This is a genomic window from Desulfovibrio sp. OH1186_COT-070 (genome assembly GCF_003860215.1).
GTDB lineage: Bacteria > Desulfobacterota > Desulfovibrionia > Desulfovibrionales > Desulfovibrionaceae > Desulfovibrio.
Genome location: NZ_RQYH01000008.1, coordinates 1 through 57,296 on the forward strand (window position 1 = coordinate 1; position 57,296 = coordinate 57,296).

48 protein-coding genes, 5 tRNA genes and 1 pseudogene (1 of these 54 running past the window's edge) are annotated in these 57,296 nt (G+C 58.8%); 11 read left to right on the forward strand and 43 right to left on the reverse strand.

What is annotated here, in order from left to right:
• Positions 1-760: 760 nt before the first annotated feature.
• The 4 genes from EII23_RS04335 to rsfS form a co-directional block, all read right to left on the reverse strand.
• Positions 761-2,335, reverse strand: a complete 1,575-nt coding sequence (locus tag EII23_RS04335; protein ID WP_124792171.1) for an outer membrane homotrimeric porin — start codon at positions 2,333-2,335, stop codon at positions 761-763.
• 137 nt (positions 2,336-2,472) lie between these two features.
• Entirely contained in the window at positions 2,473-2,715 is a 243-nt protein-coding gene (locus EII23_RS04340) for a hypothetical protein (RefSeq protein ID WP_185702291.1), read from the reverse strand.
• Positions 2,708-4,258 carry a 2,3-bisphosphoglycerate-independent phosphoglycerate mutase gene (gpmI, locus tag EII23_RS04345; protein WP_124792172.1) on the reverse strand — a complete coding sequence of 517 codons (1,551 nt, stop codon included), beginning with the start codon at positions 4,256-4,258 and terminating at the stop codon, positions 2,708-2,710. Before gpmI ends, EII23_RS04340 begins: the two co-directional genes overlap by 8 nt.
• Positions 4,255-4,698 carry a ribosome silencing factor gene (gene rsfS / locus EII23_RS04350; protein ID WP_124792173.1) on the reverse strand — a complete coding sequence of 148 codons (444 nt, stop codon included), beginning with the start codon at positions 4,696-4,698 and terminating at the stop codon, positions 4,255-4,257. Before rsfS ends, gpmI begins: the two co-directional genes overlap by 4 nt.
• A gap of 167 nt (positions 4,699-4,865) precedes the next feature.
• Here rsfS and EII23_RS04355 point away from each other — a divergent pair, with 167 nt between their 5' ends.
• The 7 genes from EII23_RS04355 to EII23_RS04385 all read left to right on the forward strand — a co-directional run bounded on the left by EII23_RS04355 (position 4,866) and on the right by EII23_RS04385 (position 7,389).
• Positions 4,866-6,170: a phenylacetate--CoA ligase family protein gene (locus EII23_RS04355; protein ID WP_124792174.1), complete on the forward strand. Its 1,305-nt coding sequence runs from the start codon at positions 4,866-4,868 to the stop codon at positions 6,168-6,170.
• A 75-nt stretch (positions 6,171-6,245) separates the two neighbouring features.
• A tRNA-Gly gene (locus EII23_RS04360) sits at positions 6,246-6,320 on the forward strand.
• Positions 6,321-6,339: 19 nt separating this feature from the next.
• Positions 6,340-6,414 (forward strand) — tRNA-Cys (locus tag EII23_RS04365).
• Between the two features lie 23 nt (positions 6,415-6,437).
• Positions 6,438-6,512 (forward strand) — tRNA-Gly (locus EII23_RS04370).
• 5 nt (positions 6,513-6,517) lie between these two features.
• Positions 6,518-6,592, forward strand: a tRNA-Gly gene (locus tag EII23_RS04375).
• Between the two features lie 117 nt (positions 6,593-6,709).
• Positions 6,710-7,012, forward strand: a complete 303-nt coding sequence (locus EII23_RS04380; RefSeq protein WP_124792175.1) for a type II toxin-antitoxin system HigB family toxin — start codon at positions 6,710-6,712, stop codon at positions 7,010-7,012.
• An 11-nt stretch (positions 7,013-7,023) separates the two neighbouring features.
• The gene (locus EII23_RS04385) at positions 7,024-7,389 is read left to right on the forward strand and encodes a type II toxin-antitoxin system HigA family antitoxin (RefSeq protein ID WP_124792176.1); all 366 of its coding nucleotides are present in this window, start codon (positions 7,024-7,026) and stop codon (positions 7,387-7,389) included.
• 165 nt (positions 7,390-7,554) lie between these two features.
• Here EII23_RS04385 and EII23_RS04390 read toward each other — a convergent pair.
• The 12 genes from EII23_RS04390 to EII23_RS04445 form a co-directional block, all read right to left on the reverse strand.
• Positions 7,555-7,631 (reverse strand) — tRNA-Pro (locus EII23_RS04390).
• Positions 7,632-7,646: 15 nt separating this feature from the next.
• Entirely contained in the window at positions 7,647-9,716 is a 2,070-nt protein-coding gene (locus tag EII23_RS04395; RefSeq protein ID WP_124792177.1) for an alpha-amylase family glycosyl hydrolase, read from the reverse strand.
• Positions 9,717-9,890: 174 nt separating this feature from the next.
• Positions 9,891-11,045, reverse strand: a complete 1,155-nt coding sequence (gene nifS / locus EII23_RS04400; RefSeq protein ID WP_124792178.1) for a cysteine desulfurase NifS — start codon at positions 11,043-11,045, stop codon at positions 9,891-9,893.
• Complete coding sequence (gene nifU / locus EII23_RS04405) at positions 11,042-11,884, reverse strand: Fe-S cluster assembly protein NifU (RefSeq protein ID WP_124792179.1); 843 nt, start codon at positions 11,882-11,884, stop codon at positions 11,042-11,044. The genes nifS and nifU overlap by 4 nt, the downstream gene beginning before the upstream one ends.
• Entirely contained in the window at positions 11,868-12,308 is a 441-nt protein-coding gene (locus EII23_RS04410; RefSeq protein WP_124792180.1) for an Rrf2 family transcriptional regulator, read from the reverse strand. Before EII23_RS04410 ends, nifU begins: the two co-directional genes overlap by 17 nt.
• 8 nt (positions 12,309-12,316) lie before the next feature.
• Positions 12,317-13,273 (reverse strand): homoserine O-succinyltransferase, encoded by a 957-nt coding sequence (gene metA, locus EII23_RS04415; RefSeq protein WP_124792181.1) that lies wholly within the window; start codon positions 13,271-13,273, stop codon positions 12,317-12,319.
• Between the two features lie 168 nt (positions 13,274-13,441).
• Positions 13,442-14,128 carry an HAD family hydrolase gene (locus EII23_RS04420; protein ID WP_124792182.1) on the reverse strand — a complete coding sequence of 229 codons (687 nt, stop codon included), beginning with the start codon at positions 14,126-14,128 and terminating at the stop codon, positions 13,442-13,444.
• A gap of 131 nt (positions 14,129-14,259) precedes the next feature.
• On the reverse strand, positions 14,260-16,038 hold the full coding sequence (locus EII23_RS04425) for a GTP-binding protein (RefSeq protein ID WP_185702292.1): 1,779 nt from the start codon (positions 16,036-16,038) through the stop codon (positions 14,260-14,262).
• Positions 16,028-17,224, reverse strand: a complete 1,197-nt coding sequence (locus EII23_RS04430; protein WP_124792184.1) for an MBL fold metallo-hydrolase — start codon at positions 17,222-17,224, stop codon at positions 16,028-16,030. Before EII23_RS04430 ends, EII23_RS04425 begins: the two co-directional genes overlap by 11 nt.
• Positions 17,225-17,234: 10 nt before the next feature.
• The gene (locus EII23_RS04435; RefSeq protein WP_124792185.1) at positions 17,235-18,638 is read right to left on the reverse strand and encodes a hypothetical protein; all 1,404 of its coding nucleotides are present in this window, start codon (positions 18,636-18,638) and stop codon (positions 17,235-17,237) included.
• Positions 18,639-18,662: 24 nt separating this feature from the next.
• On the reverse strand, positions 18,663-18,920 hold the full coding sequence (locus tag EII23_RS04440) for a hypothetical protein (protein WP_124792186.1): 258 nt from the start codon (positions 18,918-18,920) through the stop codon (positions 18,663-18,665).
• The gene (locus EII23_RS04445; protein WP_260424591.1) at positions 18,917-19,573 is read right to left on the reverse strand and encodes a GntR family transcriptional regulator; all 657 of its coding nucleotides are present in this window, start codon (positions 19,571-19,573) and stop codon (positions 18,917-18,919) included. The genes EII23_RS04440 and EII23_RS04445 overlap by 4 nt, the downstream gene beginning before the upstream one ends.
• Positions 19,574-19,887: 314 nt before the next feature.
• Between EII23_RS04445 and EII23_RS04450 the strand changes: the two genes are divergently transcribed.
• A complete protein-coding gene (locus EII23_RS04450; protein ID WP_124792188.1) occupies positions 19,888-21,063 on the forward strand; it encodes a hypothetical protein in 1,176 nt (391 codons plus the stop codon).
• Between the two features lie 134 nt (positions 21,064-21,197).
• Here EII23_RS04450 and EII23_RS04455 read toward each other — a convergent pair whose 3' ends face one another.
• A complete protein-coding gene (locus tag EII23_RS04455; RefSeq protein ID WP_260424602.1) occupies positions 21,198-21,761 on the reverse strand; it encodes a flavodoxin in 564 nt (187 codons plus the stop codon).
• Positions 21,762-22,009: 248 nt separating this feature from the next.
• On the opposite strand from EII23_RS04455, the gene EII23_RS04460 reads away from it, so the two are divergent.
• From EII23_RS04460 to EII23_RS04470, 3 genes are all read left to right on the forward strand, one after another.
• Entirely contained in the window at positions 22,010-22,891 is an 882-nt protein-coding gene (locus EII23_RS04460) for an ornithine carbamoyltransferase (protein ID WP_124792189.1), read from the forward strand.
• Between the two features lie 181 nt (positions 22,892-23,072).
• Positions 23,073-23,495, forward strand: coding sequence for a hypothetical protein (locus EII23_RS04465; protein ID WP_124792190.1), 423 nt, complete (start codon positions 23,073-23,075; stop codon positions 23,493-23,495).
• A gap of 118 nt (positions 23,496-23,613) precedes the next feature.
• Positions 23,614-25,023: a response regulator gene (locus tag EII23_RS04470; protein WP_124792191.1), complete on the forward strand. Its 1,410-nt coding sequence runs from the start codon at positions 23,614-23,616 to the stop codon at positions 25,021-25,023.
• 24 nt (positions 25,024-25,047) lie between these two features.
• On the opposite strand, the gene EII23_RS04475 is transcribed toward EII23_RS04470, so the two are convergent.
• From EII23_RS04475 to EII23_RS04600, 26 genes and pseudogenes are all read right to left on the reverse strand, one after another.
• Positions 25,048-25,590 carry a serine/threonine protein kinase gene (locus EII23_RS04475; RefSeq protein ID WP_260424592.1) on the reverse strand — a complete coding sequence of 181 codons (543 nt, stop codon included), beginning with the start codon at positions 25,588-25,590 and terminating at the stop codon, positions 25,048-25,050.
• Positions 25,587-26,288, reverse strand: coding sequence for a thermonuclease family protein (locus tag EII23_RS04480; RefSeq protein ID WP_124792253.1), 702 nt, complete (start codon positions 26,286-26,288; stop codon positions 25,587-25,589). Before EII23_RS04480 ends, EII23_RS04475 begins: the two co-directional genes overlap by 4 nt.
• A 28-nt stretch (positions 26,289-26,316) precedes the next feature.
• The gene (rpoD, locus tag EII23_RS04485; protein WP_124792192.1) at positions 26,317-28,086 is read right to left on the reverse strand and encodes an RNA polymerase sigma factor RpoD; all 1,770 of its coding nucleotides are present in this window, start codon (positions 28,084-28,086) and stop codon (positions 26,317-26,319) included.
• Complete coding sequence (dnaG, locus tag EII23_RS04490; RefSeq protein ID WP_124792193.1) at positions 28,083-29,795, reverse strand: DNA primase; 1,713 nt, start codon at positions 29,793-29,795, stop codon at positions 28,083-28,085. Before dnaG ends, rpoD begins: the two co-directional genes overlap by 4 nt.
• Before the next feature lie 14 nt (positions 29,796-29,809).
• The gene (locus EII23_RS04495) at positions 29,810-32,173 is read right to left on the reverse strand and encodes an endonuclease MutS2 (RefSeq protein ID WP_124792194.1); all 2,364 of its coding nucleotides are present in this window, start codon (positions 32,171-32,173) and stop codon (positions 29,810-29,812) included.
• 163 nt (positions 32,174-32,336) lie between these two features.
• Entirely contained in the window at positions 32,337-32,804 is a 468-nt protein-coding gene (locus EII23_RS04500; protein WP_124792195.1) for a GatB/YqeY domain-containing protein, read from the reverse strand.
• Between the two features lie 91 nt (positions 32,805-32,895).
• A complete protein-coding gene (gene rpsU / locus EII23_RS04505; protein ID WP_124792196.1) occupies positions 32,896-33,099 on the reverse strand; it encodes a 30S ribosomal protein S21 in 204 nt (67 codons plus the stop codon).
• A 118-nt stretch (positions 33,100-33,217) separates the two neighbouring features.
• Complete coding sequence (locus tag EII23_RS04510) at positions 33,218-33,490, reverse strand: HU family DNA-binding protein (RefSeq protein WP_124792254.1); 273 nt, start codon at positions 33,488-33,490, stop codon at positions 33,218-33,220.
• Positions 33,491-33,570: 80 nt separating this feature from the next.
• On the reverse strand, positions 33,571-34,398 hold the full coding sequence (gene rsmA / locus EII23_RS04515; protein ID WP_124792197.1) for a 16S rRNA (adenine(1518)-N(6)/adenine(1519)-N(6))-dimethyltransferase RsmA: 828 nt from the start codon (positions 34,396-34,398) through the stop codon (positions 33,571-33,573).
• Between the two features lie 19 nt (positions 34,399-34,417).
• The gene (gene fusA, locus EII23_RS04520; protein ID WP_124792198.1) at positions 34,418-36,460 is read right to left on the reverse strand and encodes an elongation factor G; all 2,043 of its coding nucleotides are present in this window, start codon (positions 36,458-36,460) and stop codon (positions 34,418-34,420) included.
• A 61-nt stretch (positions 36,461-36,521) separates the two neighbouring features.
• Complete coding sequence (locus EII23_RS04525; protein ID WP_124792199.1) at positions 36,522-37,361, reverse strand: hypothetical protein; 840 nt, start codon at positions 37,359-37,361, stop codon at positions 36,522-36,524.
• Positions 37,362-37,462: 101 nt separating this feature from the next.
• On the reverse strand, positions 37,463-38,866 hold the full coding sequence (gene argH / locus EII23_RS04530) for an argininosuccinate lyase (RefSeq protein WP_124792200.1): 1,404 nt from the start codon (positions 38,864-38,866) through the stop codon (positions 37,463-37,465).
• A gap of 80 nt (positions 38,867-38,946) precedes the next feature.
• On the reverse strand, positions 38,947-40,152 hold the full coding sequence (locus EII23_RS04535) for an argininosuccinate synthase (protein ID WP_124792201.1): 1,206 nt from the start codon (positions 40,150-40,152) through the stop codon (positions 38,947-38,949).
• Positions 40,153-40,223: 71 nt separating this feature from the next.
• Entirely contained in the window at positions 40,224-41,102 is an 879-nt protein-coding gene (gene dapA, locus EII23_RS04540) for a 4-hydroxy-tetrahydrodipicolinate synthase (protein WP_124792202.1), read from the reverse strand.
• 102 nt (positions 41,103-41,204) lie between these two features.
• Positions 41,205-41,480, reverse strand: a complete 276-nt coding sequence (locus EII23_RS04545) for an HU family DNA-binding protein (protein ID WP_124792203.1) — start codon at positions 41,478-41,480, stop codon at positions 41,205-41,207.
• Between the two features lie 124 nt (positions 41,481-41,604).
• On the reverse strand, positions 41,605-42,438 hold the full coding sequence (locus tag EII23_RS04550) for a MinD/ParA family protein (RefSeq protein ID WP_124792204.1): 834 nt from the start codon (positions 42,436-42,438) through the stop codon (positions 41,605-41,607).
• Positions 42,438-43,262 carry a GGDEF domain-containing protein gene (locus EII23_RS04555; RefSeq protein WP_124792205.1) on the reverse strand — a complete coding sequence of 275 codons (825 nt, stop codon included), beginning with the start codon at positions 43,260-43,262 and terminating at the stop codon, positions 42,438-42,440. The genes EII23_RS04550 and EII23_RS04555 overlap by 1 nt, the downstream gene beginning before the upstream one ends.
• Positions 43,246-44,359 (reverse strand): peptide chain release factor 2 gene (gene prfB / locus EII23_RS04560; protein WP_185702293.1). Its coding sequence is split into 2 segments (ribosomal slippage): positions 43,246-44,283 and positions 44,285-44,359, totalling 1,113 coding nucleotides; the frame shifts between segments, so codons are not numbered across the junction. The genes EII23_RS04555 and prfB overlap by 17 nt, the downstream gene beginning before the upstream one ends.
• 4 nt (positions 44,360-44,363) lie before the next feature.
• Positions 44,364-46,088: an apolipoprotein N-acyltransferase gene (gene lnt, locus EII23_RS04565; RefSeq protein ID WP_260424593.1), complete on the reverse strand. Its 1,725-nt coding sequence runs from the start codon at positions 46,086-46,088 to the stop codon at positions 44,364-44,366.
• Positions 46,089-46,103: 15 nt separating this feature from the next.
• The gene (locus tag EII23_RS04570) at positions 46,104-46,973 is read right to left on the reverse strand and encodes a hemolysin family protein (RefSeq protein ID WP_124792207.1); all 870 of its coding nucleotides are present in this window, start codon (positions 46,971-46,973) and stop codon (positions 46,104-46,106) included.
• Positions 46,974-47,006: 33 nt separating this feature from the next.
• Complete coding sequence (locus EII23_RS04575) at positions 47,007-47,939, reverse strand: hypothetical protein (RefSeq protein ID WP_124792208.1); 933 nt, start codon at positions 47,937-47,939, stop codon at positions 47,007-47,009.
• Between the two features lie 208 nt (positions 47,940-48,147).
• Positions 48,148-50,037, reverse strand: a pseudogene (gene mnmG, locus EII23_RS04580) (tRNA uridine-5-carboxymethylaminomethyl(34) synthesis enzyme MnmG); the annotation flags it as partial.
• Positions 50,030-51,271 (reverse strand): M20 family metallo-hydrolase, encoded by a 1,242-nt coding sequence (locus EII23_RS04585; RefSeq protein ID WP_124792210.1) that lies wholly within the window; start codon positions 51,269-51,271, stop codon positions 50,030-50,032. The gene EII23_RS04585 and the pseudogene mnmG, both read right to left, overlap by 8 nt.
• Before the next feature lie 106 nt (positions 51,272-51,377).
• Positions 51,378-51,644 (reverse strand): PxxKW family cysteine-rich protein, encoded by a 267-nt coding sequence (locus tag EII23_RS04590; protein ID WP_124792211.1) that lies wholly within the window; start codon positions 51,642-51,644, stop codon positions 51,378-51,380.
• Between the two features lie 261 nt (positions 51,645-51,905).
• Positions 51,906-56,162 (reverse strand): alpha-glucan family phosphorylase, encoded by a 4,257-nt coding sequence (gene glgP / locus EII23_RS04595; protein WP_124792212.1) that lies wholly within the window; start codon positions 56,160-56,162, stop codon positions 51,906-51,908.
• Between the two features lie 27 nt (positions 56,163-56,189).
• Positions 56,190-57,296: the 3' portion of a glycoside hydrolase family 57 protein gene (locus EII23_RS04600; RefSeq protein ID WP_124792213.1), read on the reverse strand. Its footprint extends 198 nt past the window's final position; 1,107 of the gene's 1,305 nt are visible here — the last part of the coding sequence; its start codon lies beyond the right edge, outside the window — the gene reads right to left on this strand; the stop codon is at positions 56,190-56,192.

The following is a 57,296-nucleotide window of genomic DNA, read 5'->3' on the forward strand; positions in this document are numbered from 1 at the left end:
GCTCTTGCTCGTCCACGGCGATAACCGGAACTTTCTTTTTTCCCTGCTCCTTGGTAAATTCCATCTGTAGCCTTCCTTGTTGGTCTGGGGGTTGATCGTCCTAACCAAAACCTAACCAACTTGGAGGGCTACGTCATTTTTCAAATCTGCGAAACTTTCTGAAAGTTTCACGATTTCAACGAGATCTGTACTTCAACCATATGAAATGGACAACAAATTTTTTGAAAAATCATCATAAAGGTGAATGTTTACTTGCCTGAACTGGCGGACGGATTTTGTGGCTTTGCTGTGGGGCGGCAGGAACAACAAAGCCCCCTGTTGTCGGGGGCCGTGTGGTCAGAAGTTTGTGGTGTCGGGGTGTCAGGAGTGCTTGCGGGTCAGGCCCGCCCACAGGCCAACGCCTATCACCAGGACGCCGATAATTGCGTATGCAGTCCAGGCACTCATTTTTTCGCCTCCCATATGGTGAAAATATAACTATAACCATTCTTTTGCGGGTTGTCGAACTCTTTTGCAGGCTGTCGCGGGGTGGAAGGCGTTGCAATGCATCGGGGCAAAGCCGCATCACCTGTACAAGTGGATGTTCATGTGGAATTGTCATCCCCCCCGCCGTTGATCGTTTGCGCAGTGCTTTGCCCCGGCTGTTCCATGGCTCCCGCGAGGGGCTTTTTTGCATGCAAAAATCCGGACGGCCCATTGCGGGATGCCCGGATTTTTGGGTGCGGGGGCCGTGCGGCCCCCGCAGGATTTGGCAAAAAGCCTAGAAGCTGTAGGCGAAGACCACCTGGGCCTTCCACATGTCCTGCTTGGAGAACGTGCCGTTACCCGCGCCGCCGTTGTAGCCGCGCCGGGTCCAGGTGCCGTTGTCCATGCAGTTGATGACGTAGTCCAGTTCCAGATTCATTTCCAGGTTTTCGTAGATCTTGTAGGAGTTCACCAGGTTGAATTCCACAAGACCGTCGTGGGTGGTCAGGTACGGGCCTTCGTTGCCCCAGCCGCCGCGCCACGAATCGGCGTTGTTCATGTACTTGACCATGGAGGTGGAGTTGGTGCCGCCCCAGTAGGCCACGCGGAAGGTGTGGCTCAGATCTTCCACAAAGCTCATGTCGCGCAGTTGCGCGCCGATGCCCCACGTGCCGGCATAGCTCACAGCGTAGTCTTGGCGTCCCCAGCCCAAGTTGCCGTCGCCCAGGAAGGAGGTGAAGGAACCGCAGGGCACAATAGAAGGCATACGCTCGGAGCCGTTTTTCACATTGCCGTCGTCACCGCTGGCATACCAGCCGAAGATGCCGGGCACGCCCCAGTCCAGCTTGTATTCCACAAGGGCCTTGGCCAGCCAGCCCTGACGCTGGGTGCTGGCGCGATCCCAAGCGGTCGGATCAAGGCGCTTGGTCACGTTATAGCGGCCCATGGCTTCGACATAGCCGTAATTGATGTCGAACTCGATGTTCAGGGGATCAAAGGCCGTGATGGCCACGGGCAAGCCGGCCCAGAACAGGGAGCCATAGTGTTTGCTGGTATTCCACGCGGCATTGGGAGTGAAGCCGGTGTTGAAGCCCGAGTAATAGCTCAGCAGGGAGGCATCCAGGAAGCCGTCAGCGGTGCCCCAGCCACCAGCAGCCGCCGGAGCGCCATAATTCCGCAGGGCGTTCTTGCCCATCATGCCGTACATGACCCAAGGCGTCACTTTCACGCCGTCAAAGGTCAGGGGCAGGGTCAGGGCAAAGAGGTCAATGTTGTCCAGATAGTTGGGCCTGTCCGTCCCTGTGCCGCCTGCACCGTTGAAGTTGTCGTTGACCGGGCGCGCCCAGAAGGCGGTGAGGCCCACGTTTTCGTTGAAGGCATAGCTGGCGGTCACGGCAGCCACATCACCATCAAACACGGCGGAGCCGCCGGCCACGTTGGGCAGCACCAGCCCCTGAATGCCCATGCGGAACTTCAGGTCGGTCTGGGGCACGATCCAGTCGATATAGGCGCGCTTGACCTCCACGGCAACGCCGTCAGCACCCAGAGCACCACCGGCACCACGATTTGCAACGCCATTAGCACGCCCCCAAATTTGGTCACCGATTTCAAAATACACGGTGCCGGACAGGGCCTCGGAGGCCACGGCGTCCAACTGCAGGCGCACGCGCTGACGGGCGTCGAACACGTCGTCGTCATTGCTTTTCAGGCTCTGCTGACCGGGAGCCCTGGTGTGCCTGGTGGGGCTGGTGTCACTCACGCCAAAGCCCATGAGCCACTGGCCCTTGGCCTTGAAGTCAATGGCGCTGGCGCCGGTGGCCGCGCCGAAAACCAGGCCCGCAGCCAAAAGAAGCGTACAGATGCGTTTCATGTTTTCCTTCCTCCATAAAGATTCTGATGGGGGTCAAAAATTTTTGACCCGCTGACATGAAACGCACCCTACACGGCTTTGCACCGCATGGCAAGAATTTTGGTAAAAAATTTTTTACTTTTCCTGCGGGCGCACAATCACAGAAAATCGGGGTCTGCGGCTGCCCTGCCTTCGGCCAGCATGATGCGCACATAGTGCAGGCCGTGTTCGTCCACAGGGAGGATGGGAAAGTTCTGCCCGCAGGCCGGGCAGCGGATCATGCGCGGCTCGGTGGGGCTGGCCTGGGGAATGTGCTTGCCGCAGCCGGGGCAGGGATAGAAAAACAGGATTTCCATGCCGTCAGGAGCCACGGGCTGCACGGGGCGCTTGCGTTCAGTCACGGTGCTCTCCTTCGCTCCCGCTGGCTGCCAGATTGCGGCCGGTCATGGCTTCTGGCAGGGGCACGCCCCACAGGCCGAGGATGGTGGGGGCCACGTCGCACAGCCTGCCGTTGCGCAGGGCGGGTGCGGGCGCGGCTGTGGCGTCCAGCAGGATGCAGGGCACGGGATTGGTGGTGTGGGCTGTGTGTGGGCGGCCGTTGGGGGTGAGCATGGTTTCGCAGTTGCCGTGGTCGGCAAGAATCAGCATGCGGCCCTGCCGCGCCTCCACGGCGGCGGCCATGCGCCCCACGCATTCGTCCACCACGCGGCAGGCCTCCACGGCGGCCTCCAGATTGCCGGTATGGCCCACCATGTCGCCGTTGGCCAGATTGCAGACCACAAGGTCATGCTCCCCCCGGTTCCAGGCGTCGACAAATTTGTCCGTCACCTCGCGGGCGCTCATGGCCGGTTTCTGGTCATAGGTGCTCACGTCGCGCGGCGAGGCAACAAGGATGCGCTCCTCGCCCGGAAAAGGCTCTTCCACGCCGCCGTTGAAAAAATAGGTGACGTGGGCGTATTTTTCTGTTTCTGCCAGGCGCAGCTGGCGCAGTCCCAAGCGGGAGATCACCTCGCCCAGGCCCATGCCCGCCGCCTCCTTGGGAAAGGCCACGGGAATGCCGAAATCTGCCTCATAGGGCGTCATGGAGGCCATGCCCGTCAGCGCGGGCAGCCTGCCCCGGTCAAAATCGGCAAAATCCCGCGCCAGAAAAGCCCGCCCCAACTGGCGCATGCGGTCTGCCCGAAAGTTGAACAAAAAGAGCCCGTCACCGTCGGCCATGCCCGGAGCGTCTCCACCGGCAAAGGCCACGGGCGCAATGAATTCGTCCGTAACGCCCTGCTGGTAGGAGGCGGCCACCACTGCCGCCGGGTCCTGGTCTGTCAGAGGCTGGCCGTGCACCAGCGCCTCCCACGCCCGCTGCACGCGCTCCCAGCGCCGGTCACGGTCCATGGCATAAAAGCGCCCGGCCAGACTGGCAATGCGCGCCAGAGGTTGCGCCTCAAGAAAGGCTTGCAGGCGGCGTACAAAGTCCGCGCCGCTGTGGGGGTCGCAGTCCCGCCCGTCCATGAAGCAGTGGATGCGCACGGGAATCCGGGCCTCATGGCACAGGGAGCACAGGGCTTCGAGGTGGCGGATGTGGCTGTGCACGCCGCCGTCCGAGAGCAGGCCCGCCAGATGCAGCCTGCCGCCGCTGCGGCGCACAGCGTCCAGCAACGCGCCAAATGCGGCGTTGGCGGCAAGGGAGCCGTCTTCCAGGGCGAGGTCGATGCGGGTCATGTCCTGATAGATCACGCGGCCCGCCCCGATGTTCAGGTGCCCCACTTCGGAATTGCCCATATAGCCATCGGGCAGGCCCACGTCCCGGCCGGATGCCGAAAGGCGCGCGTGGGCGCAACGCGCCGTGAGGGCATCAAGGTGGGGAGTTGCGGCCAGCCAGGGGGCGTTGCCCGGCCCGGGAGGGGCCATGCCCCAACCGTCAAGAATGAGCAGAAGGGTAGGGGTCATGCCTGTTCGCCTTCGGGTTCGGAGGTTGCGGACGGAGACGGCGCGGCCCTGCGCGCGGAAACCTGCGCCCAGAGGGCCTCCAGATTGTACATTTCGCGCGTGGATTCCAGAAAGATATTGACGACCATGTCGTTCATGTCCACCAATATCCACTGGCCTGCGGCATGGCCCTCGGTGCGCAGATATTCGTAATTGCGCTCCCGGCACAGTTGCCCCACGCCGTCGGCCAGGCTCTGGGCCTGCCGCACGGAACCTGCGCTGGCAATGACCAGAGCCTCGGTAAAGCCGGACCGGCCAGCCAGATCCAGGCTGACCACCTGCGCGGCCTTGTGATCTTCAAGCCAGCGGACCACATCCGCCACCTTGTCGCACAGGGGAGTGGATGAAAAGCGCCGCGCGCTGCCGGCAGCCGCCGGAGAAGTCTGCATGATTTTTTTCATGCACCCTGCTTACCGCAAACTTGCCCCAAGGGCAATGCGCGCGGCGGGGGGGCCTTGTGCCGCTGGCCCGGAAATCCGGGTGCGCGGCAGGGGCAGGGCGTGTATTGACCCCGGCCCCGCATTGCGGCAAAAGATGCCGTAGCGCCAGCAACGCAAGGAGAAAGCCCGTGCTTTTTGATATCAGACAGGAAACCCTGCCCCGCGAAGATCTGGAAGCCCTGCAACTGCGCCGCCTGCGCGATTTGTGCGGCCGCATCCACGCCAATGTGCCCTTTTACCGCAAACGCTTTGAGGAGGCGGGCATCAGCCCCGCGTCCATCAATTCGCTGGCGGACCTGCGGCTGCTGCCCTTCACGGAAAAGCAGGACCTGCGCGACTATTATCCTTTTGGCCTGTTTGCCGTGCCCAGGGACCATATCGTGCGGCTGCACGCCTCCAGCGGAACCACGGGCAAGGCTGTGGTGGTGGGCTATACGGCCCGCGACCTCGACCACTGGGCCGAAGTCATGGCCCGCAGCATGGCCGCAGCCGGAGTGAACCATGCCGATGTGGTGCATGTGGCCTACGGCTACGGCCTGTTTACCGGAGGGCTTGGCGCGCACTACGGCGCGGAGCGCGTCGGCGCCACGGTGGTGCCCGCCTCGGGCGGGGCCACGCGGCGACAGGCGCATCTGCTGCGCGATTTCGGCGCTACGGTGCTCTGCGCCACGCCGTCGTATGCCCTGCACCTCTGGGAAGCCGCGCGGGAAACCGGCGTGGACTTTGCGACCCTGCCCCTGCGGGTGGGGATTTTCGGCGCGGAGCCGTGGTCCGAAGGCATGCGCCGGGATATTGAGGAAAAAATGGGCATCACTGCCATCAATATTTACGGCCTGTCGGAAATCATGGGGCCGGGCGTGGCCAGCGAATGCGCGGAGGCCAGACAGGGCATGCACCTCTGGGAAGACCATTTTCTGCCCGAAATCATTGATCCCGTCACAGGAGAGCAACTCCCCCCCGGCGAAGTGGGCGAACTGGTGCTGACCACGCTCACCAAGGAGGGCATTCCCCTGCTGCGCTACCGCACCCGCGACCTGACCAGCCTGGACTACACCCCCTGCCGTTGCGGGCGCACCCATGTGCGCATAGGGCGCATACAGGGCCGCAGCGACGACATGCTCATCATCCGCGGGGTCAACGTCTTCCCGCAGCAGATTGAGGGCATTCTCATGGAAAGCGAGGGGCTTTCCCCCAACTACCAGATCATCGTGGACAGGGTGGACAATCTGGATACGCTGGAAGTGCACGTTGAGATGGACGAAAACCTCTTTGCCGATGAAATCCGCAAACTGCAGATGCTCGAAAAACGCCTGCAAAAAAATATCAAGGAATTTCTGGGCGTCACAGCCAGAGTGCGCCTTGCGGAACCGCGCTCCATAGAGCGCTCCGAAGGCAAGGCCCGGCGCATTGTGGACAAACGCCCCAGGGATTGAGCGCGGGCGGCGTTGGCGAAAAGACGCGCGAAGAGCTTGACAGGTTCCGGCAGAAGGAGTAAATATTTGTTTTGTGCGGGAGTAACTCAGTGGTAGAGTGCAACCTTGCCAAGGTTGAAGTCGCGGGTTCAAATCCCGTCTCCCGCTCCACTTTTTTTCCGGTTTTTTCGGCGGCATAGCCAAGTGGTAAGGCAGAGGTCTGCAAAACCTCGATTCTCCAGTTCAAATCTGGATGCCGCCTCCAAAAGGATTTTTCAGCTACAGATTGCGGGAGTAACTCAGTGGTAGAGTGCAACCTTGCCAAGGTTGAAGTCGCGGGTTCAAATCCCGTCTCCCGCTCCACCCTTGCGGGAATAACTCAACGGTAGAGTGTCAGCTTCCCAAGCTGAAGGTTGCGGGTTCAAATCCCGTTTCCCGCTCCAGGAAGATCCACAGGCTGCGTCAAAAAACGTGGCCTGTTTTTTGTTTGTCCCCCTTTTTGAGGGAGACCCCCCAAAAAATTGCTTGCCATAGTCCCATTTTGGGACTATGGTTTGTCCATGAGAATAGTCGCTGTTTCGACTCTGAAAAGATTTTGGGAGAACCATGCTGCCTGTACGGACGCCAAGGCTCCACTTGAGGCGTGGTATGCCTTTGCGGGCAAGGCTGACTGGGCTTCCCCGGCAGACGTCAAAAAGGATTTCGGAAGCGCAAGCATTCTCAAGGACGGGCGCGTGGTCTTCAACATTGCCGGGAACAAATACCGGCTTGTGGTCAGGATAAACTATCCTTACCGCGTCGTGTATATCCGTTTCATCGGTACCCATGTTCAGTATGATGCCATTGATGCACAAACAATATGAGGAAAAACACCATGCATATCAAGCCTGTCCGTACCGAAGATGATTACCGCGAGGCTTTGCGCCGTATGGAAATGCTTATGGACGCTGAAGCCGGAACGCCTGAAGGCGACCAACTTGAAGTTCTGGCAACACTGGTGGAAGCCTATGAACGCAAGGCGTACCCCATGGATATTCCCGATCCGGTAGAGACCATCAAATTTCATATGGAACGTAGCGGGATGACGCCCAAAGACCTGAAGCCCATGATAGGTAATCTGAACCGCGTTTATGAGGTGCTGAATCACACGCGCCCGCTTACCCTGTCCATGATTCGGAAGCTGCACAGTGGGCTTGGAATTCCTGCCGAGAGTCTGATCAAGGCATCTGTTCACGCATAGGCCATGCCTCTACCCTGTATGTTTTCAATGTTCTGTCTTTCTCCTCGTGTAATCCCCCAAAAAATGGTAGCATTTGAAAGTAGAATTTCCCATACTCATGAAGCGCACAACGAAAAAAGCCATCCGGAAATTTTCCCAGATGGCTTTTTTCGTTGTTTTTTGTGCTGGTCGGGATGAAAGGATTTGAACCTTCGACCCCTTGAACCCCATTCAAGTGCGCTCCCAGACTGCGCTACATCCCGACGCAACACAAATTTTTATGTTGCAGGGCAGAGATTGTCAAGGAGTTTTTGGGGATTTTTCTCCCGTGCCAGAACAAGGGCTACCATGGGGGGAAGATACAGGCTGATGTCGCCTTCAGGGCGGTGGGGCAGGGGCGCGGTAAAGTGTTCCGTGGGGGGGAGGGTGATTGCCAGATTGCCGTGACCGGCAAAGCGTTTTTCATCCGAAGACAGGATTTCCGTGTATTTTCCGGGGGTGACCGCAAAAAGCATGTTCTGGGGTTCCAGTTCATGAAAGTTGAAAACAAAAAGCAGGCATCCGCGCTCAAAGGCCAGGATGCGCTTTTCTTCATGGATAAAGCGGAAAAGGGGCGGCTTTAGAAAATCGGGCAGAAAGGCGCGAACAAGCTCCAGCATCTGCGCTTTGTCCCAGGAGGCGAGGGCGGCATATTTGAGGTCGGCCCGCTCTGTGAGATGCCACTGGCGGTGGGCGCGCTCTTCCGCATCCAGCCATTCGGGGTGGCCGAATTCGTTGCCCATGAAGTTCAGATATCCGGCATCGGCCGCAGCCAGCGTCACAAGCCGCATCAGGCGGTAAAAGGCCAGCCCGCGCGAGACGTTCCAGTTGTCCGCGCCAAAGGCCATATAGTGGTACATGTCATCGCCCAGCAAACGCCAGATCATGGCATCATCGCCGTTGATGCACTGGTCGTGGCATTCCACATAGCTGATGGTGCGGTCATAGGCGCGGTGGTTGGTCATTTCGTGCCACAGGCTCCCCATATCGCGCGGGGAAACGATGCATTTTTCCCAGTAGTCGGGAATGCCCATGGCGAAACGGTAGTCAAACCCCAGTCCGCCCTCTTCCGGTGCGCAGGTCAAACCCGGCATGCCGGAGAACTCTTCTGCTATACTTATGGCGGAAGGCGTCAGGGTATGGACAAGAGTATTGGCCAGCCCCAGATACATTTCGCCGTCAATATTGGCGCGGGGTTCGTTGTGCTTGCCGTAAAAGCAGCGGTGTACGTGCGAAAAATCGTCATCCATGCCAAGGTCATGGTACAGCATGTTGCCCACGGCATCGAAGCGAAATCCGTCTATCCGGAATTCTTCAAGCCAGTAGCGGCAGTTGGAAAGCAGAAAGCGCCTTGCCATCTCCTGGCTGAAGTCAAAGGACGGGGTGCCCCACTGGTTGAGCTTGTCGGTAAAGAAGTAACTGCTTCCGTCATAACGGGCCAGCCCCTGCTCCGTATTGGGGCTGGCGTGCCCGTGGGGGATGTCCAGAATAACGGTCAAGCCCAGACCGTGCGCTGTATCCACCAGTTCCCTGAACTGGTCGGGGGTTCCGTAGCGCGAGGAGGGGGCAAAGTAGTTGCTTACCTGATACCCGAAGGAGCGGTAGAGGGGGTGCTCAAGAATGCCCATAAGCTGCACGGTGGTGTAGCCGCTTTCCCGGATGCGGGGCAGGATATGGAGGGAAAAATGCCGGTAGGTGCCGACACTGTCTTGCCCATGCTCATGCGCGGCCTGCGCCATGCCGACATGCGCTTCGTAGATGCGGGGAAAGGGGGAGCGCTTGGGGCGCCTGTGTCGGAAAACATACGGATTTTCCGGCAGCCACATGCGGGCGCACCACTGCGCGGGCACGGTCGCGTCCTGCTCCACCCATGCGGCAAAAGCCGGTATGCGCTTTGCCGATAGCGGCGCCTCGGTATTTTTTTGCGCGGCGGAACCTGGCTCTATGCGCAATTCCGTGTATGTTCCGTGCCGGAGTTCGTCGCAGGGCAGTTCCAGTTCAAAAATACCGTCAGCACGGTGCCGGAAGCGATAACGGGCATGCCGCTGAAAGCCGAGCCTGTCCGTTGTGAGCCAGACGGCAGCGGCCTGGGGCATATACTCACGCCAGCGCCAGACGCTTTCTCCCGCAGCGTTGACAGTGCGGTGCGGACCCAGAATTTTGTGCAGGTTGGCATAGGAGCGCAGCGAACCGAAGCGGGTGCGGATGCGCTCCATTTCCGCATTGTGGTTATGGCGGCGTCGCAGCAAAAAAGGCCGGTATGCTTCCAGAGAGGGGTCTTCCAGGGGATTTGCCGGAGAAGGGGCCATGGCGACATCTCCTTGAATGCTCGTGGTTGACCACAAGGGCGTGTCGTTGGTCGACGGTTTGGCGCGGCAGCAAACTTCTGGAGAAACAGTGGGGCGTTCCGGCAGTCATGCGACCGGAAACTCCGGAACGCCCTGTTTTTGTGTGCCGGGCACAGTCATGCGCCCGGCATCCGTTCAGTCTTTGAAAGGAGAAATTTTGCGCAGCGTGGCAATGATCTGCGGAAAATGCTGGATGACAAAATCGACTTCTTCCTCCGTGGTATACCGGGAAAGGGAGAGGCGGATGGAGCCGTGGGCGTAATTGAAGGGCACGCCCATGGCCCGCAGCACATGCGATGGCTCCAGGCTGCCCGAGGTACAGGCAGAGCCGGAACTGGCGCAAATGCCCATGCGGTCCAGCATGATCAGGATGGCCTCGCCTTCCACATTCTTGAACGAAATGTTGGTGGTGTTGGGCAGCCGGTTTTCCGGGTCACCGTTGACAATGGTGTCCGGAATGCTGTTGGTGATGCCGTGCTCCAGGCGATCCCGCAGACGCGCCATTGCGGCCGACTCCTGCTGCATATGGGTGGCGGCCATTTGGGCTGCCACGCCCAGCCCCACGATATACGGCACGTTTTCCGTGCCCGCGCGGCGGCTGCGCTCCTGATGCCCGCCCCGCAGCAGGGGGCGAAAACGTACGCCCTTGCGCACATAGAGTGCGCCAATGCCCTTGGGGGTGTGCAGCTTGTGCCCGGACAGGGACAGCATGTCGACAGGCATGCTGCCCATGTTTATGGGCAGTTTGCCCACAGCCTGCACGGCATCGGTATGGAACAGAATGCCGCGCTCTTTTGCCATTTCCGCCATGCGCTGGATGGGATAGTAGTTGCCCACTTCGTTGTTGGCAAACATGATGGATACCAGTGCCGTGTCTTCGTCCAGGGCGGCTGCGTATTCGTCCAGATCAAGCCTGCCCTTGTTGTCCACGCCAAGGTAGGTCACGCGGTATCCCTGGTTTTCCAGATGCTGCATGCCGTTGAGAATGGCGGGGTGCTCCACCCGCGTGGTGATCATGTGGCGTTTTTCGGGCTGGGTTCTGACGGCGGTCCAGATGGCGGAATTGTCGCTCTCCGAACCGCAGGAGGTAAAGATGATTTCTTCGGGCGAAGCGCCCAGAAGCTCCGCAAGCTGCCCGCGAGCCGTGTCCACGGCTTCTGCAACCTGGCCTCCGAAAGAATACATGCTGGACGGATTGCCATACAACTCACCCAGATAGGGCAGCATGGCCTCGCGCACTTCAGGGGCAATGGCCGTTGTGGCGTTGTTGTCAAGATAGATGGTTTTCATGCCTGCGCCTCCACCACAAGAATGTCCGGTTCCACATGTTCGCGCAAAAGCCCCTGCACCAGATCGCGGATGGTCACTTCGCTGGAGCGGCAGTTGGCGCAACGCCCGCGCAAGGAAACCACAACGCGCGGCCCGTCCACGTCCACCAGTTCGATGTCGCCGCCGTCCAGCGCCAGGCGGGGACGGATTTCTTCGTCAATGATCCTGAGAACCTTCTGCATGCGCTGGACGTTGGTCAGGCGTGCCTTGGGCTTCAACTCCACCAGAACCTTCTGCTGCAACTGGGCAGCCAGAATTTCCGCGATTTCGTCCAGGCACTCTCCGCACGCGCCTCCGGCCTTGGTGTAGTTGGTGATTTCCTCCACGGTCTTGAGACCGTTTTCCGTGATGGCGCGGATGATCTGGGCATCGGTAATGCCAAAGCATTTACAGACCAGTTTGCCGTCCTCATGGGCGTGGGGTACGGGCGGTTCGCCCCGCCAGTGGCGGATGGCGGCTTCCAGAGCTTCCTGTCCCATGACGGAACAGTGCATCTTCTGCTTGGGCAGGCCTCCCAGAGCGGCAACAATGTCCTTGTTGGTCACGCGTGATGCCTGATCCACGCTCATGCCCTTGATCATGTCCGTAAGGATGGAACTGGAAGCAATGGCGCTGGCGCAGCCAAACGTTTCAAAGCTGGCGTCTTCAATGATTTCGGCATCGGAGATTTTCAGGTACAGCTTGAGAGCGTCGCCGCAGGTCAGGCTGCCGACTTCTCCTATGGCATTGGCTCCCTCCAGGGGGCCCACATTGTGCGGGTGCAGAAAATGGTCATGAACAGTGTCAGTGTAGTTCCACATGGGAGCCTCCCGAGGGATGGTTTTTCATGTCAATAATGTCTTGCAGCGTGTAGCGCTGCAAGAACGTGTGAATGTTTTCGTCCAGTGCGTTCCAGAAGTTGCGGGCAGGGCAGACGTTCTCCCGGGAGCAGTGGAAGTCCTTTGTCAGACAGGTTACCGGGGTGATTTCTCCCTCCAGGTGCTGGAAAATTTCTTTCACGCTGATTTCCGCAGGTGATCGGGCCAGCGCATAGCCGCCGCCGGATCCGCGCGCCGTGCGCAGTATGCCCGCAGGGCGCAGCATACGCGCAATCTGCTCCAGATAGCCGTGCGAAATGTTTTCCGCCTGAGCCACCTGCGGCAGACGGAGAAATTCTCCCACAGGGTGGGCCGCCAGCCGCAGCAGAAAGCGCAGGCCGTAGCGGGTTCTTGTTGAAAAGCGCATAGCATTCCTTATTCTTTTATGGCAACTCCCGAGGATTGCTGCCGGTTTCCGGTGATGGCAGCAAGACTGAACGGAGTTTCCTGGTACACATAGTAGTTGAGCCAGTTGGAATAGAAAAGGTGCGCATGCGCCCGCCAGTTCATGCGGGGCGCAAGATCGGGATTTTCCGCCGGATAATAGTGCCGGGGAGGGATGGGGTTCAGTCCCTTGCCCTGATCGCGACGGAATTCCGCGTCCAGTGTGCCGCGGTCATATTCCAGATGCCCTGTCATGAAAACCTGGGAGTGATCACGGCTTTCCGCCAGGGTCAGCCCGGCTTCGCGCGACTCTGCCAGCACCCGCAGCCGCGGCTCGTTGAGCACATCCTCGGTACGCACGCCGGTATGGCGGGAATGCGGCGCTGTGAACGTGTCGTCAAAACCGCGAAACAGGTGGCAGCCGGGGTGCAGCACATCGTGGTCAAAGACCCCCGAAATTTTTGCAGGCAGGGGATATTTGGGGATGCCGTAAAAATGGTACAGGGCTGCCTGGGCTGCCCAGCAGATATAGAGTGTGGAGTGCACATGCTCTTGCGCGTAGGTCATGATTTCCAGCAATTCGTGCCAGTAATCCACATCCTCAAAAGGCAGGTGCTCCACGGGTGCGCCCGTGACGATCATACCGTCAAAGGCGCAGTGGCGCATTTCGGCAAATGTCTTGTAAAAACGCTCCAGATGCAGGGCTGGCGTGTTTTTGGAAACATGGGCCGCCGTGCGCAGCAGGGTGACGTTGATCTGCAGGGGGGTGTTGCCCAAAAGCCGCAACAATTGGGTTTCTGTGGCGATTTTGGTGGGCATCAGGTTGACGATGGCAATTTCCAGCGGCCGGATGTCCTGCCGTGCTGCACGATCTTCGGTCATGACGAAGATATTTTCGCTTTCCAGCGCGGTACGCGCGGGGAGGTCTGCCGGAATCTTGATGGGCATATGTGCTGTCCTCAAGGGGTTGGATACGCCGGTTCCGGCGAGACGCCGTCGGCACACGGGTGCACCGTGCACAAGGTCTTCCGGGATCGTACTGAAAACATAGTTGAGAACTATACTTTGTCAAGACCTTTCTGGCGTTTGCTTTTGAGGAGTTTCAAAAGGGCAAAATCAGGCGTTCTGCGGGGGAAGACACAGGCGGTTTTGCGCCAGGGTAACAATGTGCTGCGGCTTTTTGGCAATGTGGTCCGCGTGTGCCGCGCGCAGTTCGCCTTCTCCGCGAAAGCCCCAGGCAACACCTACAGACGTCATGCCCGCATTGCGCGCGGTGAAAATATCCACATCGCTGTCGCCCACATAAAAGGCCTGGTCAGGCGGCACCGCCAGAATGCGCAGCATGTCCAGAGGGGCTGCGGGAGAAGGCTTGAGAGGCACGCCCTGCCGGGCGCCCTGCACCAGAGCAAAAGGAACAGAAGGAAAATAGTGGCGGACAAGGCTGACGGTCATTTCGTCGGGCTTGTTGGAGAGAACCGCGATGGCCTCGCCGAGCGTTGCAAGCTCTGCCAGTGCTTCTGTAATCCCCTCGTAGGGGCGGGTGCATTGGCACATGTGTTGGCTGTAGTGTGCGCGTGCGGCATCGGTCAGGCGGGCCAGTTCCTGCGGTGCGAGAGAATCCGCTGTTGCTGCGGGCAGGGCGTTGCGCATGAGGTGGTCAAAACCGCGGCCGACAAGCATGCGAAAGTCCTGCATGCTGTGCGTGGGGTAGCCGTTTTGGGAAAGAACTGTGTTGCAGGCGTTGCCGATGTCTTCCAGGCTGTCGAGCAACGTTCCGTCAAGATCAAAAAGAAAGGCGCTCATCTGTTTTCCTCGTCTGCTCTCTGTGGTGCGGGCAGGACGTTCTGCACCGTGTCCGGATATTTTTGCAGGTTATGAATCCAGTTGCAATCTGGTAGAGAGGGGAAGATGCGGATTTTCGCGGTGTGGGAAATTCAGGAGGGCGTGCACACGGAAGAAAGGCGCGTTCCGATGAAAACGAGACTGCGTTCCGCCGCATCGTCCGGAACCTCTTCAAATCTTAGCTGCCCGGCGGCATACTGTACGACTGTGGGGATGACGTTTCCCCTCTCGTTCAGATTGACGATGCCTTTGGCGCGGCAAAGCCCTGGTCCGGCGGATCGGATCATGTCTTGTATGTCCTTCATGCTGACAGGCTGCGGCAGGATGACGCAGAGTGAGGAAAACTCTTCATCGGTATGATCAGGATGGTGAAGGTTTTTTACGGGACGGAGGCGGGGGGAATGTGAGGGGGGGCCCCCCTGTTTGTCCAGCCATGCGGAATGCAGGGCATCAAGATGGGCAAAGGCAATGTTGCCGTGTGTCGCCGGAAGAATGACAGCTTTGGCGTTGCGGCATCGTACCTCGGCCATGACTTCTTCAAGACGTGCTTCAGAGACGGCGTCGGCCTTGTTGACAACGGTCACATCGGCCTGTTCTATCTGCGCAGCGCGGACAACCGAGTCTGTGTGCTCCCATGCCAGAGCATCCACAATGGTTATGACCAACCCCGGACGCACCAGATCGCTAAGCTCCTTCACGGATTCAAGAACATTGGCGGGATTGGCCACTCCCGTAGTTTCGAGAATCACCTGCCCGGCAGGGGCCGCCTTCAGAAGGCGCTGCAAACCTGGGCGCAGGCTGTCTGCAAGTGAACAGCACACACATCCCTCATTCAATGCTTCGACATGGGTTTCTCCCTTGGTGCATGCGGCGTCCAACCCGATGGGACCCAATTCGTTCTGGATGACGGCGGCAAATTGTTCCCGTCCGTTCAGATAGTCCAGCCAGCGGCGTAAAAAAGTTGTTTTCCCTGCGCCCAGAAATCCGGTCAGAATGTGCAGAACCGGCAAGGTGTCGTTTTGCGCCGGTGTGGTGGCATGCCGTTGTGCGGGCAGGCGGCGCAGGGGTTTGCCGCCGGCGGTCATGGCCGGAAATACGGGCGGGGTGGATTGACGGGAGACGGAGGAGGGCGGCGGCGTTGTTCCTAGCTCGGCATGCAGTGACAATATCCATGCCTTTTGTCCGCAGTTCGTCACGCTATTGCCGCATTGGGGAACCATGCGCAGGCTCAGGAGAGGATCTTCTGCAAAAAGTGATGCCATGGTTGCCGACAGTGTCGTGAACATGCGCAGCAGCAGCCTGAATGCGGGAACGTCATGCTCCACGCCACCGGGAGGAACCAGCCATTGGCGTGATGCCGTTCCATCCAGCCGTACAGCTATGCCGTCTGTGGAAATACGGCGATATCTGGCGGGAGCTGAAAGAGCTACGGAAAGTCCTGAGCCGTCCAGCGCTGCCGTAATCCGGAGCGTTCCCATACAGAAGGGCGCGAGCGCCGGAGCATGGAGGGAAAGGTTACGCAGCATGCTCTCATATTCCGGCTTCATGGCCAAAGCCAAAGCCTGGAGGGGGAAGCTGTCCAGAACGGCGTCTTCTGCCCGGGGAAAAACGTGCGCGTTAAATGTGCCGTAAAGAAAGGTTTTATCCGTATGCTCTTTCAGAAAAACCAGGCCGTATACATGGGGAGAACCCGCCACCCGGAACGTCCATGCGGGATGCCCCTGATGGGAAGGGAGTATGCCGCGCCAACCCAGAGCGCGCGCCCGTTTGCGGTCAAGATGTATGCCCGCGAGCAGGCAGTTTGCAAGGGAAGGGCTTTCGGGGCCGGTCTCCGGGGAAAGGGGGCGGGGCAACAGCGTGTCAAGGCGCACGGCGATGTTCCTCTTGTGGCGGCGGTGACAAGTCCGCATTGCGCATCTTGTCTATGACGTCACCATTGCCGAGATAGTTTGTTGTCTTGGAGCGAAAGCGTGCTGTGCCCTTAACCACGGGGTAGCCCGCATCCACAAATTTTTGGGCTGTGATAAGCCCTGTGCAGTGGTTGCAACCAACTTTTTGCAGATTCCATTTTTTGAGGCCGATCACCAGATCGTCATATTTGGGATCCCAGTCATCAAAGGGCGAAATGTGCAGCCCGCCGTACAAACCGTAAAACTGGTCATTTTCATATGCCAGAGTTTTGTACGCCGTGTCGGCAAAGAGAATGATGCCCAGGTGGCAGCATCCTGTAATGCTTACCAGGCCAATGTCTTTCACATTGCAGTAAAGTGAGATTTCTCCGAACACCTTGAATATGATCGGACAATCGAATCCGTAGAGAGCCACGCCGTCCTGGATTTTGTGCAGGCCTTTGGGCACTTCAGTCCATTTTCCCACATGGCCGCAATCTTTGAGGTATTGTTTTCCGTTGGGATAAAACGTGTTGGGCGTATAAATGTGAATGTCGGGATTGTATTTTGTCACAACAGGAAGCCCGAAATAATGATCCATGTGCTCATGTGTCTGGATCATGGTTGTGATCTCTTTGTTGGCCAGCATGACGTCGATGCCTTCACGTTTGTAGCATGCCTCCATCCACTGATAATTCCAGCCCGTATCAAAGAGATATTTTGTAACTTTTCCGTCCATGGCCTCAATTTCAACAAGGCAGGAAAAACCTCCGGCATTGTCAGGATGCACACAGTTTTCGCGCACGATCTGCCATGCCTCATCAAGCTTTCCGGGCAGCAGATGCTTGATCCGCTTCATGCCGTCGGCATAGCTCCCTTTGCCTATTCCCTTGCCGTTGCCGAAAGGGGGCCAGTTGAAAGTGTACTGATCCACCAGCAGGCCGCCTGCGCCAGTCACGTCCTGCATAAAAATTCCGTTGTCAAACCAGCTCGTCTCAGAAATATTGGTGACCTTGATGGCTTTGCACACACCGATATCGGCGGAGCCGCGTTGCGCATCGGCAAGAAAGGCTCTGCGCATGGGGGAGTACGAATATACGCCCATGGCGCCGATTGTTCCCACACCAACCCCCAGAGCCGCACCCTTGAGAAATTCGCGTCTGTTCATGATGTTTCTCCTATTGCACAAGGGTGAAATGCGCGCTGAACCAGGGCAGCGCGGCCACTATGGCAAAATACAGTACAATGCCTGCAAGAATGCCGACCGCAAGGCCGGGGAGCATAGCCGGACTCCAGGCACTCCGGACGGCAAAGGCGTGCTCGTCGGCGGCAATCTCCCCGGCACTGCGGAGTTCACGCTTCCAGCCGGGCCAACCGTCCATGAACCACCAGTTGATCAGCCAGATGTTGATCAGCCAGATCATGGGAATCATGGGAAACTGTTGGGGGTGAGAAAAGCCTTTCTGTGTGCCGAGCAGGAAGTGGGCGTACTGATAATACAGGCAGTAGATCATAATGCCGCCGAGAGCGACCAGCACGGTGCGGACAAGAGCGTTGACCGGTGTACTGAACCTGTTGGGCCAGTTGCCGCAATAGAATTGCAGGAACAGGGCGGGTACCAGAAAGAAGATTGCGGTTTCTCCCACATGCAGCCAACGCCAGTCCGGAGCTGCGTCGCGTCGGTGCCCGCGCACTGCATCGCCCCACACCAGTTCCTGCATGTACCAGAAAAAGAAACATAGTGCGACAGAAATAGCCATGATGCCGAAAAAGAGGGCGAAACGGCGCAGCCATGGCCGCTTGATGAGGCAGAAAGAGTAGCGTTCCCAAATACCTTCCATGAACCACACTACAACAGTGCAGCACATGATCCATGCCACATGAAAGTTTGCGGAAACTGTTTGTGCAAAAGATTCCCAGTACGGTGGCGTGATGGCTGTGAAATACTGCCAGGGATAGTACAGGATGCCCATGTGATTGTGCATGGTCATGAAATAAATGACCAGGCTCAGGCAGAATGTGCCCAGCCAGATGCTGAATCCTTTGACAGGCTGGCCTTCATTCTGCCAGGGATGCCCTTCCAGGGCGACAAGCCAGGCGGGGCTGATCCATGAGGCAATGACGGCAAACATCATGCATGCTTGTGCTGCGTATTCTGTGGCATAAAATTCTGTAATTCCAGGTAATTGTTGTAGTTGGTGCGGGCTGAAATAGGCAAATGCGAAGTTCCCCAGCACGCCCTCAAAAAAACCGTGGATTATCACCAGCATCACGCCGACAGAGACAAGAGAAAGCACAATGCCCTTTTGCAGGGGGTGCGCGTTGCGTATCCAGCTGCGTTTGAATGGCCAGAAGTCAAAAATATAGGCCATCCAGATCAGGATTATGAGCCACCAGCGGCAATAGTTATAGCCGACATATGGCGTGTAAAGGCGCATGACGCCGCGCGGGTCCTGAAAAATCCACCAGGTGACGGCAAATATGGAAAGAGTCAGTATCATGTTCGCCAACAGAGGACAGGGGCCTTGCCACCGTTTGATGAGTTTCCGCTCTTCGAGATAAGGGATGTTGTGATCAGCCATCGGATCCTCCTCAGGGTGTGGAGTTTATGTTCCAGCAGGCGAGCGTGTCTGCGCGCGCATGACCTGTGCGACAGCCTGACTCAATGCTTCCTCGCTCATCGTGTCCACGGGAAGCCCCAGCCGCTGCCCTTCAAGACGCAACAAGCCGGGTGAAAACTCTGGTGGCAGTAACGTTCCTTTTTCGTAGGTGAAGGCGTCGGCGTCAGGATTTTCGTCGGATGCAGGGGGAAAAAACATGCGCCAGTATCGCCATAAAAAATTGCGCCGCTGCAGATTGATCATTTTTTTTCTCCCAGAATTTGCAGAAGGCATGAGACATAGGCTGAAACAGAAGAGGCGCAAGATTGGGCGTCGGCATGGCGCAGACCGTGCAGGGTGCGGGCCAGATGTTTGAAAAGATCTTCTAGTTGAGCTTGACTGCATTCCTGCAACAGTTTCGCCAACGCGCCAGTCTCGGGCAGGGTGTCCGCTCCGGCCCGTGCAAGGCGGGCATTGCTTATTGCCTGTAAAAGTATGGAGAAAAACTGAAGATGGTGTTGTGCCAGAAGATGCATTTCGCCGCGATGAAGAGCCATGCCTATGGAAGGCAGATGCCGCTCAAGAGTCAGCATGGCAGAAGGTGCGAATGAGCCGGATACGGTCGCCAGCAGGGATGGCATGATGATGTGCATGGCCTGCAGGCAGTCGGCCAGACTGGCGGTGGCCGGATTACAGGGAAGGGTGCGCACGAATGTTCCCTGATTGCGGCGTGTCTCCAAAATCCCCTTGCCTACCAAGGCGCTCAAGGCCGTACGCAACGTTGCCCGGCTGATTCCCAGTTCTTCAGCAAGGTGCCGTTCTGCGGGCAGGCGCTCAAACAGCGTCCAGCGCCCGCGCAGCAGGGCTTCTTCCAGTTGATTTATGGCGTTTGCTGGCGTGCTACAGGCGTCCTCCAAGCAAAACGTATTCAGCCATATGTGGTATGGTGCACGTCTGGAAAATTTTTGGCAATATTTCTTCCAGAAAATGCTTTTCATTCTGAATATGCTGAAAAAACTGTATAATTTTATGGAATTTGGTATGACCATAGAGGGTTTTTATGGGGTCTAAAGCGGGAAAAAGAGAAAATCATGTAAAAAACTCCGCTGACGGCCACTGCGTAAATACTTGTGGTCAGACCATTCGGAGCGAAAAAAGTCTTGCCCAGGGCGTGCGTCTATTCTACTGACCAAGATATCAAAACGGTGTATCGTCAGCAGGCGGGGAAGATATGTCGCGTTTTCTTCAATGGCGCAAAGCTTTTCCAGGTTTGTTATGGAGCATCTGCCAACGCGAGTCACGCCTCGAAGTGTTTACCCGATGGCGTGATGCAGGCTTTGATGCCCAGCAATTCCTGAAGAATGCCGCTTTCAGAAAGCAGGCAGTTATCGAGCAGGACTACCCTCTGCTCGTGGAGTTCTGGGATATGATCCACGCGGGACGCCCCGCTGCGGCCATTTTCAGACTGAAATATGAAAATGTCCGCAATCCGCTGATCTTACAGGGGTGGCCGGAATCGCGGGACGTGTACAGCGGTTTTTTGAAAGAGGCATTCCTGCCGGGGGGCTATACTTCGGCCTGCTACGATGCTCAACTGCAAATGCGCGTGGGAGATGCGGATTCCCCGGTGTTCACCGTTGATCTGAAAAAACAAAAACTGGGTGATGCCAACAGCGCTGCGCGTGTGCTTTTTGGGGGAGAGGAACAGGCGGAACGCGCTCTGGTGCTGGACGATGTGGTGCCCCAATCCTTGTGGAAAAATTTTTTTGTGGCGGCGGAGAAGGCGACGGCGCATGACGCGTGGTCGGGAAAACTGCTGCTGGGCAATGGCGAACGCGGCCTGTTTTCCGCGCATGTGCGCCTTACGTCATGGGGAGAACCGGGCAATAAAATGGTTCGGGCCGCGCTTGTGAATGTTGATGCCAGACCGGTGGAGCCTGAAAGGGACAACGCCTTCACGCTATGCATGAAAGGACTGCGTCCGGCGCTTGAGGGGCTGTACAGCCTTTGCAAGCCCGGGGTTGACGGATTGATGTTGTCGCATATTCAGATGGGCAACGGACGCGTTGCCGTATATGGTGTAGGGCCGGTATTTGACGGCCTGGAATGGGGAACCCTGCACGCCTATGAAGGCACCATCGCCCAGGACATACAGCGATATGGTCTCAGTTCGCTGATTGTGGAAAATACCTTGGACAGCGTCAAATCCATTGATTGGGCGTTGTTCGCGCCTCTGGGAGTTCGCTCCTACTTTGCCCGGCCATTTTATCTGGAGCATGGGCTCCACGCGGTTCTTATTCTTGCAGGCAAACGCAAACGCGCCTTCGGGGCGGATGCGGAGAGCCTGTATGCGGACGTTGCTGCGGCATTCGGACGGCTTGTGTCGAGTTGGAAAAATCTTGAGTGATATCGTTCTGAAATTTCTTCAAATTTCCGTTATTCGGCGACATGCCGGGGAACATTTTTCCCCTGTGAATATCCCCACGCCACTGTCCGGAGAAAGTCAGTTTTGTCCGAACAGTGGCGTGGGGATATGTCATATCACCGTAACAGACCGACAGTCCGCAGCCACTTGGCGACATCGCCCTGGGCGGAACTCACGCTGCCGCCGCGTATGGCCAGCCCGTCCAAAATCGTTGAGCCGGGGCACAAACGTTTCAGGTCATCCATGCTTCTGCCAAGGCGGCTGCCTTCATGTGTGACATACATGGCAATGGTTTTTCCTGTCAGATCATGGGTTTCCAGAAGGGTGAAAATCGGCAGCGCCACTGTGCCCCACCAGTTGGGAGAACCCAGAATGATGACATCGTATGCGTCAAGATTGCTGATTGGGGATTGCAGGGGCGGGCGATAGCCCGCTTCCTGTTCTCGCTTGGCCTGTGCGGTGGTTTGCCGGTAGTCTGCCGGATAAGGATCAACAGTTTTCAGTTCCACGGCGTCAGCCTGTATGGCTTGCTGGATCTGTTGGGCGACCTGCCGGGTGTTGCCGCTCCAAGAATAATAGACAATGAGGGTTTTTTCCCCGGCAAGTTCCGCGGCTGCGGCGCTGGCGGGAGAAAACAGCGGCAGTGACGCCATAGCGGCGACCGCCAGGCTGAAGACCATGCTTTTCACGAAGACTCTGCGCATTCTATCGGCGCGAGTTTGCTTGCTGACCATGTTGTGCTCCTTTTTTTCATGCATACCTGCCTTTTTGCCTGCCCGCAACAGGGTGTTGTCGCCTGCACGCATGGCATCTGCCGCTATACGCAGATTTTTGCGGGAGTTTCGCGTTTTCTGGACATGGAGGGGGCATTTGCCTATACTGAAAGACATCTGAGAATCTGCTGTTTTGTCTGTCATGGAGAGCATATATGACAAGGCGCATATTGACTGTTCAGGGGTTGGGCGAAAAAGCTTCCTGGCTGCTTGTCCAGCAGGCGCTGGGCATGCCGGATTCCAAGCTTCAGACGGACTTCATGACCCAGCGTGTGGCCTTGCTGGCATTTGCCCGGCATTCTCTGCCCGAACGCCTTTGCGTGTCCGCTGCCATCAGGCAGATGGGCGGGGCTGTGGTATACGAGGGCACACGCGGCATGTGGCACACCGAGATGAGCGAATATCAGGAGCATTTGCTCCCGATTTTCAGCTACTATGTTGACTGCCTGTATACCTATGGCATACCCGTGGCTTTTTGGGGAGCAAAGGCCGGAGGTACAGATTTTCCCATTATCAATGCGGGCAGCCCCGATGCGCATCCCGCCCACGCCTTGGCCGATATTGCCTGCATGCTGCGCAGTTCGCGTGACCTTGAAAAGGTTACCTGCGCATGGCTGGGGTGCGCCAACGGAACGCTGCACTCGCTCATGGCGGCAACGGCCTGGTTTCCGTTCAGGATGCGCATTGCCGTGCCTCCGCAAACGGACACAGCACCTCTGGAAGAGGCTGCCGCAAAGTTCGGCACATCCATTGTATTTGTCAAAAACCCGGAAGAAGCTGTGCGCGGGGCGAGTCATGTTTTTGCCGGTTGCAGCAAGGATCTGACTGCCGGGGACCGGGCGACCTGGAAGCTGGACGCGGGTATTTTGTCCAACGCCGGGCAGGACGTGCGGATCATGCTCAGTGCGTCTCCGGTGACGGCCATTCCTGTTGACAGGGAGATTCTGTCCAGCCGGGCTTCTCTTTTGACGCTGCAATCGGAATACCGCCTGCGCATCCACAAGCGCATGCTGCACTGGGTTTTTCTGGACGCATAGGAAAAGTTTTTCCCGTTGGCGTTTCCGATGCCGCAAGGCGGTTTGCCCTTTTGAAGGCGAACCGCTTTGCTTTTTCAGGAGAACGCTGCCCGGCAGACAGAATGCGAATGCAAAGTGCCCTGCGCTCTAAAGGCTTTTGGGCTTCCGTTCGATAGGCTGGTATACGAAAGGATGACGCGCTGTGCTGGACTACCGCCTTTTCAAGGAAATCAATGCCCTGTTTGCCGCCGGAAACTTTCATGCCGCACGCCGCCTGCTTATGGAGGTCCAGTCGCGGGTCATTGCCCTGCGCGACGAGATAAGCACGCTCAAAACCCGGATACACACCCTGGAAGAAGCCGTGCACCTGTCCACGGCGCTGTACCCCAAAAACGGGGCATACTGGCTTGCGACCGAGGGCGTGCATCAGGGGCCGTTCTGCACGGACTGCTATGAAAATTCCGGCGGTCTGATCCGGTTTGAGCGTTTTTCCGGGGGGCTTGTCTGCCCCTGCTGCTCTTCCAGCCTGGCCCTGCCGGAGTCTGCGGGGTTTTATGCCGAAGGCCGCGCCTCGCAGCAGGCGCGGATAATTCCTTTTGCCAGACAGCGATCTTCCGGCATATAAAAGAGCCGTTCTGCCCCCAAAAAATTCTGGGCTTTTTGCGCCGGTACACAGAAGTTCCCTTCCGTCCGGGAATGAGGTTCGCAGCACGGCCGTTGCGGGCTCAGGCGGATTGTTTTCCATGACAGATTCTTCCTCCCTCCCTGTCCGGGTTCTTTTGCTCAGCGAAAGTGAAGCTTTCGCAGGATTTGACAAGCGCGCCCTGCGGGAGGCGGGGGTGCAGGACGTGCAGTGCCTGACATCGGGGGTAGCGGCCGCCCGCGCTCTGGCAAAAGCCTGCGCCAAGGATTCTCCCCTGCCTGTGGTCATTTCTTCCCACAAGCTGTCCGATATGGATGGCGAGCGGTTTTGTGCCATAGTGCGCCTGCATCCCCTGTTGCGCACGCTGCCCGTACTGCTGATCCTGTCCAGCAAGAGCGAGGCGGAACAACTGAAAATGCTGGGGTGCGGAGCAAGCGCCTTGCTGTGGCGCCCTTATTCCATTGACGCGCTCACGGCACGGCTGGTTTTTCTGGAGGCTGCCCGCAGGGGAGAAATCCGGCGGGACAAGACGGAGGGCGGCGATACCAGGGATTTTGACGATGCGCTGGCGACCTGCGGCATGCTGCTCAAACCCGTGCGCCAGCCGGAAGATTTTTTTCAGGCGGGCATGCGTTGTCTCCGGCAGGAGCAGTGGAGCAGCGCCATCTCCGCGTTTCAGCACGCCATGCGCGGCGACCTTGCGCCGGGCAAGGCAGAGCTTGGCATGGCGCTGGCATGGAAGGGCAGGGGGGATCAGGTGCGCTACCGGCAGTACCTTGCCGATGCCGCCGCGATATTCGTTCAGGCGCAACAGTGGCAACGCGCGCGCGCCGCATGCATGCAGCTTTTTCAGGCAGATGCCGCCGCAAAGAATCCGTTTTTGGCGCTTGCCATACAGCACTTGGGGCAGGGCGACCATGACGGAGCCGCAGAAATCCTCTCTCAGGGGCTGGAAGTGACGCCCCGAGCGCATGTCAGCGAACGCATTGCCCTGTTCTGCATGGCTGCCGACGATCCTCAAGCCCTGTTGCATGCCTTGACGGCCGGGCTGGAAAAAAGGCTGGGCGCGCAAGCACACCACATCGGCGATGGAATCCGTGAAGCCCTGCATGCTCTCGCGCAAGAACGGGAAGCCCGGAAAAGAAAGGAAAGCGCCGAAAAAAACTGGCGTGCATCGCGTCAGGCCAAAATCGCAGCAGGCAACAGGGGAGAGGAGAAGCCTTCGGACAAAAAGCACGGCGGTGCGGGAGTGCCGGCAGAGCGCGTGCCGCGTGCGGAGACATTTTTGCCTGCCCGCCCGGCTCCGGTTCCCCGGATTCCGCTCTGGGAGGAGCCAGACGGGCGGCTGCCAAACGGGCGGCTGACTGATGACGGTGAAAACGCAGAATGGGCGCAGAACATGCGAAGGGTGGCCGCGCCGGGAAAAAGCGGAGAGGAAGGCGGCGCATCCTCGAAAAGAGGCGGAGATCTTTTCCAGATCATACGCCACACCTGGATGCTTTCTTCATAAGGCCGCATCCCGCTGGGCCTCCCTTCATTCGGGCAAAATATCGTACTGCTCCAGCTTGTCCCACACCGCGCTGATCAGCATGGCCATCATGGCCGCCAGTCTGGCTTTGCCCTGTGCATCAGGATGCCCCGCCAGAGGCACGGCGTCCGCCATGCGCTGGCAGAACGTGTCCGGGCATTCGGCCTGCCGGGCCTGCGCCAGCAAAGCCATATAGCGCGAAAAAGGGCCGTCCACAAAAGAGTCCGGGGACAGAGGCTTTGGAGGTGTATCGACCTCCTGTTGCCCCTCTGCTGCGGCCAGCAGATTTCTGGTCTGGCGCAGATAGCCCATGAGGACGCTGTTGGGCGCGTGCTGCATCAGGCCCGCTGTGACCACGGCATGCACAAAGGCCCGCCATTCTTGGCAAAAAATATTCGCACCGCTGCCTTCAAGATAGTGTGAAGGCATGCGGGCCTCGCGTGCCATGCGCAGAATATCCGCCGTGGCGGTGTTGATGTGAAAAAGAATGCAGCCAGCCTCTATGCCTTGGGCAGCGGCAAGCTGTTTTTTGGGCACACTGCCGCTCATTGGTGCGCCGTTGGCCAGAAAGGGCAGATGCGTGCCGGGGCGTAGCCCGCCATAAAGGCATCCATGAGCGTGCCGAAGTGGACGCGGTTGCGCGGCTTGATGCGCTGTGCCTCGGGGCAGTCCGTAGGAAAAAAGCGCAATGACTGGCGGTTGCCCAGATAGGTTTTTTCCGCAACGGGTTGGGCCAGAACATGCTCCCACATGCCGCGCCGTTCCCTGATGGCCTCCTGCTGTGCGGCGAGCAGGCGTTCCTGCAGGCGGCTGTCCAGATCGTTGTGCGGGTAGAAAAAAGCCGCGCCGCTGGCAATCATCAGATCGTTGAGGGAACGCCCATCAGGCAGGAGAACCTCGGCGAGAAAACGTCCGTAATTGTCCCTGTGTACTGTCCCTGCGGGCAGAAGCCGCACCCTTTGCCGAAGAACGGTTGCGGAAAGCAGTTTGCGGGCTTCACGGGCATAGTATCCCGCTTTTTGGAGGGGCGCGCCCAGTTCGGGAGCATCAATGCCCGCCAGTCGCACTACGCGCCTGTCTGTGAACCTCAAGGTATCCCCGTCAAAGCAGTGCCCCACGGTTCCCGGCGGCATGTCCTGTACTTGAGCCGCGTACGTCTGGCTGCCCTGCCCCGGAAAGAGCAACACAACAAGGGCAGCCAGCAGAAACGCTCCAATGTGCCTGCTCGACAAAAGAAAGGATGGCATGACCACGGCAGATTCCTGTGCGCTCCGCTCAATTGTCATAGTACGAGCGCAGCAACTGGCTGCGCACGGGATGGCGCATCTTGCGCAGCGCCTTGGCTTCGATCTGGCGGATGCGCTCACGGGTGACATTGTAGATTTTGCCCACTTCTTCCAGTGTGTGGTCGCTTTTTTCGCCAATGCCGAACCGCTTGCGCAAAACCTGCTCCTCGCGGGTGGTCAGATCGGCCAGAACCGTGGCCAACTGCTCCGAAAGCTTGGTATAGATAACTTCTTCAGCCGGGGCCACGGCCTTTTTATCCTCAATGAAATCGCCGAGGCTCGAATCTTCCTCGTCGCCGATGGGAGTTTCCAGAGAAATGGGTTCCTTGGCGATTTTGAGAACTTTTTTGACCTTTTCCACAGGATATTCCATGCGCGCGGCAATCTCCTCGGGGGTGGGGTCGCGGCCCAGTTCCTGCACGAGATACCGCGATGTCCGGATGAGCTTGTTGATGGTTTCGATCATGTGCACCGGAATGCGGATGGTGCGGGCCTGATCCGCAATGGCTCTGGTGATGGCCTGCCTGATCCACCATGTAGCGTATGTGGAGAATTTGTACCCGCGCTGGTATTCAAATTTGTCCACGGCCTTCATCAGACCGATATTGCCTTCCTGGATAAGGTCGAGAAATTGCAACCCGCGGTTGGTGTATTTTTTGGCGATGGAAACCACAAGCCGCAGGTTGGAGCGAATGAGCTCCTGCTTTGCCCGCATGGCCGCGCTGTTGCCGCGCTTGATGCGCCAGAGCACTTCTTCCAGATCCGTGACATTGTGGCAGCATTTTTCCTGAAGGCGCTTCAGGATTTCAATTTTTCCGACAATCATTTCCTTGAAGGAAAAGAGCTCGTCAACGCTGAGCCTGAGATCGCGGGCGGCTGTCAGGGGGTTGATCTCGCGTTTGTCGAGGCCGTCAAACATGGCCTGGATTTCGTTTTGGGTGCGCCCGGTGGAGAGAATGTAGGCCGACAGATCGCGCTGGCAGTTGTGCATCTGGCGCACATAGTCTTCCACCGTTTCAATGATGCGGTCAATGAGGGTTTTCTCCAGTTTGATATCGCGCAGCCGGGTAACAATTTCTTCCTTGAAGCCGATAATTTCTTTCTGCACCGCCGTGACTTTGCGATCCATGCAGGCACAGGCGTCGAGTTTTTTGTAGATCTTGCGTTTCTTTTTGAAAGTCTGCCGGATTTCGTCCAGCAGCAGGATAACGCGCGTCCGCTGGTTCATCTCGTCTTCGCTCGGGTCGTCCTCTTCAATGGTTTTGACCACATCCTTCAGCTTGATGCGGTTCTGGCGCAGGTCGTCCCCCACGTTGATCAACTCCTCAACGGCAACGGGCACTTCCACCAGAGCATAGAGAACGTCCTGCTCTCCCATTTCGATCTTTTTCGCGATGACCACTTCGCCGTCGCGATCCAGCAGGGGCACAGCCCCCATTTCGCGCAGGTACATGCGCACCGGATCCGTGCTGCGGGAAGAGTAGTCGGCAGATTCTTCATCCTCGGTCAGATCCAGCGAACCTTCCCCGATATCGTCTTCCGCATCGGTGGCGGATGAGGAGATTTTTTTGCCGTCCTTTTCCGAATCCACGATGTCGATATCCAGCAATTCAAAGATGCCGATAACTTCTTCAAATTTTTCGGGCGTGCTCATCTCTACAGGCAGAGTCTTGGTGATTTCTTCAAAGGTCAGAAAGCCCGCCCCTTTGCCCTTGGCGATAAGAGTTTGTATTTGCTGAATATCTTTGAGGTTGCTCATGCTCTTTCTCCAAGGTTTTTCATCAGTGCGTGAAGATACCTGACATCGTCTTCAAAATTTCCGGCACCGGTATTGGCCCGCAGTGCCGCCGACAGGGAAGATGTCTGCGCGGCAGCGTAGTAGCCGTCCATAAAATCGTGCAGGGCTTTCAGCTCCCTGTCGCCCGCATCGCGCGGCGGAGCCTCGGGGCTGCGGCATTTGCACCAGAAGGCCTTTTCTCTTTCGTCCAGAAGGTGAAAAGCCTCTTCCGGGCTGTGATGTTCCAGTTTGTCCCAGAGCTTGCGTGCCACAGGCGACCGGAGAACCACATCCGCGCCCATTACCTGCATATCGGCCAAACGGTGCGGATAGCGTACCGCATACATCATGATTTCCCGCTCAAGGATGCCGTGCGGCGGTGTGTCCGGCGCAGAAGGAGCGCCGGCCTGCATTTTCCGGTTGGCCAGGGTCGCACGCAATTCGGCTTCGGAAATCTGCAAATGCCCGGCCAACTGCGAAGTATAGGGGCTGACCAGTTCGGGAATCTCCACCTGCCGCAAAAAATTGCGCGCCCATTCCACGGTTTCCCGCGGGGCCAGCGCCTTGAGCACATCCACGCAAAAGCGCAGCCCTTCGGGCGCTTGCGCCTGCAAGGCTTCAAATGCCTCCCGGCCTGCGCCGCGCAGGAGACTGTCAATGTCTTCTCCTTCCGGCATGAGCACCACACGGCATGAAAGCCCGCGCGTCAGCAGCATTTCGCAGGCGCGCAGGGCAGCCTTGCGTCCGGCGCGGTCTCCGTCAAAGAGGAGCGTCATGCGTGAAGTGAAGCCCGCAAGGCGTTTGACCTGCTCCGGCGTCAGGGCCGTTCCCAGTACGCCCACGGCATTGGTGTAGTCGAACTGGTGCAGGGTGAGCACATCCATGTATCCTTCTGTCAAAAGGGCGTGCCCCTTGGTGACAATGCCCCGGCGAGCCTGCGCCAGACCGTACAGATGCTCGCCTTTTTTGTAGATGGGGGAGTCGGCGCTGTTGATATATTTGGCCTCGTCCTCACCGGCAATGATCCGTCCGCCAAAGGCAATGATCTGGTTGGACAGGTTCTTGATGGGAAAAATCAGTCTGCCGCGAAAACGGTCATACCATCTCCCGTTTTCCGATTTTCCCAGCAGCCCCGCCTCTGCCCCCGCCTGGGGAGAAAAGCCGCCGCGTTGCAGGGCCTTGGTCAGCGACTGCCAGTCGCGGCGTGCCCAGCCAAGGCCAAAATTCTGTATGATCTCCTCGCTCAGCCCGCGGCTGCGCATGTATGCCTGACATTCTTCGCCTTCCGGGCTGCGCAGGGCCGCGGCAAAATGGCTCGCCGCCAGTTCGTGCATGCGCAACGCCAGTTGCCTCTGCGAATGCTGGCGATTTTTCTGTTCGCCCCGCTGCGGGGAGTGTGGCCCGCTTTCCAGAAAAATTCCGGCCTGTTCAGCCAGTTGCGTCAGCGTTTCCCTGAAGTCCAACCCGTTGATGCGGCTGTAAAAGTCAAAGATATCGCCCGAAGCCTGGCAGCCAAAGCAGTAAAAGAGTCCCTGTTCCTCATTGACCGTAAAGGAGGGTTTTGTTTCCTGATGAAAGGGGCAGGGGGCCGTCCAGCGCGGCCCGTTGCGCTTCAGCTCAACGTAGCGCTGCACGATGGCAACGATGTTCAGGCGCTCCTTGATGGCGCGGATGGCTTCTTTGGACTGCATATGCCTTTGCCGGTTCAACGCAGAGTTACAAGGGTCATCCCGTCGCCGCCGCGGTCTTCCGGAGCCAGGGAAAAACTTTCCACCGCAGGGAACTGGCGCAAAAAATCATGTACCTGCCTGCGCAAGGCTCCGGTGCCCTTGCCGTGAACAACCTCCAGTTCTGCAAAACCTGCAAGAAGGGATTTGTCCAGAAAGCGCCCCAGTTCGGCAAGGGCGGCATCGGCACGCATGCCCCGCATGTCCAGGCGCATGGAGGGCGTGTCGGTTGTGCGGGCATCGGAAGAAGCTCTTGCGCCACGGGGCATCCCCGCCCGGGGGGTGGGCTTTTCCGCATCGCCGGAAAGGCACAGGTCTTTCATTGCCGCCCAAAGCACCACGCCGCCCATGTCCAGACGTACCCTTTGCCGCCGTGGGTCCGTATCGGTAACGGTTCCCTGTCGATGGAACACGTTGTGCAGCACCTTCTGACCGATGAAAAAACTCTCCGGTTCAGGCAGCTCTTTCGGGCTGTCTGCCACGGGCTGCAGGGAGGCGCGCAACTGCGCCATTTCCTTGAGCGTCTGTTTGTGCGCCGCACGGCCCTCTTTCCAGGCGCGCATGATTTCCAGAGATTGCGCGCGCACTTCATCATGAAGGCGATCCCGCTCCTTTTGCAGCTTTGCCCTGCTTTCCTCGGCCGCGCGGTGCGCCTTCTCACGTTCCAGACCAAGCATGCGCAACTCTTCTTCCCGCCGGGCAGCCAGATCGTTCAGGCGCGCCAAGAGGGCCGAAGTGTCTTCCCCGTCCTGCAAAAGATACTGCTCCGCCCGCCGGATGATGCCTTCCGGCAGGCCGTGGCTGCGCGCCACGTCCAGCGCGCGGCTGGCGCCCACCTGATCGTAGGCCAGCTTGTAGAGCGGTTTTTTGCTCTGGGGATCAAAAAGCATGGAAGCGGCGCGGACTCTCTCCCGCGCCAGAGCATAGCTTTTGAGAGAGGGAAAGTGCGTTGCCGCCAGAACAAAAGTATGTTTCTCCAGCAAACTGTCAAGGACAGCCTGTGCCAGAGCGGATCCCTGGGCCGGGTCTGTGCCTGCGCCGAACTCGTCCAGCAGCACAAGGCTGTCGGCATTCAGGTGTTTCCAGGCTTTGGACAAATGCTCGATCTGGGCCGTAAATGTGGAAACATGGTCGGTGAGGCTCTGCTCGTCGCCAATGAAAGCGTCCACCCGGCCGAACCAGGGCAGGTGCGAACCCTTGCCCACGGGGACAGGCAAACCGCTGAGAACCATGGCCGTGATCAGCCCCAGTGTTTTCAGGCAAACGGTTTTTCCTCCGGCATTGCCTCCGGTAACGACCAGCGCCCTGTCGCCGGGCCGCAGAACAATATCCAGCGGGTGCACTTTTCTTTTTTCTCCGCCATCACTGTGTGCCCCGGCCAGAGCCAGAAGAGGGTGGCGGGCTTCCAGCAGGCTTATGCCTTCGTCCGCAGGGGCCAGGGACAGGCATTGGCCGTCAAAGGCGGCGGCCAGACGGCGCTTGGCGGAAAGTATGTCCACCTGGCGCAGCAATTCCTGGGCGGCCAGCACTGACGGAAGTTCCGCGACCAGAAGTTCTCCCAGATAGGCCAGAATTTTTCTCTCTTCTTCCCTTTCTTCACGCTTCAGTTCCTGAAGGCGGTTGTTGATCTCTACCAGGAAAATCGGCTCAAAATAGCATGTTTCCCCTGTCTGCGACCAGTCATGAATGATGCCCTGCATGCGTCCCTTGAAGTTGGCCTTGAGCGGCAGAACGTAGCGGTCCGAGGAGAGCGTCATGAACTCGTCCTGCAAGAAGGCGAGCATGTTGTACTGTGCGGCATACTCCTTGACCTTGCGCATGCAATTCTGGTGGAGGCGGCGCAATTCGGCGCGCAGGCGATACAGTTCTGGCGAGCTTTCGTCCTGGATCAGGCCATCATCGGAAATGCAGCGCAGCAGGGCGGAGGTCAACTGTACGGGCAGAGGCGACGCATTGGCCAGACGCAACAGGTTTGGCCAGCGCTTTTCGGCGCCAGCCGTGGCGATGGATGCATGGGCTTCCCTGGCTTGCCGCAGCATTTCGCGCAAGGCCCAGCAAGCGTCTGTGTCTGGCCGGAGAGAAGGGTTGGCGGCTACGCCGCGCAACAAAATGCTGATGTCCGGAAAAGGAGCGAGTGTAAAGGGAGACGCTCCGGGAGCAGGGCTGCCGGCCCAGTCTTTTGCCTCCTCATAGAGGCGGGCTGCCAGACTGACAGAGGCGGAATCTTCCAGCGGCAACAGCTCCAGAGCGCCCTGCCGTCCGATGCTGGAAGCGCACAGGTTGGCAAGATGTTCGGTGATCAGGAAAAAGTCGAGAGCATGGAGAGTGCGGGGATGTATCATGCCTGGTGCGCCGTTTGGGTTTGGCTGGTGGCGGTCCCTGACCATGTGTTCTGACGTGGGAGAAGCCGTGGCTTTGCCCCGTGCATGCCGCGCTCTCCATGAGGGCATGATGCGGCACTGCCTGCGGCAGGGGGCATGGCAAGGCGAAAAAGCCCCTGTGGCGTCAGGATTGCAAGAGCATTTTGACAGCCCCGGACAGCGTTTTTCCGTCCACACGGCCTTTGTGTTCGGCCATGATGGCAGTCATGACGCGCCCCATATCTCTGGGAGAGGAAGCGCCGAGCCTGCTCATGGTTGCGCGGATGACGGCTTCAAGCTCTTCGGCTTCGAGGGGAGCGGGCAGGTATTCCCGGAGAATTGCCAGTTCTGCGGCTTCTTTTTGAGCCAGGTCGTCCCGCCGGGCTGCCTGAAATTGCTCGATGGAGTCCTGCCGCTGTTTGCCTTCCTTGACCACCAGATCAAGGAACTCCTCGTCCGCAAGCGTCCCCCCTGGCCGTTTCAACTCCACGAGGCGGTTTTTTGCGGCGGTTTTGAGCAGGCGCAGAACAGTCAGGCGCACGCTGTCTTTTGCTTTGTATGCCTGGATATAGTCTTTTTCGATGCGGTCGCTGAAGGAGAGGCTGGCGTTCATGATTGCTGCCTGATGGATGGAAAAAAGCAGAAAAATGCGGGAAACCCTGTGGAACTTCCCGCATGATGGTCAACAACCGTAATTAGCCGGATCAGGCCATGCTCATCTTTCTGATTTTCTTCATCAGCCGCTTCCGGGCTGCGGCTTTCTTTTTCTTGCGCATGACGCTGGGCTTTTCGTAGTGCTGGCGTTTTTTCATTTCAGAAAGAATGCCGGCTTTTTCAACCTGCTTTTTGAAGCGGCGCAAGGCAATGTCAAAATTGTAGTCTTCGTCGTTCAGGAAAACTCCGGGCAAGAGAATCACCTCCCTTGGCGGCAGGCTACGAACAGTGAGCCTGCAAAATATGAACTCCCTGTATAGTCAGGAACAGAAAAAAACGCAAGCGATATTCCGCCAAGAGAGGGAGAAAGAATCAGTTGATGGCGTCTTTGAGCATTTTTCCGGGGCGGAATTTCAGAACCTTGCATGCGGGGATGGTCAGTTTTTCGCCGGTGCGGGGGTTGCGGCCCTGGCGGGCTTTGCGTTCTTCCACCAGAAATGTGCCGAAGCCGGTGATGGTCAGCTTGGCGTCTTTCACAAGGGCGCTTTCAAGGGAAGCCAGAAAGGCGTTGAGCACCCGCTCGGCAGCAGCCTTTGTCAGGTTGGCATTGGCGGCAATTTTGTCAATCAGGTCAGCCTTGGTCATCACGTCCTCCTGAAAAGTTTTGACATTTTCGGGTATGCCGTCCGGGCCTGCCCCGACGGCTGACAGCACGATCAAGTCATTCAACTCAAAACTTTTTGACTTTCCTTGTCAAGCTGTGAGGCCCAAAAAAACGCCAGACGCTGAAAATCCTCCCTGCTCAGGTTTTCCGGGCGCAGTGTGGGGGACAGACCTGTTCTGAAAAAAGCTTCTTCCAGTGAAGGCTGCCCACAGCGGCGAAAAATGCCCCCAAGCTGTTTGCGGCGCTGCTGAAAGCAGATGCGCAAAAGATGTGAAAGTTTTTTGGGGGCCGCCGGGCGTTCCTCCGGCGGTCTGGGAAGAAAGGTGAGAACAGCGGAATCCACCTTTGGGGGGGGAAGAAAGGCTCCTGGCCCAACAGTAAACTCAAGGCGCGGTCGGGCGAAGCTCTGCACCCATACCGACAGGGCACCATAGCTGGCTGTTCCCGGCTGCGCTGCCAGCCTCTGACCGACTTCTTTCTGCACCATGAAAACCGCGCGCGTCCAGCCTGTGGCCAACGATACAATATCCCAGATCAGGGGAGATGCCACGTTGTAGGGAAGGTTGCCCGCGATTTTCCAGGGATTTTCGGGGGTGACGCGCCGCCAGTCAAACCGCAGGGCATCGGTCAGCACGCTCTGCGTTCGCATGCCGGCTTCTTTTTGTCTTTCCCGTGCCCAGTGTGCGTCTTTTTCCAGCAACAGCAGCAGAGTGTGCGGCTGCTGCTCCAGCGCGCGGGTCAAAGCTCCGGGGCCGGGGCCGATTTCCAGAATTTTGTCGCCCTCCTGCGCATGCAAAAGGGCGGCGATGCGCAGGCAGATTCCCGGCTGTCGGAGAAAATGCTGCCCAAGACTTTTTTTTGCGCGCGGTGCGGAGTTTTTTGTGTGCATGGCGGGAAGGATGCGCAATTCAGGGCACGTCAAAGCGGTCAAAGGCAAGCAGCAACCCGGCCCGCCCCTGGGTGGCGGAACGCAAAGAGGTGGAGAAGCCAAACAACCTGCGCAAGGGAGCCGTGCCGCGCATGTGCTTGTGACCTCCCTGATCTTCCAGAAATTCCACCTTGCCGCCGCAAGCGGCAAACAGGCTTATGGCGGAACCCAGAAAATTTTCCGGTGACGAGATTTCCACCCGCATGACAGGCTCCAGAACCAGAGGGCGCGCGGCTGCCAGAGCTTCGCGCAGAGCCTGACCGGCAGCCATGTGACAGCCGGGAACTGTGGTGACGCCTTCCTGGCGTTCCAAACGGGTTACAAGCACCTCTGTGTCTTCCAGCGGGCAGCCGGTTGCGATGCCGCTTTGCAGGCCATCCCGAACAGCGTCCAGCGCCGCCTCCAGATACGCTTGGGGCAGGGGCCTGTTGCTCTGGCGTGTTTCGGCATCCAGCGCCGGGTCCAGACCAACGGCGTTGCCGCTGCCGCGGGGGCGGGGAGCAACGCGCAGCGTCACACGCCCCTGATGGCGTTCTTTGCCCAGTTCCCTGTCAAATTCGGCACAGGCCTCGGCCTGAGCGCGCACTGTCTCTCGCAGGACGACCTGCGGGTTGCCCGCACGGGGGCTGATGCCGTACTCCCGCCGGATACGCTCCAGCAGAACATCCAGATGCAGTTCTCCCATGCCGGAAACCATGCGCGCGCCTGTTTCTTCATCCTGTCGGACATGGAGGGTGGGATCTTCTTCTCCGTAGCGGGCAAGGGCTTCGTCCAGGGTTTTGCCTTCATCGGCGTTGCGCGGCTCAAGAGCCAGCGTCAGCACCGGAGCATAGGCGTCAATGCTTTCCAGCGTCAGCGGGCGCTGAGGCTGCACGTATGTTTCGCCGGTATGGGCCGAACGCAGGCCCACCGCCAGAACAATTTCTCCGGCGGAGGCCGTTTCGATGGGCTCGCGCCTGTCGGCGTGGGCGCGATAGATGCGCCCCAGGCGGTCATTGGTGTTCCGCGTTGTGTTGCACAGGCTGTCTCCTTCCTTGATGCGCCCTGCATATATTCGCAGAAAGGAGTGCTTGCGGCCGTTTTCCACAAGTACTTTGAAGACCAGAGCGGCGGCAGGCGCATCGGTATCGGGAGTAACGGCCAGTTCCCGCCCTTCCGCGCTGCGGCCTGTGGCCGGTGGAACGTCCAGCGGGGAGGGCAGCCAGTCACAGACTGCGTCCAGCACCGGCTGCACCCCCATGTTGCGCAGGGCGGACCCGCAGAGAGTCGGCGTCAGTGCGCGGGACAGTGTGGCGCGGCGCAGCGCGGCACTGATGTCTTCTTGCGTCGGCGTTTCCTCAAGGTAGATTTGCAGGAATATTTCGTCGGATTCGGCCAGTTTTTCCAGCAGAGTTTCGCGCCAGGGGGCTGCCAGTTCCTGTTCTTCCGGGCCAAAAGGCGTCCGGAGGACGGTTTGTCCCTGGTCGTCTTCTGCAAATGTCAGGATTTCCTCGCGCACAAGATCCAGCACGGCGCGAAAATGCTCTCCCTGACCCAGCGGCAGCATGACGGCAACGGCGTTGGCCTGCAATCTCTGGCGTATGGCCTCAAGCACGGACGAAAAATCCGCGCCGGGGCGGTCCATCTTGTTGACAAAGGCGATCTTGGGCACGCGGAAATTTTCGGATTGCCGCCAGACGGTTTCCGACTGCGGCTCCACGCCACCCACCGCGCAAAAAACACCCACCACGCCGTCCAGCACCCGCAGGGCTCTTTCCACTTCGATGGTAAAGTCCACATGCCCCGGCGTGTCCACAAGATTGATGATGCATTGCCGCCAGGTGCAGGTTGTGCAGGCTGACGTGATGGTGATGCCGCGCTCCTGTTCTTCGGGCAGATAATCCATGGTGGCCGCGCCGTCATGCACTTCGCCCATGCGGTGGATTTTGCGGCTGTAAAAGAGCATGCGCTCGGAAAGCGTGGTTTTGCCCGCGTCAATATGTGCGATAATCCCTATGTTGCGTATGTCGTTGATGCTGGGCATGGCGTTTTTCGCAAGAGGTTTGAGAACGACCTGCGCTTTTGCCGGTCACCTGAAAACAGAGTCACAGCAGGCCGAAGGCATGGCGCCGGAGGCGAAAAAAATCCGGATCAAGGCCGGGATGCAGCCAGAAGCCTTCGCAACCCGGCGTCAGAGTGAGCAAGCCGTCATCGGCACAAAAGTGCCCGGGCACGTGCTGCCCGTGCTCCACTGCAAGAAGGACGGCTTCGGGCGGGTGGTTTTTTTGTGCGCCTGTGTGCAGTGCGTCCGCCTGGGCAAAGGCCAGCAATCCGGAGTCAAAATTTTCCGGATGGAGCAGGCGGAGGTGTGGGGGGCGGCTTTCTTCAAAGCAGCGCAGCCCCAGACCCCGCGCGCACTGGCGCACGGGGGCCAGTTCTCCGGTGTGCAGCAGCACCAGCCGCCCGTGGCGGGGAGACATTTCTTGCAACAGGGCGCAGAGTTTCTCTTGGTCCAACAGGAAAATGTCTTCAATGCCTGTCAGCTCCAGGCTGACCAGAGCCGCATCGTGCGGCAAACCGTCCACGCAGGCGGCGGCCACAAGGGGAACTCCGGCCAAGGCGGCGGGCATGCATGCGCCCGCCAAACGTGCTGCCGCTGCATAGGTTGGCGTAAAAGCGATGACTGTCCAAGGAACTGGGCATTCTTCGGTATGTGACCAGAAGCCCGCATGGCTTTTCTCTGCGGTGCATCTGTGTGTGCCCGTGTGCTGCCCGAAGTGGGCATGGGCCAGGGCAAGTCCGGTCTTGATGGCCGCACGCCACGGAGGAGGGGTGGCTTCGTATGCTTTTTCTGCCAGCGCGTCATCCAGCCGGAGTTCTTCCGTCCACAGGGGCCAGCGGGGAGCGTCCGGTGGGAGCGGGGCGAAATCGGGTGTGGGCTGCATGGGGGCTCCGGGCTGTGTTTTTTGTCCAGACGCGCTGCAAGAGGACGGAAAATGCGGCTTCAGGGAAGCACGGGATCAGGCTGCGCTGGTCAAATCCGGCGCTATCCCCCGGCGCGGGCAGAGGGCTGGTCCAGCCAGGACCGCAGTTGCTCCATCTGCGTGCGGACAGAGCGCGGCCCGGTTCCGCCGGGTGTTTCGCGCCTGAGCACCGCCGCTGCATAGTCCAGCACTGCATGAACATCTTCGCCGATGCGTGGATCAATGGCTTGAAGGCAGGAAAGTTCCATGTCCTCCAGGCCTTTTCCTTCACGTTCTGCGGCGGCGACTGCCTGGCCGGTGACGTGGTGCGCTTCGCGAAAAGGCAAACCCTTGCCCACCAGATAGTCGGCCAGTTCCGTCGCGTTGAGAAATCCTGCCTTGCAGGCTTCGCGCATTCTGTCTGCGCGGAAGGAGAGGGCATCCATCATCCCGGCCATGAGATGCAATGAAGCCTCCAGGGTGCGGTCAGCGTCGAGAAAGCCTTCCTTGTCTTCCTGCATGTCGCGGTTGTAGGCCAGCGGCAATCCTTTCATGACGGTCATGAGGCCCATCAGGGAACCGTAGACGCGCCCTGTCTTGCCGCGCATGAGTTCGGCCACATCAGGATTCTTTTTTTGCGGCATGATGGAGGAACCGGTGGCATAGGCATCGGGCAGGCGGACAAAACCGAATGCCGGATTGGCCCAGAGGATGATCTCCTCACAAAGGCGCGAAAGGTGCATCATGGCTGTAGAGGCACAGAACAGGGCTTCCAGAACAAAATCACGGTCAGAAACTGCGTCCAGAGAGTTGCCGCAAATATGTTCAAAACCCACATCCTGCGCCACACTCAAGGGATCAAGCGCATAGGTGGTTCCGGCCAGTGCCGCCGCGCCCAGAGGGGAGATGCGTGTACGTTCGAGGGCATCTTCCATACGCTGGCAGTCGCGGCAGAACATCCAGGCATAGGCCAGAAGATGGTGGGCCAGACTTACGGGCTGCGCGGGCTGAAGGTGGGTGCAGCCGGGGAGGATGGTTTGTGCATGTTCTTCCGCGCGCCGCAGCAGCACCCGGCAAAGTTCGCGCGCGCGATCCTGCCAGACTGTCATTCTGTCAGCGACAAAAAGGCGGAAGCTCAGCCCCACCTGATCGTTGCGGCTGCGCCCGGTATGCAGTTTTTTTCCCGTTGGGCCGATGATTTCTGTCAGGCGTGCTTCGATGTTCATGTGCACGTCTTCCAGTTCTGGCTTCCAGACAAAGGCTCCCGACGCGATTTCTTCACGCACCTGTTCCAGGCCGGACACAAGATGCATGGCCTCTTCGTGGCTGATGATCCCCTGGCGTCCAAGCATGCGGGCGTGAGCTTGCGATGCTTTGATATCGTGGGCGTAGAGCGCCCTGTCATAGGACTGGGAGTCGGTATAGCGGGCTACGGACTCGCTGGGGCCCTCGGCAAAGCGGCCCCCCCAGCTCTGGTTGGTCTTCATTGATGCACCCGTTTTTCGTCCTGGCTCGGGGTTTGCGCTGAACCGCCGCATGCTGCCGACATTTTCATGCTGTCCACAATCTAGCGGGAAAGGGCTTGCCTGACTGCCGCATACAGGCGCAGGCGCAGGCTGTTGAGACGGATAAAGCCCGCCGCGTCCCTGTGGTCGTAATCCCCACCTTCAAACGTGGCCAAATCTTCAGAGAAAAGGGAGTGGGGCGAGGTGCGGGCCAGGGGCCATACGCCGCCCTTGTACAGTTTGGCCGTCACCGTGCCTGTGACACCTTCCTGGGATTTGTCCATGAAAGCCTGAAGGGCTTCCCGCTCGGGCGAGTACCAGAATCCGTTGTAGACAGAGCGGGAGTACTGCACGGCCAGCATGTCGCGGATGGCCAGAACCTCCCTGTCCATGCAGATGCCCTCAAGGTCGCGGTGCAGGGCAAAAAGAAGGGTGCCTGCCGGATTTTCATAAACCCCGCGGCACTTCATGCCCACAAAGCGGTTTTCCACCATGTCGTCGCGCCCGATGCCGTGACGCCCGGCAATGGTGCTGAGGGTACTGATGACGGAGGCTGGCGAAAGACGCTGGCCGTTGACGGCCACGGGATTGCCGCGCTCAAACTCCACCTTGAGAATTTCCGGCTGCTCGGGAGCCTGTTCCACGGGGGTGCACCGTTGATGACAGGCGGCATCGGGCGGTGTGTCCGGATCTTCCAGTTCGCTGCCCTCAAAGCTGGTGTGCAGCATATTGGCATCCATGCTGTAGCGTTTTGCCTCGCTGGAAATGGCAATGCCGTGCTTTTCGGCAAAGGAGGTGAGGGCAGTGCGCGACATGAGATCCCATTCGCGCCAGGGAGCAATAACCTTCAAATCCGGAGCCAGTGCGCTGACGGACAGCTCAAAACGCACCTGGTCATTGCCTTTGCCCGTGGCGCCGTGGGCCACGGCATCGGCTCCTTCCTTGCGGGCCACGTCCACAAGGGCCTTGGCAATGAGGGGCCGGGCAATGGATGTGCCCAAAAGGTAGCGCCCTTCGTAGCGCGCCGCGCCCCGCAGCATGGGGAACACAAAATCCCTGGCCATTTCTTCACGTAAGTCCAGCACATGGGCTTTGGACGCTCCTGTCGCCAGCGCCTTGGCTTCCACGCCGCTGAGGTCTTCAGGCTGGCCCAGGTCAGCGGTGACGGTGATGACCTCGCAGCCGTAGGTTTCCATGAGCCATTTGAGGATCACCGATGTGTCAAGCCCACCGGAATAGGCGAGCACGACCTTTTTGACGCTTTGCATGTCGTACCTCGTGTGTGGATGACAGGGGGAAAAAATCGTTTCTTCACCTGCCAGACTGTGGCAAGCTGGGGTTACAGCAATTTCTGTTGGCGCAGCACATCCGTCAGGCGTTTTTTGGGTTCTTCGCTCATGGGACAGAGGGGCAGGCGCATCTCGTCCCGCATTCGCCCCATGAGTCCCAGAGCCGTCTTGACGGGGATGGGATTGCTCTCGAAGAACAGGGCCTCATGGAGGGGAAAAAGCCCGTGATGGATGCGCGCAGCACCCGCAAGGTCGCCCGAGGCAAAGGCATTGTACATGGCGGCCATGCTTCGCGGGGCCACATTGGATGTGACCGAGATCATCCCGCAGCCGCCCAGTGACATGAGGGGCAGGGCTGTAAGGTCATCGCCGGAAAGCACGCAAAACCCCTGTGGACAGGCGGCCAGCACCTTGCTGCCCTGAACCATGTCGCCCGTAGCTTCCTTGACGCCCACAATATGGGGAAAATCATGGGCCAGACGGGCCAGGGTGGCGGGCAGCAGGTTGCAGCCCGTGCGGCCCGGCACATTGTAGGGAACCAGCGGCAGATCCACAGCCTGGGCAATGGCTTTGAAGTGCCGGTAGAGCCCTTCCTGGGTGGGTTTGTTGTAGTAGGGGGTGATGAGCAGGGCACCATCGGCTCCGGATTTTTTGGCAAAAAGGGCCAGACGGATGGCTTCTGCCGTGTTGTTGGAACCAGCGCCGGCCAGTACCGGTACACGGCCTCTGGTCTGCTCGATACAGATTTCTATGACCCTTTCGTGTTCCTCATGGGTGAGGGTGGCTGACTCCCCCGTGGTGCCGCAGGGCACAAGGCCGTGAATACCCTCGCTGATCTGGAATTCGATGAAGTCGCGGTATGCCGCCTCGTCCAGGGCGTTGTTTTTGAGAGGGGTGACAAGTGCCGTCATGGCGCCGGAAAATCGCATGACCAACTCCTTAACGATACAAAAACAGGTTTCCATCCACGGGAAGCTTTCTGCCCGGGGAAGACGGTTGCGTGGAGTGCGCGCAAGGCTTTGCGCGGGGGGTTACCTGTTGATGAATTCTTTCAGTTCCTTGCCAGCACGGAAAAACGGCAGACGTTTGGCCGCCACGGCAACACTATCGCCCGTTTTGGGGTTGCGGCCTGTATAGCCTTCGTATTCCTTGATCTTGAAGCTCCCAAAACCGCGGATTTCAATGCGCTCTCCGGCGAGCAGCGCGTTTTTTGTGGAGTTGAAGAAGATGTTGACCACCAGGGCCGCATCGTCCAGAGGAATGTTGGCTTCGTCAGCCAGCGTTTTGATCAGTTCGCTTTTGTTCATTCCGCCTCCGTGACTGCGGTGCAGGTTTGACCAAGCGTACGGTCGAAAAATTCCGGATCCGCCTTTTTGTCCGCATGTCAGATATACTTTATCCCGTACAGTTCATACCTATTCCAGCCGTCTGTCAAGCCTGGGACGGTGTTTTTTCCGCAATGGCGGAGGGAGGCTGCAGGACACGACGGGGCGCCAGCCAGTCCAGCATGCTGAGCCGCAGGCGCTGGATTTTTGTGGCGATGGTCTGCAAGTCCTTGGAAGCAGGGCTGCCCGGCGCATACCGCAAAAGCATCTGCTGATGGCATACCGCCTCTGCCAGTTTGCTGTCGCTGCGGACATGCCCCAGAAACATGGGCTCCAGATGCAGAAAATGACGGCAGGTTGTGTGCAACTTGTCAAAGGAAGCCTTGGCCTCCGCAGCCGAAGCTGCCTGGTTGACCAGCACCATGAAGTCCCGCAGCCCGTAGGTGGAGTTGAGCACCTTGATGAGCGCATAGCTGTCCGTCAGGGAGGTCGGCTCCGGAGTGATGACAACAATGCGCATGGCAGCCATGGCCGCGAAGGTCTGCACCGTGCCGGAAATGCCAGCGCCTATGTCCAGAAAAACATAGTCGTAACCGTGCAGAATACCCTCCAGCCGCGAAAGCAGAAGATCCCGCTCGTCCGGTCTGATTTCCGTCAACTCGGGCACACCGCTGGCTGCGGGCAGAATATCGAAGCCCTGTGGCTCCAGGTGGTAGAGCACATCGGCCATTTCGGCCTGCCCCAGCAGGGCTGTCTGGAGGTTGGCCTCGGGCGTGATGCCCAGAAGAACATCCAGATTGGCCAGGCCCAGGTCACAGTCCATGAGCAGATTCTTGTATCCGTTCTGGTACAGGGCACAGGCCAGATTGAGCGAAATATTGGTTTTTCCCACACCGCCCTTGCCGCTCAGCAAGGCCACGCTCAGGGTTGTCGTTGCCATCAGTATTGTCCCCCAAAAAAGAGAAAGCGTTTTTCCTTGGAATGCACAAGTGAGGCGTGGTCTTCAAGCGCGGTGTTTTCCGCAAGGAAGATATGCCCCTGTTTTTGGGCCAGTGCCGCGTTCAGGGCCTGGATGGCCTTGTCCAGCGCAGAGGGGCCGGCCACGGTTTCTGCGGACGTTATGCAGACAACGCCCACAGCGCAGGTCTGGGTTTTCTCCCCCGTGCGGGCAGAGGCGATGGCCGCAGCCTGTACGGTAAAAGAGCGTTGCAGTTCTTCGGCCATCAGGCGCGCCCGCAACCGGCTGACGCCGGGCAGAAGCAGAACATGGCAGCTGTCTCCCAGACTGCCCGCGCTGTCGCATTCTTCCGCAAGAGAAAGCAGGCAGGAATGCAGCAGGCGTTCCAACTCGCTGCCAATGTTTCCGTCCCGGCGGGCCAGAGCCTCGCTGTTGCAGGGCGTTGCGGCAAGAACGCACAGGTCGCCGCCGGTGCGCTTGAGGCGCAGCAATTCGCGGTCTATCTGGGCAGCAAAAAGTCCGTCTGTCAGGATGTTTGTCAACTGCCTGACGGGGACATGCCGGGCCTTGCCCGTTTTGCTTTGTGGGGCGCGGCGGTCTTGGCGTTGCCCGGAAAGCGCCATGTTCTGTACAGGAAGAGCACACCAGTGCTCCGCCGGGTAACGGCGGCGGAAGGCACGCCAGTCTTCCAGGCTGAATCCGTGCAGCAAGCGAGCCACAACAACGGCCTCGGCGCTGATGCCGTCCGCTTCGTGCAGGGCCTGCAATTCCTCGGCCAGAGAGTCGAAATCAGCGCGTTTGCTCATGGCGATAGAGGAGGTAGTCGTGTTGAAAGCGGTCTATCTGCCCGTCCAGAACGCCGTCCACATCGCCGGCTTCCGTGCCTGTGCGGTGATCCTTGACCAGCCTGTACGGTTGCAGGGTATAGGTGCGTATCTGGCTGCCGAAAGCAATGGCATCCTTGCCGGCATAGTCGGCCTGCCTCTGCGCATCGCGCTTTTGCAGTTCCAGATTGTAGAGGCGGGCACGCAGCACGCGCAGCGCGGTTTCCCTGTTATGGTGCTGGGACTTTTCGTTCTGACACTGGGCAGTGACACCTGTGGGCAGGTGGGTGATGCGCACGGCAGAGCTTGTGGTGTTGACGCTCTGGCCGCCGGGGCCGCTGGAGCGGAAAATATCCACCCGCAGGTCTGACTCCTTGATATCCAGGGTAATGTCATTGCCCGCGTCGGGGATGACATCCACCGAGGCAAAAGATGTGTGGCGACGACCGGAAGAATCAAAGGGGGAAATGCGTATCAGGCGGTGGATGCCCCGTTCGCTCTTGAGAAAACCGAAGGCATGCGCCCCTCCCACACGCAGGGTGACGCTTTTGATACCGGCCTCGTCACCGGGCAGATAATCCATTTCTTCCAGGGTATAGTTATGGCGGGCCGCCCAGCGGCTGTACATGCGCAACAGCATCTCCGCCCAGTCCTGGGATTCCGTGCCGCCCGCGCCCGGGTGGATTTCAAGAATGGCGTCCTGATTGTCTTCTTCTGCAGAAAGCAGCATGACCAGTTCGGTTTCGTCAAGCTTTTCTTCCAGATCCCGCCGCTGCTGCTCCAGGGATTCCAGAACTTCCTGATCATCATCTTCCGCCGCCAGAGAAAGCCATTCAATCATGTCGTCATGGCTGGTTTTGAGACGCGACAGGCGCTCTGCCTCGTCTTCAAGACGGCGTTTTTCCTGCAGAATGGGGGTCAGGGCTTCGGGGTTGTCCCACGCGCCCGGACGGGAAATTTCTGTTTCAATGTCCTTCAGGCGTTGGTTGACAGCTTCAACGTCAAAGACGCCCCCAAAGGGTGGCAAAGCGTTGGACGAGGGGCTGGCAGGCGGCACGCAGGTCGGTATATTGCAGCATATGACTAGCCAGGGGGTTGAGGGTGGGGGGAGGTGGCGCCCTGCCGGGAAACAATGGTCAGGATGAGCAGGAGCGCCAGTGCGGCAAAAGGCAGCCAAGGGGAAAGCCTGTGGAACAGGCTGGGGACATTTTGGGTCTGCGCCCGTGCCCACAGGGCCTGCGCCCGAAACTGACCACCGCTCATGACCAGCCGACCACGCGTATCCACCACGGCGGAAATGCCCGTATTGGTTCCGCGCAGTATCCAGCGATTCTGCTCCAGAGCACGCAGGGCGGTCAGGTACAGGTGCTGCCGTGGAGCGGGCGTATCCGCAAACCAGCCGTCATTGCTGATGTCCACAAGGACGTTTGCTCCATCAGCCACGCGGGCCTGAGCCAGCCACGGGAAGATACCTTCATAGCATATGAGCATGCCGAGGGCAAGGTTTCCCTGTCGCAGAGGGGCCGTGGCCCTGCCTTTCTTGTACACGCCCACGCCCTGCAATAAGGCTTCGAGAAAATGCCAGTCCAGCCACGACGGCAGATATTCGCCGAAGGGTACCAGATGTTCCTTGTCATAGTGGGCTACCGTACTGCCGTCCGGCCCCAGCAAAAAAGCACGGTTGTAAACGTCCGGATTTTTTTGTCCGTGGCGTCGTTCCGTCCCCGGAGCGCCCAGCAGCAGGGGGCTCTGGCTTGAGGAGGCCAGTTGGCGCACCCTGGGAGAATGCAGCTGGTTGGTTTCAAAATAGAAAGGCAGGGCTGTTTCCGGCCAGATGATCAGGGGGCGGAGGTGGGGTTTCTGCTCCAGGGCAGCGAACGTCAGTCCCAGATAAAGGTCCACGGTCTGCCGCTGGAATGCCGGAACCCATTTCTGGTTCTGATCCACATTGCCTTCCACAAAGAGCACGTCAAAGCTCTGCGGGCCTTGGGCTTCCGCCAGGGGGTCAGCGTGCAGTTTCCATGCGCCGCAGGCCAGAAGCAGGATCGTCAGCCCCAAGCCCGAAACAAGGCAGGTCAGAGTGTTTTTGATTGCAGAAAAGCGCACAAAGCCAAAACAGCACCAGAGGGCCGCCGTGGACCAGAGCCCGGCCAGCGCATAGGCTCCAGTCGTGTCTGCGGCCTGTACGAGCAGAGGCCATGCAGCCAACGCGCCGCCCAGAGTCAGCCAGGGGAAACCCAGCATCAGGGCAGCCCCCAGTTCCAGCAGGTACCAGAAACACCCCAGAATCAGGGCCAGAATCCAAGGGGGCTGCCAGCGCAGCGTATAGGCCACCAGGGAAAAAATGCCGCCTGTGGAAGATACGCAGGCCACAACAAAAAGCGCGCAGGGCACAGCCAGAAACAAGGGCAGCCCCCCCACATTGTGCAGAGGCAAGGCAAGCCAGTACAGTGCGGCCATACCGCCCGCCAGAGTGGCCAGCCACCCCCGGCGCACGGCGTTTTTGCCATCACGGGCCGCAAGTCCCAGCAGGGCCAGGGCCACAGGCCAGAGCAACACCAGGGGAGGCAGTTGGAGGATATCGTTGGGAAAACCGGCCCAAATGCCCAGCACACAGAGTGCGCCAGACCCCCATGGGGGGGGGATGCGCCGAAGCTCTGCGGCATGGGGAAAATGTGCCTGCTTGCTCACCGTGACCTCAGGGGCAATGCGGAAAGACGTTCGCAACTCCTGTGCCTTTCCGTCAGGCCTTTTGCTGCCTGACGGAGCCAACCCCGCAAAGCGGGGTTTGTCATCAGTTTGAGGCACGCGCGCATCTTGCGTTCAGACGTTATCTTCGCTTTCCTGATGCGCAAGGGCAGCTTGTTGGGCCTGTTTTTCCGGCTCCATGCGTATGCGCAAAATGAGTTTCCGGTCAGCATCCAGCACCGTGAACAGCCATCCGCGCAGGGAAAAAACCTCACCGGGGGCGGGTACATGCCCGGCCTCCATGCTCAGGTAGCCGCCGATGGTGTCCACTTCGTCCGAATCCAGTTCCACGCCCATATCTTCCAGGTCTTCCAGCAAAGCCCGCCCGGTAAGCTCGTATACGTTGTCGCCCAGTGCGCGGATATCCTCCTCGCGGGGGGCATCGTGCTCATCTTCAATGTCCCCGACGATTTCTTCCAGCAGATCCTCAATGGTGATCAGGCCTGAGGTTCCGCCGTACTCGTCCAGGGCAATGGCGATATGCTGCTTGCGGGAGCGGAATTCCTGCAGGAGGGTGCGGATGGATTTGGTTTCTGGCACAAAGAAGGGTTCACGCATGACCTGGGCCACGGAAAGATTGCCCGCCTGGTCGTTCAGGATGCGGTGCAACAGATCCTTGGCGTGCAGGATGCCCACGATATTGTCGCGGGTTTCCCGGTAGACAGGGATGCGCGAGTGACCCGACTCCACAATGACACGCGCCACGTCTTGCAGAACAGCGTTGTCCGGGACGCAGTCAATGTCGGTGCGGGGGGTCATGGTGTCCTGCACCTGCAGGTCGTTGAAGCGCAGAATGCCCAGAAGCATGGATTCTTCTTCCGGCTCCACTTCACCTTCTGCGCTGGCTTCGAGAATGGCTTTTTCAAGGGATTCCTGATCGTCACGCCCAAACAGTCTGCTCAAGCGCGACCAGATGGTACTGTGACCGTCCGTGCCTCCGTCCAAAATGGCCTCCGGGGTTGATGGTTGCGCGCAGTCCTAGAGCAGTTTTTTCTGCTCACGGTCTATGCCCATAACCCATTGGGTTATGGGCGACACACCGCGCGCGGGCGTACTGTGAAACCAGGAAATTTCCGATTTTCCCTGTTCCAGCACCGCCCAGTTGGTAAAAATCGTGCCGAGCAGCAGGGCAGGGTTTTCTCCCTCCACCTGCCGGGCATGGAGCACGTCCAGCGTGCACCAGAACGTGACCACGCGGTCTTCCCTGTTTATATGGTAGATAAGCAGGCACAGCAACTGCGCATCTTTTTCCAGCGTTTCCGGGAGAACGCTCAGAGAGCTCAGGTCAAAGCGCAGAGCCATGCCCGTGGCAGAAATGTCCTCCACCTGTACGGGGGCAGCCGCCATATCCTGTTTGTAATGGATGAGAGGGCGGCCAATCTCTCCTGTGTCACGCGGAATGGGTGTGGCCGGATCCAGCTTCCAGATGCCGATGACGCGCACTTCGGCGCGGGGCGGCCTGACACGGATGAAATTGCGCTTCTGGCCCGCGTCCAGGTCTGCCGGGAAGGACAGCCGCAGGCGGGTCTTGTTTTTTCCCGCTTCCACGTTCTGGATGGCGGAGGAAAATTTGTAGGATACCTGCCCTGTGGGCAGAGCGGCGCGAAAATACACGTCAACCACTGTACCCGTGAGGTATCGGGAAATGTGGGACAGCACCTCAAGCTCCAGCTCGTTCTTGTTCAGATGTATGAGTATGGCGGTCAGGTTTTTGAAGGGGGCGGATTTGTCCCTCGGGACAATGTCAAAACCCTCGTTGTTGGCCTGGGCCAATTCGAGCATCTCGGCGATGACGGCTTTGCGTTTGGCCTCCTGTCTGCGCCGCAACAGGCGTGACTGAATGAACAGGGCAGTGGTCGTGGCGGCGACCAGAAGTATTGCGTAGAAAATGAAGAGGTGCTGGCCTGTCATGGGGTCACCGTGTTACTGTCGGGTTGCCCTGAGATTCTGCGGGTGTACGCGATCCCGCCCGCCCCGGATGCGCGGTAGCGTTGCAGGCAAAATTTGGGCGCGCGGCCTGTCCGTCATGGTTCTTGGTTCCGAGATGGTCGCAATGCCCTGATTCCGCTTCTGCGGCACGGGTGCGTTGTTGGTCGGCAGCGCCGGATCGGCCCAGCAGCCCCATTTTGTGAAGGTGTATCTCCAGGCAGGCCACAGCCGCCGGAGTTACTCCCGAAATGCGTCCCGCCTGCCCCAGGCTTGCGGGTTGCACACGCTTGAGTTTTTCAACCACTTCACAAGACAGTCCTGCTATCTTCGCATAATCCAGATGCGGGGGCAAGGGAGTCTTTTCTCGTCTGGCCGTGCGGGCCACCAATTCGCTCTGCCGTGCCAGATAGCCCGCGTATTTGAGCTCTGTCTGGACAGAAAAGGCTGCTTCTTCCCCCGCGGTTTCGCGTTGACTCGCCAGTTCCCGGCCGATGTCGGACAGACAGGGTTCCTGCGCCATCAGGAGGGTGTCCAAAAGACCGTCCAGATCCATATCCGGTCTGCGCAGAGTTTCGGCCAAGGTATGGCCGAGAGGCAGAGGGAGGGCGGGCAGCGCATTTTTGCCCGGGGACAGGCGCTTTTTTTCCAGATAGGAGCGGAAATAATGCACGCGCTTTTGCTTGGCGCAAAAAACTTCCCACTGCGCATCACTCACCAGCCCTGATTCGCGGCCCAGCGGCGTCAGGCGCGCATCGGCATTGTCTTCACGCAGCAGCAGGCGGTGTTCGGCGCGGGAGGTGAACATGCGGTACGGCTCCTGGGTTCCCAGCGTCACCAAATCGTCCACCAGAACAGCCATATAGGCTTCGTCACGGCGCAGAAAAAAGGGTTCGCGGCCGAACAGACGGCGGGAAATGTTCAGCGCGGCCCACAACCCCTGAGCCGCAGCCTCCTCATAGCCCGATGTGCCGTTGATCTGCCCGGCCAGCCAGAGGCCGGGCACAGCTTTGCTTTCCAGCGTGGGGCGCAACTGGACGGGATCGGCAAAGTCGTATTCAATGGCATAGCCGGGGCGCAGCATGACGGCTTTTTCCAGGCCGGGAATGGCATGAATCATGTCCATCTGCACGTCCAGAGGCAGGCTGGTGGAAATGCCGTTGGCATAAACTTCCGCGCTGTGCAGTCCTTCTGGCTCCAGAAAAATCTGGTGGCGTTCCCGCTGGGGAAAGCGCGCCACCTTGTCTTCAATGGATGGGCAATAGCGCGCACCCACGCCCTGAATCACGCCGGTGAACAGCGGTGAACGCTCAAAGCCTTGCCGGGCGATATCGTGCGCGCGCTCGTTGGTCCAGGTGATGTGGCAGGAAAGTTGCGGCAGGAGGGGGCCGGGTCCGTGAAAACTGAACCGGGGCAGCGGAGAGTCGCCGCGCTGCTCCTCCAGACGGTCATAGTCGATGGAAGAGCGCAGCAGACGGGGAGTTGTGCCGGTTTTCAGACGGCCCAGAGCAAGACCCAGCGACCGCAGATTGTCGGACAGCCCCAGCGACGGGGCATCGCCCAGACGTCCACCGGGCAGACTGGTCAGGCCCATGTGGATGCGCCCGTCCAGAAAGGTTCCTGTGGTCAGCAGCACATGTCGGGAGGCAAATGTCAGGCCCTGTGCAGTGCGCACTCCCGTAACGCCGTTGTCGTCAGTGATCACCTCCAGCACGGAATCTTGCCAGACGCGCAGGCCCGGGGTGGAATGGAGGGTGCTTTTGAGGGCGCGTTGGTAGGCCTCTCGGTCCATCTGCGCACGGGTGGCGCGCACGGCTGGCCCCTTGCTCTTGTTCAGAATCCGGAACTGGATGCCCGCAGCCTCGGCCCAAAGTCCCATCATACCGCCCAGAGCATCAATTTCGCGAACCATATGGCCCTTGGCCAGCCCGCCGATGGCCGGATTGCAGGACAGATAGCCCAGTCTGTCCAGATTGCCGCTGACCAGCAGCACAGTGTGCCCCAGCCGGGCCAGAGCAACCGCAGCCTCGCTTCCGGCATGTCCTCCTCCGGCGATGATACAGTCAAAGCTGGGCTCAGGCATGGACGGGGCTCATGAGCAGATGGGCAAAAACCTGCGCGTCCCTGATGGTGGCGGTGACGGAAGAGCGCTCGTCGGGCTGGTGGCAGGTGTTTTCAAGGCAGCTCCAGACAGCGGCATGCAGCCCGCGCTGCCGTAACAGAGCGGCTACAGTGGCACCACCAATACCCACAGGGCGGGCCTGCACCCCATAGACGCGGGTTATGGCTGCCTGCAGACGCGTCACCACCGGACTGTCCACGGGGATGGCGGAGGCGGCCTGCTGTTGCACAATGTCTACTTCAACTGAAACGTTGCGTTTGTCCGCCACGGTTGCCGCCAGTTCCAGCACCTTGCCGCGCACTTCTTCCGCACTGACTTGCGGCAGCAGGCGGCAGTCCAGATAGAAAGTGTCGTTGCCCGGAACCACATTGACGCTGGGCACATTGGCTTCGTGCTTGCTGGGTGTGAAGGTGGAAAATGGCGGCGAAAAAAGTTCGTCCCGTGCGGCAAAGGCCGTGGGCAAAAGCTCGTGGCAGAGCAACACCATCTCTGCTCCGGCCACAAGGGCGTTACGGCCCTTGTGCGGTGTGGACGCATGGCACTGCTGGCCGGTAATGCGGATTCTGAACCATATCTGGCTTTTTTCCGCCACTTCGATGACATCGCCGCGGGGGGAGCCCGCATCGGGAACGACATACAGGTCATCAGGGCTGAAAAAATGGGAGGCTGTATCAAGAATATGGGACAGGCCGTGGGCGCTTCCTGTTTCTTCGTCGGCCATGAACACAAGACCCAGATGCAATGGGGGGCTGGCCTTCATGGCCTGTACAGCCTTGGCCAGCAGCAGCATGCTTGCAATGGCCTGCTGATTGTCTTCCACTCCCCGTCCGTACACAAAGTCTCCCTCGCTGCGCGCGAACCAAGGGTCGGAAGTCCATGCGTCCGCTGGGCCGGGGGGCACAACGTCCATATGGGCGAAAAGCCAGAGAGTGTGCTTTCCCGTGCCGGGGAGGCGCGCAAGCACATTGGGGCGCAGGCCGCTTTCCACCCGGGAATCGGGGGAGTCCAGGCGCACAAGATCGGAAACGCCTTGGGCCGCGAGCCAGTCCGCGATACAGAGCGCCTTGGCGCTCTCGCCCTGGCCTCCGTTTTCCGGCCCCAGAGCCTTGCGGGCCGTGAGCAGGGTTTGCAGGTGCGCCACATCCTGACGGCAGGCGTCCAGACTACGGAATATGGTGTCCAGCGTATCGGCCATATGGCGCATTCCTCATCCGCAGGTGGCGGCCGCATCCGGGCAGGCTTGCAGTTTTTGCAGCCCGGCGGTTTATGGCTCCGCCGGACTGCCCGCGCACGCGTCCGTACTAGCGTCCGCCCTTGGCCGCGCGTTTGGAGGCCTTCAGCGGGTTGACCTTGGCGGCGGAGGAGGACTGCACCTTGACATGGGTGGCAAAGTTACAGCGTCCGGACAGCCATTTTTTTTCCGGCAGGGGATAGCTGGAGCAGAACTGCTGGCCTTCAAATTCGCGAATTCGGTCACAGCCCGTGCACTGCTCCACCACGGGAGAAAGAACAAAACCTTTGACGACAACACCTTCGTTGGTTCTGTTGGCGTTTTCCAGAGGAGTCATGGCATACCTCCATGCCGCGCAATGGCGCGTGTAAGACAAAGAAAGGCGGTTTACCCGCCACGAAAGTTATAAATGATAGGGCCAAAGGGAATATTCTGTCAAGATTTTTTCTGAAAGGCAGCTGTTTTTTGCGCGAAAATGCCCGCGAAACTGCGGGCATTTTCGGCGGAGGGGACGCTGCCCTCTCCCCCCGTCTTGGGGGATAGCGCAAAAAACCGGCAAAGAAAACGTTGCCTGCGCGAGATGTTTGTGCCGCTGTTCCTACGCCCAGAGAATAAGCCCTGTATCCAGAGGCGAAGCCAAGGCCGGGTGCATGGGCATGACGCGCACTCCGTAGCGGTAGTTGCCGCTGCTGCTGGGGATGTAGGTGGCGGCATAGTCCATGCCGTTGTCGCCGTGGTCCGCCTGACGCGGATCCAGCCGCAGCACTTCCGGTTTGTCCCGAAAATTTCCCGAGCGGAATGCCTGCCCGATGACGAGTTGCACCAGAACTTCTTCCGGCTTCATTTCGCCCAGGTGCATGTGCAGGCGGATACTGACAGGTTCTCCGCAGGTCATGGTGTTTTCTTCCACGCCGCCGATGGCCAGTTCTTCAATCCTGATGGTTCCGAAGCGTGCGGGCAGATCCTGTTCCCAGGTGGCCAGTTCACGGCAAAGCGCCCAGTCATTGGCATGCAGCATGTTGCGCCGCGCTGCTCCGCGCAGGTAATATTGCTGGATATAGTCGGTAAGCATGCGGTTGCTGCTGTACATACTTGTGAGGCTCTTGAGCGAGCGTTTTGCCATGGCAATCCACTGATGGGGCAGACCGAAGGAATCGCGGTCATAGTACAGGGGGCTTACCGTTTCTTCCAGAAGGGTGTACAGAGATTCGGCGTCAAGATAGTCGTTCTGATCCTTGGTGGGCAGTTCGGTGGAGATCACCGGTCCGATGGTCCAGCCGTTCTGGCGGTTGTAGCCCTCGCACCACCAACCATCGGAGATGCTCAGATTGAGGCCGCCGTTGACAGGCAGCTTCATGCCGCTGGTGCCCGATGCTTCGTGGGGTCGACGGGGCGTGTTGAGCCATACGTCGCATCCCTGGCTCATGAGGCGCGACACCCCCATACTGTAGTTTTCGAGAAAGAAGATGTGCCCCAGGAAGCGTGTGTCCCTGCTCATGCGCACGACTTCCTGAATCAGGTTGATGCCCGCTTCGTCGGCGGGATGGGCCTTGCCCGAAAAAACAAGGACAACTGGCCTCTGGGGATTGGTCAGGATGCGTTCCAGACGTTCGGGATCGGCAAAGAGCAGGGTGGCTCTTTTGTACGGCGCGAAACGGCGCGCGAATCCGATGACCAGGGTTTCCGGTTTGAGCAGACGGTTCATTTTGTGGCGTTGCTCAGTGTCGAGATTCAGCTTTTGAGTCAGAAGCGGGATCTGCCCGCGCAGTTCTTCCAGCAGGGCTTCCTTCTGATGCATGCGCGCCCCCCAGAAAGCATCGTCGGGAATGCCGTCCACCTTGTCCCATATGCCGGAGCCGGGGGGAGCTTGCAACCAGCCGGATCCGAGGTGGTGGGTCAGCAGTTCGTTTATCCAGTTGCCCACATACGAAGGCGTGTGGATGCCGTTGGTGATGTGCCCGATGGGCGTTTCGGCGTGGGGCAGGCCCTTCCAGAGCTTGTTCCACATATGGCGGGAAACAACGCCGTGCAGACGGCTGACGCCGTTGGCCCAGCAGGAATACCGTAAGGCCAGCACAGTCATCTGGAAAGAATTGTCATCACCGCCCTCGATCTGTCCCATCTGGAGAAATTGCTGCCAGGAAAGGCCCAGGTTGGAGGCAATGCCGCTGAAATAGCGTTCCATGAGATCCAGCGAGAAAGTTTCGTTGCCTGCGGGAACCGGCGTATGTGTGGTAAAAAGCGTGTTGGAACGTACGCGTACAATGGATTCGGGCAGATTCATGCCCATGCCCAGACATTCCTGCAAACGCTCCAGAACCATGAACGCCGAGTGCCCTTCGTTCATGTGAAAGACACTGGGAGTGATTTTCAGCGTACGCAAAAGGCGCATGCCCCCCATGCCCAGCACCATTTCCTGCAGCAGACGTATTTCGCGGTTGGCTTCGTACAGGCGGTTGGTGATTTTTCGGTCTTCGTCAGTATTGCGGCGGGTATCCGTATCCATGAGGTAGAGGCAGACGCGCCCCACCTGAAGCTTCCAGACCCTGGCGAAAAGCAGGCGTCCCGGCAACTCCAACTGGATGAAAACGGGCTGCTTTTCTTCGTCATACATCATTTTGACGGGCAGATGCGCAAAATCATTAATCGGGTATTGGGCTATCTGGCGACCGTTCTCGTCAATTTCCTGTTTGAAATAGCCGTTTTTGTACAGCAGGCCCACGCCAACCAGCGGCACGGCCATGTCCGAGGCGGACTTGAGATGGTCGCCCGAAAGAATGCCCAGCCCGCCGGAATAAATGGGAATGGATTCATTCAGCCCGTATTCTGTGGAAAAATACGCAATGGGCCTCTGCGGCGTGATGTCGGCACTGAGCGAACGCAACGGTTCTGCCATGTAGGTGTCGAAGTTTTCCATCACCCTGTGGTAGAGAGCCATGTACTCCTCGTTGCGCAAAAGCTCACGGAAGCGTTCCGGGGTGGCTCTTTCGAGCATTTTCAGAGGATTGCGGCATGACTCCCAAAGCGCCGGATTGAATGCCATGAAGAGATTTCTGGCCCCGTCAAGCCAGCTCCAGACGACGTTCTGGGCCAGATCGCGCAGCCGGGCAAGGGGTGCGGGCACTTCAGCCACGGCCATGATGGGCCGCAGAAAAGGCGTGGCCGAGCAGGAAGCCGTCAGCACGCGCGTCAGGGCACTGTGTCCGGGCGTCTGCTCCACGCGTGTATCAGCTTTTTTGAGCGCCAGATGAAAAGCTTCAAGGTAGTTGGCAAAAAAGTGTCCCCAGGAACTTCTGTCCGCCAGGCGGCGTGCCTGCTTGCGCCGTTCGGCGTGCTCCTGCTCGTGGCTGCCGACAATGGACAGTATGGCCGAATGCAGGGCTGTGGCACTCTGTTCCATGTTTTTTCCGCGGCGCGGGAGAACCAGAACGCCGGAGAGAGAGGGCGGCATGTCCTGCAACTGTTCGCGTGCCCACATGCCGAAACCCGAAAGGTCCGTCGTCAGGGTGGGAACACTCCAAGCCGCAGATTCCTGCGGGGTATATCCCCATGGTTCGTACCAGGAAGGGAAAAAACCGTAATCGCAGGCTGTCAGCACTTCTTCATAGGGCATGTTGAAAAAGCCGTCATTGCCGTCCAGCATGGCAGGAACAAAAATGATTTTGACGCGCCTGTCCGGGCTGTTGTCCAGGCCCAGGCGGCGGCAGGAATTGATGATGGGATCCTGCGGGGCATTCCAGGCGTAGTGCGTGCAGATAAAGGGCCGGCCACTGTCGCTGGCATCGTGGGCTCCGGAAATTGCCGCCGGATTGGGGCCTGTATGGCCCCCCATGACAAGGCAGAGCACAAGAATGCGCGCGTCCGTGCCCGTCAGGCTTTGTTCCGTGCGGGCCAAGGCCTCCAGAAAAACATCCACCCCCTTGTTGTGCATTTCATACCGGCCGGAAATGACAAATATGCGCGTGTTCTTTGGCAAATCGCAACGCAGAAAGCGTTTGGCGGCCTCCATGACCTTGGCACGGTGAGATTCGGGCACACTGCGGTCGGCGGAGTAGTCCGGGATGACGCGCATATCCAGACCGTTGGTGGTAATGACATCGGGTGTGCGGCCCAGAAATACCGTGGACTCTTCTCCAGTGATGGGGCTTACTGTGGTGAAAATGTCGGCCTCTCTGGCAGAAGCACTTTCCAGGGACCACTTGGCCGTGACGTTCAGCCCGACGGCTTCACTGGCCGGATTGAAATTGCGCAGATTGCTGTAAATATCGCGTCCGTTGCCCGCCAAAGCACGGCCAAGCATGGTGGCGTGGGTAGTGAAAACAGTGCCCACCGCCGGGGCGATTTTTTTGAGCATGAGCAGGCCCGCACCGCACATCCATTCGTGGAACAAGGCCACGCTACGCCCCTTGATGGCCTCCACGCGGGTTTCGTGAATAGCGGCAATGACTTCGCCGCAGGCCGAAGAAAACATGACCGGCTCCAGGTAGTCCCAACCGCCTGACAGGGAGTCCACGCCATAGTTTTTCCACATGTCGTAAAGCAACTGGTTTCCGGCATAGCGTTTGGCAAAATCCACCAGAATGGCCTTGGGCCTGCCGGGAATGTTCCAGCGGCCCAGCCTGCATTTTAGATCCCTGGCGGCCAGTGCCAGCCGCAGAGAATCCCAGAGATGTTCGTCCGTTTCTTCAAAATCCTGACTTTCCTGCAAAAGAGGCCCAAGAAGAAAATAATCCTCTCCAAAATGCTCCACCGCCTGCAGAGCCTTGCTGCTGACCACAGAATAGATGCCGCCTACCTTGTTGCAGACTTCCCAACTGACTTCAAAAAGTGTGACAGGGGATTTGCTGAATTCCATGAAAACTCCTTGCTTCTGCAGAAAGCGTTAGGGATTTTTTTTGCGGGCGGATGCTTTTTTCGCAGTTCCGGTTCCGGAGGCAGTTTTGGCGGGATTTTTTTCCCTGCCCGCGGAACCGGGTGTTTTTCTTCCGGTACCTGGGGGAGAAGGAAGCATGGCATCCAGGCGCAGTTCAAAATCGGCCAGGACGTTCATATAGGCAATGTAGGCATCGTACGGGCTGCCGAATGGGTTGGGGCGGTCAGTGGGAGTGCGGGAAAACCATTTGGTGGAAATATGGTGAAAGTGGTCTGCGGTCTGCAGGCGCCGGTAGTCATGCAAAAGGCCCTCATCGCGTAGCGCGTGCACGCGCGGGGCCAGACCGTACAGGGTGTGGATGGCGTCTTTTTGCATATCGTTCCCCAGCCATGCCGTGAGGTCACCGCCTTCGTCCGCCCAGGACATGAATTGCGGCACGTCCACCTCGCCCACGGGCGTGAATGTTTTTGCAGCCTCGGAGGGGGTGGTGAAACGGAAACGTCTGTCGGCCAGCAGCATGCCCGGCAGGGCGTCCATGAAATGGAAAATGCCCGAATCCTGGCTGTGGCGCAGACCAAAAATATGATAATCATCAAAAATATTGATAAGATCCGCGCTTGCAGCGTGCTCATGGCACCAGAAAGCGAAAACTTCCGCAGTGAGGGGCCAGGCCTCCCAGTTCCGGTCGCTGAAGCGCAGTCCGATATCCCCCGAAAGGCGCGCGTTGCGTAACAGAAGAGCCAGTTCGGGAGTGCCGCACGGCCTGTACAGCCAGTTGGGGCTGCGCCAGCCCAGCACATGGTCCGCGCCTTCGGCCAGAATGGCTTTGAAGCCCAGAGCCCGTACGGCCGCAGCCAGGTCATTGTTGTAGATGCAGGCCGTGTTCACGAATGTCTTCGGTTTTTTCCCGAACAGTGCCTTGAGCCGCAGGGCGTGATCCTTGACCTGCCTGTCGAACTCCTCCCGCGAATAGAGGAAGGCCAGGGAATGTGCCGCTGTTTCACAGGCAACTTCCACGCAGCCGGTTTCCACCAGGGAGCGAAAACTGTCCAGCACCTCGGGAGCGTATTGCTCGAACTGATCCAGCGCCGTGCCCGAAAAGGAGAAGGTCAGCCT

Excerpts from the sequence above, each read along its gene's own strand:
- argH (WP_124792200.1), bottom strand. The coding sequence starts at position 38,866 with ATGAAGACCAACCAGAGCTGGGGGGGCCGCTTTGCCGAGGGCCCCAGC.
- gpmI (WP_124792172.1), bottom strand. The coding sequence starts at position 4,258 with ATGACCCCTACCCTTCTGCTCATTCTTGACGGTTGGGGCATGGCCCCT.
- EII23_RS04420 (WP_124792182.1), bottom strand. The coding sequence starts at position 14,128 with ATGAGCGCCTTTCTTTTTGATCTTGACGGAACGTTGCTCGACAGCCTG.
- EII23_RS04500 (WP_124792195.1), bottom strand. The coding sequence starts at position 32,804 with ATGAACGCCAGCCTCTCCTTCAGCGACCGCATCGAAAAAGACTATATC.
- EII23_RS04590 (WP_124792211.1), bottom strand. The coding sequence starts at position 51,644 with ATGACTCCTCTGGAAAACGCCAACAGAACCAACGAAGGTGTTGTCGTC.
- dapA (WP_124792202.1), bottom strand. The coding sequence starts at position 41,102 with ATGCGATTTTCCGGCGCCATGACGGCACTTGTCACCCCTCTCAAAAAC.
- EII23_RS04550 (WP_124792204.1), bottom strand. The coding sequence starts at position 42,438 with ATGGCAACGACAACCCTGAGCGTGGCCTTGCTGAGCGGCAAGGGCGGT.
- EII23_RS04385 (WP_124792176.1), top strand. The coding sequence starts at position 7,024 with ATGCATATCAAGCCTGTCCGTACCGAAGATGATTACCGCGAGGCTTTG.
- EII23_RS04585 (WP_124792210.1), bottom strand. The coding sequence starts at position 51,271 with ATGGCCGATACGCTGGACACCATATTCCGTAGTCTGGACGCCTGCCGT.
- EII23_RS04555 (WP_124792205.1), bottom strand. The coding sequence starts at position 43,262 with ATGAGCAAACGCGCTGATTTCGACTCTCTGGCCGAGGAATTGCAGGCC.
- EII23_RS04475 (WP_260424592.1), bottom strand. The coding sequence starts at position 25,590 with ATGAGCGGCAGTGTGCCCAAAAAACAGCTTGCCGCTGCCCAAGGCATA.
- EII23_RS04495 (WP_124792194.1), bottom strand. The coding sequence starts at position 32,173 with ATGATACATCCCCGCACTCTCCATGCTCTCGACTTTTTCCTGATCACC.
- EII23_RS04395 (WP_124792177.1), bottom strand. The coding sequence starts at position 9,716 with ATGGCCCCTTCTCCGGCAAATCCCCTGGAAGACCCCTCTCTGGAAGCA.
- glgP (WP_124792212.1), bottom strand. The coding sequence starts at position 56,162 with ATGGAATTCAGCAAATCCCCTGTCACACTTTTTGAAGTCAGTTGGGAA.
- EII23_RS04575 (WP_124792208.1), bottom strand. The coding sequence starts at position 47,939 with ATGACAGGCCAGCACCTCTTCATTTTCTACGCAATACTTCTGGTCGCC.
- EII23_RS04335 (WP_124792171.1), bottom strand. The coding sequence starts at position 2,335 with ATGAAACGCATCTGTACGCTTCTTTTGGCTGCGGGCCTGGTTTTCGGC.
- EII23_RS04380 (WP_124792175.1), top strand. The coding sequence starts at position 6,710 with ATGAGAATAGTCGCTGTTTCGACTCTGAAAAGATTTTGGGAGAACCAT.
- fusA (WP_124792198.1), bottom strand. The coding sequence starts at position 36,460 with ATGCCCAGCATCAACGACATACGCAACATAGGGATTATCGCACATATT.
- EII23_RS04455 (WP_260424602.1), bottom strand. The coding sequence starts at position 21,761 with ATGGTCTTCAGCCTGGCGGTCGCCGCTATGGCGTCACTGCCGCTGTTT.
- EII23_RS04440 (WP_124792186.1), bottom strand. The coding sequence starts at position 18,920 with ATGATCAATCTGCAGCGGCGCAATTTTTTATGGCGATACTGGCGCATG.
- EII23_RS04460 (WP_124792189.1), top strand. The coding sequence starts at position 22,010 with ATGACAAGGCGCATATTGACTGTTCAGGGGTTGGGCGAAAAAGCTTCC.
- EII23_RS04470 (WP_124792191.1), top strand. The coding sequence starts at position 23,614 with ATGACAGATTCTTCCTCCCTCCCTGTCCGGGTTCTTTTGCTCAGCGAA.
- EII23_RS04410 (WP_124792180.1), bottom strand. The coding sequence starts at position 12,308 with ATGCGCTTTTCAACAAGAACCCGCTACGGCCTGCGCTTTCTGCTGCGG.
- dnaG (WP_124792193.1), bottom strand. The coding sequence starts at position 29,795 with ATGCAGTCCAAAGAAGCCATCCGCGCCATCAAGGAGCGCCTGAACATC.
- EII23_RS04525 (WP_124792199.1), bottom strand. The coding sequence starts at position 37,361 with ATGCAGCCCACACCCGATTTCGCCCCGCTCCCACCGGACGCTCCCCGC.
- nifS (WP_124792178.1), bottom strand. The coding sequence starts at position 11,045 with ATGAAAACCATCTATCTTGACAACAACGCCACAACGGCCATTGCCCCT.
- EII23_RS04435 (WP_124792185.1), bottom strand. The coding sequence starts at position 18,638 with ATGGCTGATCACAACATCCCTTATCTCGAAGAGCGGAAACTCATCAAA.
- metA (WP_124792181.1), bottom strand. The coding sequence starts at position 13,273 with ATGCCCATCAAGATTCCGGCAGACCTCCCCGCGCGTACCGCGCTGGAA.
- EII23_RS04430 (WP_124792184.1), bottom strand. The coding sequence starts at position 17,224 with ATGAACAGACGCGAATTTCTCAAGGGTGCGGCTCTGGGGGTTGGTGTG.
- EII23_RS04510 (WP_124792254.1), bottom strand. The coding sequence starts at position 33,490 with ATGACCAAGGCTGACCTGATTGACAAAATTGCCGCCAATGCCAACCTG.
- rsmA (WP_124792197.1), bottom strand. The coding sequence starts at position 34,398 with ATGCACACAAAAAACTCCGCACCGCGCGCAAAAAAAAGTCTTGGGCAG.
- EII23_RS04480 (WP_124792253.1), bottom strand. The coding sequence starts at position 26,288 with ATGCCATCCTTTCTTTTGTCGAGCAGGCACATTGGAGCGTTTCTGCTG.
- EII23_RS04450 (WP_124792188.1), top strand. The coding sequence starts at position 19,888 with ATGTCGCGTTTTCTTCAATGGCGCAAAGCTTTTCCAGGTTTGTTATGG.
- EII23_RS04535 (WP_124792201.1), bottom strand. The coding sequence starts at position 40,152 with ATGCAAAGCGTCAAAAAGGTCGTGCTCGCCTATTCCGGTGGGCTTGAC.
- EII23_RS04545 (WP_124792203.1), bottom strand. The coding sequence starts at position 41,480 with ATGAACAAAAGCGAACTGATCAAAACGCTGGCTGACGAAGCCAACATT.
- nifU (WP_124792179.1), bottom strand. The coding sequence starts at position 11,884 with ATGTGGAACTACACTGACACTGTTCATGACCATTTTCTGCACCCGCAC.
- rsfS (WP_124792173.1), bottom strand. The coding sequence starts at position 4,698 with ATGAAAAAAATCATGCAGACTTCTCCGGCGGCTGCCGGCAGCGCGCGG.
- rpoD (WP_124792192.1), bottom strand. The coding sequence starts at position 28,086 with ATGAGCAACCTCAAAGATATTCAGCAAATACAAACTCTTATCGCCAAG.